Origin of the sequence: Paenibacillus oceani (assembly GCF_014705615.1) — a bacterium.
GTDB classification, from domain to species: Bacteria; Bacillota; Bacilli; order Paenibacillales; family NBRC-103111; genus Paenibacillus_AB; species Paenibacillus_AB oceani.
On the sequence record NZ_JACXJA010000044.1, the window covers coordinates 1 to 57671 of the forward strand.

The 57671-nt window shown below is 54.9% G+C and carries 40 protein-coding genes (1 of these 40 running past the window's edge); 10 read left to right on the top strand and 30 right to left on the bottom strand.

Annotated features, from left to right (window positions below; translation table 11 throughout):
* Positions 1-488: 488 nt before the first annotated feature.
* Complete coding sequence (locus IDH45_RS26615; protein WP_190931187.1) at positions 489-1766, bottom strand: ABC transporter substrate-binding protein; 1278 nt, start codon at positions 1764-1766, stop codon at positions 489-491.
* A gap of 132 nt (positions 1767-1898) precedes the next feature.
* Between IDH45_RS26615 and IDH45_RS26620 the strand changes: the two genes are divergently transcribed.
* Positions 1899-2705: an AraC family transcriptional regulator gene (locus tag IDH45_RS26620; RefSeq protein WP_190931188.1), complete on the top strand. Its 807-nt coding sequence runs from the start codon at positions 1899-1901 to the stop codon at positions 2703-2705.
* Positions 2706-2731: 26 nt separating this feature from the next.
* Here the strand turns inward: IDH45_RS26620 and IDH45_RS26625 are convergent, their stop codons facing one another.
* Both IDH45_RS26625 and IDH45_RS26630 read right to left on the bottom strand, forming a co-directional pair.
* Positions 2732-4282, bottom strand: coding sequence for an FAD-dependent oxidoreductase (locus tag IDH45_RS26625; protein ID WP_190931189.1), 1551 nt, complete (start codon positions 4280-4282; stop codon positions 2732-2734).
* A gap of 180 nt (positions 4283-4462) precedes the next feature.
* On the bottom strand, positions 4463-5338 hold the full coding sequence (locus IDH45_RS26630) for an AraC family transcriptional regulator (protein ID WP_190931190.1): 876 nt from the start codon (positions 5336-5338) through the stop codon (positions 4463-4465).
* A gap of 307 nt (positions 5339-5645) precedes the next feature.
* Here IDH45_RS26630 and IDH45_RS26635 point away from each other — a divergent pair, with 307 nt between their 5' ends.
* Positions 5646-7631, top strand: a complete 1986-nt coding sequence (locus IDH45_RS26635) for a beta-galactosidase trimerization domain-containing protein (RefSeq protein WP_190931191.1) — start codon at positions 5646-5648, stop codon at positions 7629-7631.
* An 84-nt stretch (positions 7632-7715) separates the two neighbouring features.
* Here the strand turns inward: IDH45_RS26635 and IDH45_RS26640 are convergent, their stop codons facing one another.
* The 9 genes from IDH45_RS26640 to IDH45_RS26680 all read right to left on the bottom strand — a co-directional run bounded on the left by IDH45_RS26640 (position 7716) and on the right by IDH45_RS26680 (position 20957).
* Positions 7716-8540, bottom strand: coding sequence for a carbohydrate ABC transporter permease (locus tag IDH45_RS26640; protein ID WP_190931192.1), 825 nt, complete (start codon positions 8538-8540; stop codon positions 7716-7718).
* Entirely contained in the window at positions 8537-9490 is a 954-nt protein-coding gene (locus IDH45_RS26645; protein ID WP_223836988.1) for a carbohydrate ABC transporter permease, read from the bottom strand. The genes IDH45_RS26640 and IDH45_RS26645 overlap by 4 nt, the downstream gene beginning before the upstream one ends.
* 95 nt (positions 9491-9585) lie before the next feature.
* Positions 9586-10860: an ABC transporter substrate-binding protein gene (locus IDH45_RS26650; RefSeq protein WP_190931193.1), complete on the bottom strand. Its 1275-nt coding sequence runs from the start codon at positions 10858-10860 to the stop codon at positions 9586-9588.
* 327 nt (positions 10861-11187) lie between these two features.
* Positions 11188-12678, bottom strand: coding sequence for a response regulator (locus tag IDH45_RS26655; protein ID WP_190931194.1), 1491 nt, complete (start codon positions 12676-12678; stop codon positions 11188-11190).
* Positions 12675-14513, bottom strand: a complete 1839-nt coding sequence (locus IDH45_RS26660) for a sensor histidine kinase (RefSeq protein WP_190931195.1) — start codon at positions 14511-14513, stop codon at positions 12675-12677. The genes IDH45_RS26655 and IDH45_RS26660 overlap by 4 nt, the downstream gene beginning before the upstream one ends.
* Before the next feature lie 314 nt (positions 14514-14827).
* On the bottom strand, positions 14828-16621 hold the full coding sequence (gene cstA / locus IDH45_RS26665) for a carbon starvation protein CstA (protein ID WP_190931196.1): 1794 nt from the start codon (positions 16619-16621) through the stop codon (positions 14828-14830).
* Between the two features lie 199 nt (positions 16622-16820).
* Positions 16821-17576, bottom strand: coding sequence for a LytR/AlgR family response regulator transcription factor (locus tag IDH45_RS26670; protein ID WP_190931197.1), 756 nt, complete (start codon positions 17574-17576; stop codon positions 16821-16823).
* Positions 17551-19341, bottom strand: coding sequence for a sensor histidine kinase (locus IDH45_RS26675; RefSeq protein ID WP_190931198.1), 1791 nt, complete (start codon positions 19339-19341; stop codon positions 17551-17553). Before IDH45_RS26675 ends, IDH45_RS26670 begins: the two co-directional genes overlap by 26 nt.
* Positions 19342-19721: 380 nt before the next feature.
* Entirely contained in the window at positions 19722-20957 is a 1236-nt protein-coding gene (locus IDH45_RS26680) for an MFS transporter (RefSeq protein WP_190931199.1), read from the bottom strand.
* A 370-nt stretch (positions 20958-21327) separates the two neighbouring features.
* Between IDH45_RS26680 and IDH45_RS26685 the strand changes: the two genes are divergently transcribed.
* Positions 21328-22614 carry a hypothetical protein gene (locus IDH45_RS26685; RefSeq protein ID WP_190931200.1) on the top strand — a complete coding sequence of 429 codons (1287 nt, stop codon included), beginning with the start codon at positions 21328-21330 and terminating at the stop codon, positions 22612-22614.
* Between the two features lie 58 nt (positions 22615-22672).
* Here IDH45_RS26685 and IDH45_RS26690 read toward each other — a convergent pair whose 3' ends face one another.
* The 5 genes from IDH45_RS26690 to IDH45_RS26710 are packed head-to-tail and all read right to left on the bottom strand — an operon-like array spanning position 22673 to position 29911.
* Complete coding sequence (locus IDH45_RS26690) at positions 22673-24568, bottom strand: glycosyl hydrolase family 28-related protein (protein ID WP_190931201.1); 1896 nt, start codon at positions 24566-24568, stop codon at positions 22673-22675.
* A gap of 45 nt (positions 24569-24613) precedes the next feature.
* Entirely contained in the window at positions 24614-26425 is a 1812-nt protein-coding gene (locus tag IDH45_RS26695) for a glycosyl hydrolase family 28-related protein (protein ID WP_190931202.1), read from the bottom strand.
* 43 nt (positions 26426-26468) lie between these two features.
* Positions 26469-27785, bottom strand: a complete 1317-nt coding sequence (locus IDH45_RS26700) for an ABC transporter substrate-binding protein (protein WP_190931203.1) — start codon at positions 27783-27785, stop codon at positions 26469-26471.
* A gap of 27 nt (positions 27786-27812) precedes the next feature.
* Entirely contained in the window at positions 27813-28859 is a 1047-nt protein-coding gene (locus tag IDH45_RS26705) for a Gfo/Idh/MocA family protein (protein WP_190931204.1), read from the bottom strand.
* A 17-nt stretch (positions 28860-28876) separates the two neighbouring features.
* Positions 28877-29911, bottom strand: a complete 1035-nt coding sequence (locus IDH45_RS26710) for a Gfo/Idh/MocA family protein (protein WP_190931205.1) — start codon at positions 29909-29911, stop codon at positions 28877-28879.
* Positions 29912-30106: 195 nt separating this feature from the next.
* On the opposite strand from IDH45_RS26710, the gene IDH45_RS26715 reads away from it, so the two are divergent.
* Entirely contained in the window at positions 30107-31012 is a 906-nt protein-coding gene (locus tag IDH45_RS26715; RefSeq protein ID WP_190931206.1) for an AraC family transcriptional regulator, read from the top strand.
* On the opposite strand, the gene IDH45_RS26720 is transcribed toward IDH45_RS26715, so the two are convergent.
* The 4 genes from IDH45_RS26720 to IDH45_RS26730 all read right to left on the bottom strand — a co-directional run bounded on the left by IDH45_RS26720 (position 31009) and on the right by IDH45_RS26730 (position 36137).
* Positions 31009-34062, bottom strand: a complete 3054-nt coding sequence (locus IDH45_RS26720; RefSeq protein WP_190931207.1) for an alpha-mannosidase — start codon at positions 34060-34062, stop codon at positions 31009-31011. The genes IDH45_RS26715 and IDH45_RS26720 overlap by 4 nt on opposite strands.
* Positions 34063-34818: 756 nt before the next feature.
* Positions 34819-35271: a GNAT family N-acetyltransferase gene (locus IDH45_RS26725; RefSeq protein WP_190931208.1), complete on the bottom strand. Its 453-nt coding sequence runs from the start codon at positions 35269-35271 to the stop codon at positions 34819-34821.
* A gap of 39 nt (positions 35272-35310) precedes the next feature.
* Positions 35311-35469: an AraC family transcriptional regulator gene (locus IDH45_RS35110; RefSeq protein WP_317891295.1), complete on the bottom strand. Its 159-nt coding sequence runs from the start codon at positions 35467-35469 to the stop codon at positions 35311-35313.
* Positions 35454-36137 carry a DUF6597 domain-containing transcriptional factor gene (locus IDH45_RS26730; RefSeq protein WP_317891296.1) on the bottom strand — a complete coding sequence of 228 codons (684 nt, stop codon included), beginning with the start codon at positions 36135-36137 and terminating at the stop codon, positions 35454-35456. Before IDH45_RS26730 ends, IDH45_RS35110 begins: the two co-directional genes overlap by 16 nt.
* Positions 36138-36302: 165 nt before the next feature.
* Here IDH45_RS26730 and IDH45_RS26735 point away from each other — a divergent pair, with 165 nt between their 5' ends.
* The 4 genes from IDH45_RS26735 to IDH45_RS26750 all read left to right on the top strand — a co-directional run bounded on the left by IDH45_RS26735 (position 36303) and on the right by IDH45_RS26750 (position 40711).
* Positions 36303-36752 (top strand): SRPBCC family protein, encoded by a 450-nt coding sequence (locus tag IDH45_RS26735; protein WP_190931209.1) that lies wholly within the window; start codon positions 36303-36305, stop codon positions 36750-36752.
* A gap of 246 nt (positions 36753-36998) precedes the next feature.
* Complete coding sequence (locus IDH45_RS26740) at positions 36999-37874, top strand: ABC transporter ATP-binding protein (protein WP_190931210.1); 876 nt, start codon at positions 36999-37001, stop codon at positions 37872-37874.
* Positions 37867-40026 (top strand): hypothetical protein, encoded by a 2160-nt coding sequence (locus IDH45_RS26745; protein ID WP_190931211.1) that lies wholly within the window; start codon positions 37867-37869, stop codon positions 40024-40026. The genes IDH45_RS26740 and IDH45_RS26745 overlap by 8 nt, the downstream gene beginning before the upstream one ends.
* Positions 40027-40039: 13 nt before the next feature.
* Positions 40040-40711, top strand: coding sequence for a hypothetical protein (locus IDH45_RS26750; RefSeq protein ID WP_190931212.1), 672 nt, complete (start codon positions 40040-40042; stop codon positions 40709-40711).
* A gap of 393 nt (positions 40712-41104) precedes the next feature.
* Here the strand turns inward: IDH45_RS26750 and IDH45_RS26760 are convergent, their stop codons facing one another.
* From IDH45_RS26760 to IDH45_RS34360, 9 genes are all read right to left on the bottom strand, one after another.
* A complete protein-coding gene (locus IDH45_RS26760; protein ID WP_190931213.1) occupies positions 41105-43423 on the bottom strand; it encodes a hypothetical protein in 2319 nt (772 codons plus the stop codon).
* 55 nt (positions 43424-43478) lie between these two features.
* Positions 43479-44831: an ABC transporter substrate-binding protein gene (locus tag IDH45_RS26765; RefSeq protein WP_190931214.1), complete on the bottom strand. Its 1353-nt coding sequence runs from the start codon at positions 44829-44831 to the stop codon at positions 43479-43481.
* A 224-nt stretch (positions 44832-45055) separates the two neighbouring features.
* A complete protein-coding gene (locus IDH45_RS26770; protein ID WP_190931215.1) occupies positions 45056-46138 on the bottom strand; it encodes a sialidase family protein in 1083 nt (360 codons plus the stop codon).
* Positions 46138-46938, bottom strand: coding sequence for an HpcH/HpaI aldolase family protein (locus IDH45_RS26775; RefSeq protein WP_190931216.1), 801 nt, complete (start codon positions 46936-46938; stop codon positions 46138-46140). Before IDH45_RS26775 ends, IDH45_RS26770 begins: the two co-directional genes overlap by 1 nt.
* Before the next feature lie 58 nt (positions 46939-46996).
* Positions 46997-47500: a hypothetical protein gene (locus IDH45_RS26780; RefSeq protein ID WP_190931217.1), complete on the bottom strand. Its 504-nt coding sequence runs from the start codon at positions 47498-47500 to the stop codon at positions 46997-46999.
* A complete protein-coding gene (locus IDH45_RS26785; RefSeq protein WP_190931218.1) occupies positions 47497-48465 on the bottom strand; it encodes a hypothetical protein in 969 nt (322 codons plus the stop codon). Before IDH45_RS26785 ends, IDH45_RS26780 begins: the two co-directional genes overlap by 4 nt.
* A gap of 250 nt (positions 48466-48715) precedes the next feature.
* Positions 48716-49966: an L-2-hydroxyglutarate oxidase gene (gene lhgO / locus IDH45_RS26790; RefSeq protein WP_190931219.1), complete on the bottom strand. Its 1251-nt coding sequence runs from the start codon at positions 49964-49966 to the stop codon at positions 48716-48718.
* 302 nt (positions 49967-50268) lie between these two features.
* On the bottom strand, positions 50269-50964 hold the full coding sequence (locus tag IDH45_RS26795; RefSeq protein WP_190931220.1) for a FadR/GntR family transcriptional regulator: 696 nt from the start codon (positions 50962-50964) through the stop codon (positions 50269-50271).
* Positions 50965-51256: 292 nt separating this feature from the next.
* Positions 51257-54574, bottom strand: a complete 3318-nt coding sequence (locus IDH45_RS34360) for a choice-of-anchor I family protein (RefSeq protein ID WP_223836989.1) — start codon at positions 54572-54574, stop codon at positions 51257-51259.
* Positions 54575-54821: 247 nt separating this feature from the next.
* Here IDH45_RS34360 and IDH45_RS26805 point away from each other — a divergent pair, with 247 nt between their 5' ends.
* Complete coding sequence (locus tag IDH45_RS26805) at positions 54822-56372, top strand: FAD-dependent oxidoreductase (protein WP_317891297.1); 1551 nt, start codon at positions 54822-54824, stop codon at positions 56370-56372.
* A 23-nt stretch (positions 56373-56395) separates the two neighbouring features.
* Positions 56396-57671, top strand: partial view of an ABC transporter substrate-binding protein gene (locus IDH45_RS26810; protein WP_190931221.1) — the 5' portion only. It continues 68 nt past the right edge of the window; only the first 1276 of its 1344 coding nucleotides appear in the window; the start codon lies at positions 56396-56398; its stop codon lies beyond the right edge, outside the window.

Below are 57671 nucleotides of genomic sequence, written 5' to 3' on the forward strand. Positions count from 1 at the left end.
CTCTCTTCCCTCTCCTTGTCTCTTCAAGGTAAATTCCTCTTTTAATTCCAGTTTCTTTACCTTTCACTTTTTTGTACCTAAGTAGTTACTCCAAACCGCTCTTACTTGGAGTTCTCTCCTCCCTGTGAGCGGGCAATGCACCGGCCCAGACACGGACAGCGGACAGACTCTTCCTCATAAGCGAGGAATGTGCCTCCCCAGCCAGCTAGAATCTTCCCCACGAGCAACGGTCTCCTGATGCAACGCGGGTTGACCACTTCGATGTGGCGCCGAGCACCGCGCGCTGGGAGCTTCGCGCGGTGCGGAATAGCATTCGTAAACGGCCAGTAAGCTCAGTCTCGCTGAAAGCTTACACCTGCTCGTTTCGCCATCCAAAAAACGGGAAAGCCGCCCCGCCAACAACGGCATTCCCGGTGCCCAGTTACCTCCTTCCCCGTCGCGATGCCTTGGGCCTGCCGCTCCTGCCATCGCTTCGGACCTAAGCGCCCTTACTTCATCTGCTCGGCGATTAGTTTGTTCGCCCGCTCTTCGGCGCTGCGCAAGGCGGTGTTGACGTCCGTTCCTTTCTGGGCGACTTCCGCCAAAGCCGCGGCCAGCTCGGTTCGGACGATACCGTCGTATCTTGTGACGCGGACTGGCTTGGCGATCACTTCCTTAAATACCGCGTTCGTATAGTTTTTGCCTTGTAAGAACGGCAGATCGGCTCCGAACTGCTGAACGACGCTTTCGCTCTTGACGATCGGCACCCGGCCCTGACGGGCGTTCCACGTCTGCATCTCGTCGGACATCAGGTAGACGATTACTTGAAAGGCTTCGTCCCGGTGCGGGCTCGCCGGCGGGATCAAATAAAACGGCGCGTTCAGTTGGGAGCCGCTGCTCTCGTTAGTCGGAAACTTCGGCATCGTCGCCGCATCCCAATCGAGACCCGATTCGATAGCCGCGGGCAGCAGATCGAGCGGGTTCGGACCGGTGCGCATCGCCATCGTTTTGTTTTTGAAGAACGCGTTGTCGGCGTTCCCCTCGAGCGAGTTGTTCGGGATTTTATAAAACGAGGTCATCGCGCCCAGCCATTTTTGCCAGCCGTCGTGCGACAGCGCCGATTTGTTCGTCTGCGGATCGACGAACGGCAGACCGAACTGGTTTTTGTAGACAGGGTTCGCGCCGCTGTAGCTGAATCCTTTGTACGCCACCCCGTTCTCCGTCCGCGACGTTTTGCGGATCAGCTCGGTCACTTCGTCCCAAGTAACGCCGTCCTTCGGGTACGCGACGCCGAACTTGTCGAAGATGCTCTTGTTGTACAGAAGCACGCTGTTGTTCAGCTCGTACGGCATGACGAGAATTTCGCCTTTCTCGGAATACCCCTTCACCGCATCCAGTACGCCCGGAGCGAGCCGGTTCAGATCGAAGCCGTGCTTGCTCACCAGATCCGACATATCGGAGACGAGCTTCAGCTCCATCACTTTAAACAGCTGCCCCATTGTAAACGCTGCCAAATCAAGCTTTGTGCCAGCGGCGATCGTGTCGTCGATCGTCGTCCCGGTGCCGTGAAGAATCATATGAATCGTGATATGGGGATATTTTTGCTCAATTTTGGCCTTCAACTGGTTGGTCAAACTTTCCGAGAACCCGTTATAGAAAAAATTCAGCGTGACTGGTTCTTGCTTCGCCGCAGGCTGCTCCGGCTTGTTGTCCGTCTGACCGCAGGCGGACAACGTCAAAGCGGCGGCCATCACGGCCATTCCCCATGTTCGGTACCAAGTCTTCATTTTCGTTCCCCCTTGTCATCATCGTCGCAGGCCCAGCGGCATTCTCGGCCGCTTAGGAATCATCTTGCCCGCTGCTTTCCTCTGTCTGTATACTGGAGACGAACAGCAACGCGTCGAATGGAGGTACCATCGATGGAATATGCGGTCACCCTCAGCGATCACCAATATTTAAAAGACAAGCGCGAATTCATGCTGCGCTGCGCCGCCAACCCCGCCTGGACATTAATGGCCGTCGAGCACGGCCGGTTCGAGTACCGGATTCAGGGCGCCCGCGGCGAAGCGGGTACCGGCGACATTGTCGTTTGCCCGCCCTATCTTGATTTCCATCGGAAAACGCTTACACCTTTGACGTTTCATTATATCAAATGCAATTGGACCGCGCCGAACGCCAATCGGCATCTCGAATTGCAGGACCGGCTGCACGACTTGTTCGCCTACAAGGTGACCATCGGCGATTCGGATCGGCTGCGGAGCAATTATTCCTGCCTCCAGGAAGCGGCAGGACGGTTAAGCGAGCCCGAGAGGGCGTGGAAAAACCATCTGGTGAACGACCTGTGGCTTCAGATCGAGCGCGAATCGAACCGGCTGTCCCGCATTAGCGGCATCCGGGACAAGCTGATGCTGGAAGCGAAGGAATGGCTGGAGCTCCATTTGGACAAGGAAAGCTCGATCGCCGACGCAGCCTCCCGGTTTCATCTGCATCCGGTCCATTTCGCCCGCCGGTTCCGCAGTTGCTTCGGAGTGACGCCTTCCCGCTACGTAACGGAATGCCGCATCGAGAAGGCGAAGAGACTGCTTTGCCAATCCGACTACACGATCGATCATATCGCCCAGCTGTGCGGCTACGACAACGGTTTTTACTTCAGCCGCATCTTCACGAAGGAGACCGGCACGAATCCGTCGGAATACCGGAAGCGGCACGCACCGCGCTATCCCTGAATCTCCGCCGCCCACTCATGCCCGCATTACGGATGCAGCAGCTGTCCGTCTGCGATCAGCCGGTCGCGAAGCGCCGCGTACTCGACCTCTTGTACGCTTGTTCCTTTCTCGAGCGCCAGTACTGCCGCCGCTGCGGCCGACTGGCCGAGGATCAGGAACACCGGCTCCAGCCGCAGCGATCCGTAAGCGATATGGGAGGCGGACAAGCATACCGGAACGAGCAGATTCGTGCATTCGTCGCCTCTGGGTACGATCGCCCGATACGGGATCGGGTAAGGACCCGCGGTCGGGGTCTCGACATTGCCTTCGTTCACGCAGCAGCCGTCCAGCACGATCCGGCGGCAGTTGTGCGAGTCCATCTTGTAGGAAGCGATCCCGATCGAGTCCGGCTCGCTTACATAATGGCGGCAATGATTCTCGGTAATGACGAGATCCGATACCATCCGTCGGCCTTCGCGGACATAGAGCTGATGCGGCCAGTTCGCCGTCCCGGTGAATTCGTCGGCCGGAAGCCCCCACTGGCTCATTTCCTGGCGTATCGCGGCGGGAACCCGCTCGTCATAGCTTAAGTAATACAGCATCCCCATGTTGTACCGGACATGGTCCTGAAAGATCATCTCCCTCGCCGCGTAATCGCCGCCGGGCCATCCGTGGTTGGCGCCGATAAGGTCCGTACTCACAGCTCCCCGGTTGTTCAGGTCGGTTTTGCCGTTCTGAAGCATCAGATTGAGCTGCATCGCATCCCATACGCCGGCCTGCAAATAACGCCGGAGCAGCTCGAATCGGTCCGGGTCGTAGCCCGGCGGCTCCGGGAACGGAAGCCGGTTGTCCGGTACGTTCGTCAGGCAGATGCGGAAGTTGTAGGCCTGAACGGAACGATCCCCTTGCCCCTGAACGCCCGGAGCTTCGTCCGATACACCCGGCAGCAGGCCGCTGTCCGGCTTGCCCGGGACGGCATACGGATCGATCCACGCGTTAAACCGGTGGTTCGGCGAGCCGAACTGGATGCCGTTTAACGTCTCCTTGTAGAGGGCGTTCGCTTCCCGGCCGATCGTATACGATACGCCCGCTTTTGCCATCAGATCGCCTTCATATGTGGCGTCGATGAACATAGCCGCGCGGATGACGCAACCGTTCTCCATGCGAAGCCCCGTTATCCGTTCCGCCACCTTCATGACCTGCTGCAGATGCTGCCGGTACATGACGTGCACCCCGGCCTCGTCCACCCATCGCCCGAAAATCTCTTCGGCGGCGCTAGGCTCCAGCAGAAAAGCCGCTCCGTCTTCCTCCTCGCCGCCATACTTCCGGCCGATTTCCCGGTAAAATTGCCGGGCGAGCCCGCCGATCGTCCGCTTGATGCCGAAATCCGTCTTGCCCAGACCGCTGGCGGTCACTCCGCCCAATCGGTCACCCGCCTCGGCGATGACGGCTGTAAGCCCCATTCGCGAAGCCTGCACCGCTGCCGCTATCCCTGCGGGCGTCGCTCCGTACACGCACAAATCGGCGGTTACCGTCTCGGGCATCGCCTCTCCGCGATCCGGCTTGTAATAGTACAGTTTGCTAAAATCCGCTGCCATCGTTTCCGTGCAGCCCCCTCTCTAGCCGCTATCGTCAAGCTCCTCCCCACTATACATCCGCTCCCGGCGGCAACCCATGCATTTTTCAAATCGTCCTATGCACTTTTCCAACATCAAGAGCCGCCGGGAGACCCGGCGGCTCTTGATGGCATTTTTACCATATTAGGCACGAATAAAGGGTCAGCTGTAGCCCAACCGCTTTTTCCGGTACGCCGCCGGCGACATCCCGGTCTCTTTGCGGAACATCCGGCAAAAATAGTTCGGATCGGGCATGCAGACCGCTTCGGCGATCTGCTTCACGGTCAGCTCCGCCCGCTGCTCCAGCAGCCTGCAAGCTTTGCCGATCCGGATATGGCGCAAATATTCGAGCGGGCTCATCCCGGTGTGGCGCTTCAAACAACGCGTGATGTAATCCGGGTTGTAGTGAAACTCGCGCGCCAGCTGCGAAGCCTCGTAAGGAACGTCCTCGTACCGTCTCAGGAAAGCCGCCACCGCTGCGGCCAGCTTGCCGGAACGGCTCTCCGAGCCGGAGGAGCGGATCAGCTCCTGCAGCTTGGCCAGCAGACGGACATAGTGCAGTTGAAGCTGCAGCACGTTATCCACATTCAGTCGGTTGTGCAGCCGGTCCATCTCGGTTAAGATCGCCCATACTTCCTCCATCTCCAGCACTCCGTACTTGGGCATATAGATCGGCCGGCTCGGAGGAGCCGGGTCGAGATCCGTTCCTTTGCGCAGCACGAGCGACCAGGGGATGTCGGAGGCGGGCAAGCGGTTTTGTGCAGATTCATGCTGAATATGAAGCCAGAACAGCTCCGTATCCTCTTCGCATTCCCGATACCCGACATGCGTGTGCCCCGGCTCCAGCATCAGCATCTGCCCGGTGCCGATCGCATATTCCGTCCCTTCCTCCGCCATATACAAGCAGCCGGTTTTTACAAACAACACGTCATAAAGCCCGAATTGCCGCGAGAAATGCCGCATCCCGGTCCGCCATACCGCATGTCCCACGGTCACGAGCTGGGGCAGCGGCGACACGCTCCACTCCAGACACTCCATCTGTCCGCCTCTCCTTATCCGAAACTTTAGACTGCGGGGCAATCGTTCGTCCGTCCACAGCCGATAGCTCTATCGTACCCGATCCGGTCCGTCTGCGGAAGTCGAAATTGTGCTAGTTTTGGTCGGCTGTGTCCCTGTTTCACGCTCCGGTTCGGAGGTACACTGGTACCAGCAGGGGTACGATCGCATCCGGCGGCCGTTCGGACAGGTTGCCCGTTCATACAGGGGCCGTCCGGCAGGCCTGCCTTCACCTTAGATGCACAACAGAACGATCCTAACTCCGATTATGCCCAGGAGGGTTGTCCACATGAGATTTCGTCAGGTGCATCTCGATTTCCATACGTCCGAAGCGATCGCCGGCATCGGCACCCGCTTCTCGAAACAGCAGTTCCAGGACATGCTGAAGCTCGGCCATGTCGATTCGATCACTGTGTTCTCCAAATGTCATCACGGCTGGGCCTATCATCCATCCAAGGCGAACCGGATGCACCCGCAGCTATCGTTCGATTTGCTGGGCGCGCAGATCGAAGCCGCCCATGAAATCGGGGTAAAAACGCCCGTTTATTTATCGGCGGGCCTTGACGAGAAGACGGCTCGCGAGCGGCCGGAATGGCTGTCCCGCAGACGCAACGAGCAGACCAACTGGGCGCCCGACTTTTTGTCGCCGGGCTACCATACGTTGTGCATGAACAGTCCGTACCTCGATGTGCTGGTCGAGCAGATCGAAGAAGTGGTCCGGAACTATGACGCAGACGGCATCTTCCTCGACATCGTCGGGGTGAAGGAATGTTACTGCCACTCCTGTATCCGCACGGCCCGCGAGCGGGGCATCGATCCCCGGGTGAAGACGGATATGATGCCGATCTGGGAAGAAACGTACGCCCGCTATACGGAACGGACCAATGAGGCGGCGCAAAAGCATAAACCCGGCATGCCGGTGTTCCACAACGGCGGGCATATCCCGCAAGGCAGACGCGATCTGGCGAAGCGCAATACCCACCTGGAGCTGGAATCGCTGCCGACGGGCGGATGGGGATACGACCATTTCCCGCTGTCGGCCCGTTACGTACAAGGACTCGGGATGCCTTATCTCGGGATGACCGGGAAGTTCCATACGACCTGGGGCGAATTCGGCGGCTACAAACATCCGAATGCGCTCCGCTACGAGACCGCGCTCAGCCTGGCGAACGGCGCGCGCTGCTCGATCGGCGACCAGCTCCATCCGGACGGTCTCATGGATGAAGCGACGTACCGGCTGATCGGAGCCGCCTACCGGGAAGTGGAGGCGAAGGAAGCCTGGTGCGAAGCCGTCTCCAACGTGGCGGACATCGCACTGCTGACGACCGAGGCGGCCGACTGCAAAGCGGAAGGCGAGGGCCGGTGCCCGAAGGCCGACCAAGGCGCGGTACGGATGCTGCTCGAAGGAAACTGGCTGTTCGACGTCGTTGACCCCGAGTCGGACTGGAACGATTACCCCGTCCTCATCCTTCCGGACCGGATTCGGCTGAATGCGCCGCTGGAAGCGAAATTGTTCGATTATTTGAACCAGGGCGGACGCGTGCTTGCTACCGGCCGTTCGGGCTTGCGCGAAGACGGCAGCGGCTTCGCGATCGATCTCGGCGCCAGTTGGATCAGCACGGCCCCGTACCGTCCCGACTATTGGGTGCCGAAGCTGGCGCTTCCAGGCGGATCGGCCGCACCAGAAGGCACCGCTTACGTCATGTACAGCGAAGGCCAGCAGATCACGGCAGCAGGCGGGGGCACCGTGCTGGGAGAGCGCCACAATCCGTATTTCAACCGCGACGCCTTCGCCTTTTGCTCGCACCAGCATACGCCGAACGGCAAGCTCAGCGGCGGACCCGGCATGACGGAAGGATCGGCCGGCATCTATATCGCCTGGGACGTATTCGAGGATTATGCGGCGAAGGGCAGCCTGTTTTTGCGCGACACCGTATCTGCCGCGTTAAGCCGTCTGCTTGGCGGTAAAGCGACGTTGACGACTACGCTCCCTGCCCAAGGCGTAACGACGGTGCAGCGGCAGGACGGGCACGGCCGTCTCGTGCACCATCTGCTGTACGCATCGCCGGTGAGGCGCGGAGAGAAAATCGAGATTATCGAAGATATCGTGCCATTGTACAACATCTCCTGCTCGCTGCGTACGGGACGCCCGGTGAAGAACGTATACTTGGCTCCGCAGATGGAGAACGTGCCGTATACCGAACAAGATGGCGTGATCTCGTACACCGTCCCCAAGCTGGATTGCCACCAGATGGTCGTGGTCGAGCTCATCTAAAAAATAAAAACGACCCGGTTCGGCCAATCGCTTGGCCGCGGGTCGTTTTCATGTTCCTACACATAATGGCTCGAGTGCCGACGTTTATTTCAGAGCCCCTTCCGCCAGACCTCCGATAATGTACCGCTGCGTAAATCCGTACAGCACGAGGATCGGCAGCATGGTCAGGAAAAATCCGGCGAACGCCAAATTGTAGTCGAAGCTGTATTCGCTTTTGAAATTATAGATGAACAGCGGCAGCGTCCAGAAATCCGGGTGCCGGTTCAACATAATGAGCGGAAGCTGGAAATCGTTCCATATCCACAGGCTGTTCAGAATCAGTACGGTAGCGACAATCGGCAGCATCATCGGGTATACGATCCGCACGAACGTTTGCCACACGCCGCAGCCGTCGATTTTGGACGCCTGGTCGAGCTCGATCGGAACGTTTTTCAAAAATCCGACGCACAAAAACATCCCCTGCGCAAACGAAAGCGTCACGTACATCAGGATGAGGCCGGTCTGATCCAGCAGCTGCAAATTGCTCATATGCCGGTAGATCGGCAGCATGACAGCCTGAAACGGAACGAATATTCCGGACAATATAAGAAAGTACAACGCTTTGTAGTACGTCTTGTTCATATTGCGCGAGATGGCGTATGACAGCATCGGAATCAGCAGCAGCATCAGCAGCACCGAAATCGCAGTGATCGATACCGAGTTTTGCAAATAAGTGCCGAAATTCGCCTTCTGAATCACTTGCCGGAAATTCCCCAAGTAAAAGCCGGAAGGCAGCGAGAAAAAGCTGGCGGTCGACTCGGCCTGCGTCTTCATCGCAATGACGATCGTCAAATACATCGGAAACATAATAAAAAGCGAACCGACCGACAGCACCACATACCGCAAAAAACGAAGCGTTCCCTTCTTCATTGCTGGCCCGCCTCCTTCCGGTTCAAAAACTTGAATTGGACAAAGGAAATCAGCGCGATCAGCAAAAAGACATAGATCGCTTCAGCCGTTCCATAACCGAACTTCATCTCGCTGAGTCCGTGCTTGTAGATCAGAAACCCGATCGACTCGGTCGCCTGCGCCGGGCCTCCGTCCGTCATCGCGACGATTGTATCGAATACGGTAAGCCCGCCCTTTATCGCCAGCACCAGATTCACATTAAGCATCGGGATCAGAAACGGCAGCGTAACCGAGAAGAAACGCTGCACCGGCGAAGCTCCGTCAATGGTGGCCGCCTCCCGCAAATCTTTTGGCACGCTGGCCAGACCGGCGATAAAAATAACCATCGGAACGGCAAAGCCCTGCCAGACGTTGGTCAGCACGATCCCGAATATCGCCGTATCCTTGCTCCCCAATATGTTCTTGGACAGCCATTCCAAACCTAGCGACTCGCCGATCGGCGGCAGCACGGAGAAAAAGATCTGGTTGAAAATAAGACCGACCGTAATCATGCTCAAGACGGCTGGAAAAAAGAATATCGACCGGAACAAGCCGCGAAGCTTCAGCGGCCCTGTCAGCAAAAGCGCAAGAGCAAGCGCAAGGCCAAGCTTCAGGACGACAACGAGTCCCGTGTACACAAACGTAAATTTCAAGGAATGGAGGAACCGGCTGTCACCGAGCAGCTCGATATAGTTGCTCAGCCCGATAAACCGGTACGATTTGGAAAAGCCGTTCCAATCGGTCAAGCTGTAGTAAATCCCCATTGCTACCGGGAAAACGAAAAACAGCACATACAGGACGAGTGCCGGAACGGTGAGCAGAAAAAAGATTGATCCCGCCTTCATTCCGGCAAAGGGCATCTTCCTCCGGGCCTTGGTCCCGGTCGAACGAATCGCCTCCATCATCCACCTCCGGATATTGATATAGTCCAACGGGCACAACAAACCCCCTCCAGCTGCGGACTTGGACCGGCAACCCGGCTTCCGAAGGATCGAGGGGGCCTTAACAACGGCTGTTGTAGCACCGTTTACTTCTTATTCAGCTTGTTATAGAAAATCGAGTCCAGCTTTTGCAAATACGCGTCGATGTCTCCCGTCGCGAACAGCTCCTGGGTAGCCTTGCCGACGTCTGCGTTCACTCCCGCCGGCCATAAACGTTCGATCGTCGGATACACTTTGCCTGCCTCGATCAGGCTGTTCAAAGTCGTCAATTCCTTCACACCGTTATTAACGCCTTTGATCGCCGCCGGGTAACCTCCGAAGTCGACGTAACGCTGCACCGATTCCTTGGACACCATAAATTCGACGAATTTCCTCGCCTCTTCCTTATGCTTGCCGTTCGCCGGCAGGCCGATCGCGGTGTCGACGGACACTTGCGTTTTGGCGTTTTCCGCTTTCTCCGGCGGCATCGGGAACATTGCAAATTCGAGGTTCGGGTTCGCCTGCTTGATCGACTTGATGGCCCAAATGCCGGTAAACCACATCGCCGACTTACCGTTTGCGAATTCGCGAAGCGCATCGTCGTATCCGGTACCGAGCGCATCTTTTTGCGAATACTTCCGCATTTCGTAGAGCTTTTGGGCGAACGGCTTCATATCCGCGCGGTCGGTGATATGCGCTTTGCCCATCATGACGTCGTCCAGAAATGATTCGATGTTCGGCAGCATCAGACCCATTTTGAAGACGACCTCCTGCCGGATGCCGTTCCAGTCCTTGTCGTGGAAATAAAAAGGCGTAATGCCGGCGGCTTTGATCGTCTCCGCCGTTTTGATCAGTTCGTCGTACGTTTGCGGAATTTTCAAACCGAGATCGTTAAATACTTTCGTGTTGTAATATACGCCAAGCGTTGCCAGCGCTACGGGAACTACATAGTTCTTCCCGTCGATTTTGCTGAGCTCGACGATCGCGGGCTGAACGTTGGCAAGCAGCGGATCGCTGGTCAAATCCACGACGCTGCCTTCCTTGGACATTTGCTGAAAGACCGCGTTATGCGGGTAATGGGTAAACACCTGCGGTGCGTCGTTCGTAGACACGCGCATCGTCCAAACGTTCTCCGGATTCGGAACGTTGTTTTGTTCGACGGTAATGTTCGGATATTTCTCCTGAAACGTCTTGATCAGCTGATTGTCGATATCGACGGCATCCGCTTTCATTTGGAAAAACTCAAGCTTGACCTTCTCGGACCCTCCCGACTTGGTAGCTCCCTCCTGTTCGCCGCTGCCGCTGCCGCCCGAGCAGCCCGTAACGACGGCGAGCAGAGAAGCGAGTGCGGCTGCCGTCCACTTCTGATGCGATGTTTTCATTGCCTTTGACCCCTTCCTCCTCGTGTTCGTCTGACAAGTTCAGTATAGAGTAATGCGTTATGGGCCAATAGGATAGAAGTGACTGGGTGAATATAAGAAAAACGACTATTCGATGTAAAGCACGGAAGAACGACCGCGATTTAACTGTAGTTTTTCTTGGTAAGGAATCTCTCCTTTCCCTTGTTATTCCCGGGAACCGCTGGGATTCCTTAGCGTTAAGAAAAACGACTATTCGATGTAAAGCACGGAAGAACGACCGCGATTTAACTGTAGTTTTTCTTGGTAAGGAATCTCTCCTTTCCTTGCTCGAAGCTCGAATGCCTCCCCTTACGTCACAGGCTGCTTTCTCGTTTGCCCCGGCGTCTCGCCGTACACCTTCTTGTACATCTGGATGAAGTAGGAGTAATCGTTGAAGCCTACCGAAGACGCCACTTCGGATACCGGAAGCGAACCGTCGCTTTCCAGCATCGTCTTCGCCTTGCTCATGCGAAGCGACAATACATACTGCGAGAAGCGGACTCCGGTTTTTTTCTTGAATATTCGGCTCAAATAAGTCGGATCGGTAAAAAATACGTTTCTCGCGATCTGCTCCAGCACGATATCGTCCCGGTAATGCTGTTCGACATAACTGATCAATCGATCGCCCAAATCGTTTTTTGTCATCGACAGCTTCCATTTGGCCGCCGCCTTTTCCACCGAGTCGCCGAGCAGATCCGCCGCTTCGTCGGCACTGCCGAATCCGTGCCAATCGGGAGTGTCCATGAACGAATCGGTCCGCTCACCGTTGCCGCTTGCGAGTTCGTTCAGCAGATTGACGACGCGGGTCGTCCGGTCCGCAATTTCCAGCAACAGCCGGGGAGGAAATTCGCGGTCTACGATTTGCCGGATTGTCTGGCGGACCAGCTTGCCGGCCTCATCGCCGGCGCCTCTGCAGGCTTTGCGGTATAAGGAGGACTGCCACTCGTCCAGCTCGGTATGACTGAAGCCGCTTACTGCCGCTGGCTCCTGGGGAGCGTATACGACAAGTCTCCTGTCGCACACAAACCGGTGCAGCAGCGCCTCCCTGGCTTCCCGGTACGCCGATCCAAGCTCGCCGGGGTCGGCCCGGCGCCGGCTCAAACCGACATCAATCCTGACTCCGGCCTGGTCAGAAAGACGGTGAACCAGACCGGCGAGCAGACGGACGCCTGCGTCCTCCCAGCCGCCGTCTGGCGATGACGGAATTTGCAGGTGAAGCACGATCAGATTCCCGTAACGTCTCGAGTGGGTCGCGACCGCCCGAATGCCGCTTTCGCGAAGTTTCCCGATCAGCAGCCGTTTGATGCAATCCCTCTCCCCAGCTTCGAATCGAACGACCGCAAGCGTATAACTTCCGGACAAGTCCGCCGGCGCGTCTTCGTTATCGTACAAGCTGGAGGCAAATTGACTTTCCAGCCTTTTCTCCGAAAGGGTAAGCGCTTTATCCCTAACTTGCTCGAGCAATTCCAACAGTTCCGCCTTGTCGACCGGCTTCAGCAAATATCGCTCCACCTTGTACCGAATGGCCTGCTGCGCATAATTAAAATCATCGAACCCGCTTATAATGACATTGATCGTATCCGGATAGCTTAGATACAAGCGTGCAGCCAGCTCGATTCCGTCCAGCAGCGGCATCCGGATATCGGACAGCACGAGATCGGCCGGACGCTCGCTCAACAGGCTCCATGCCTGCAAGCCGTCCTCCGCTTCCATTACTTCCGCCTCGGGATTCCAGTTTCGTATCGTTTGCACAAGCGCCTTGCGGGCAAAATATTCGTCATCGACGACCATGATGTTCATCGCATGCCATCTCCTTTCACAGCGGGAATCGCCATCTCGATGCAGGTGCCTCCCTCAGGCCGCTGTGACGCCCTAATCCAATATTCCGGACCGTAGTAGTGTTTAATTCTCCCATGTATATTTTGCAGCCCCAAGTGCGGACTCGGATTGTCGGTCTGCGGCGCCCCGGGCTCGGCGAACATGCCGTTCAGTTCCTCCAGCTTGTCGTTATCCATCCCGACACCATCGTCCTCGATCCGGATCTCGACGAACTGCCCCTTCAGCTCCATGGACAGCATGAGCAGGCCTCTTCCCCCTTTTGGCTCAAGACCATGGTAAAACGAGTTTTCCACCAGCGGCTGGAGCAGAAATTTGAGTATCTTATACGGGTACAACTCCTCCGAAATCGAATAGCGGACCTCGAATTTTCCGAAAAACCGGATCTGCTGAATCGTAATGTAGTTGCGGATCTGTTCCAGCTCCTGTCCGATCTCCACCCTATCGCCCGCTTTAATATTGTACCGGTACATGCTCGACAGGCTCCTCGATACGGCTGCGATTTCCTCCGAGCCTTGAAGCTCCGCAATGGAATGAATCGTGTTTAACGTATTGTACAAAAAATGCGGATTGATCTGCGCCTGCATCATATTCAGCTCGGCCCGCTTCTGCAGCTGTCCGGACAGCAGCTCCTTCTCCCGGCTTTCCTTCAGGCGGGCGATCATATCCTTGTAGCTGCCGATCAGCCGTCCGATCTCGTCATTGCGTTTCGTCTCGAGCGTTACCAAATCCCAGTTGTCGGAATCGACGAGCTTGATTGCCCGATTCAGCTTGTTGATCGGGCGAATAAACCGTTTGGTCATCCAGACGCTCAGCAGAAAAGCGGCCAGCAGACATGCAAGACTGAGCAGCATATAATTACCCGTGTTTACCAAAAACGACCGGTCGATAACTTGAGCCGGAATGTACTGAATAATTTTCCAATTCGTCTGTTCGTTCACGACCATGCTGAACATATACCGCTGCTCCCCTCTGCCTAGATCGGCTTTCATGGAGATCCCCGCAGAGTTCGCGTCACGCTCCAGCAAAGCGGCGATACCGGTCATCTGCCGGTAGTCCCGGTTGTCCCCCGCTTCATGCGAGTGGTAAATCACCTGATCGCCCGCGACGACGATCGTTCCCGGTTCGTAGAAGCGGCTTGAGCTCCGATCGGAAGCGCTCCCCAAAATATTGATGATCGACTTGAAATTGATGTCGACCTTAATGAAGCTGTTCGATTTGCGGTCGGCATTCAGATCGGTCAACGTTCGGAGCGCGGATACGAACTGATCTTCGTTTTTTACGGTGCTGCTCTTGTAAGGAGCCGATACCAGAATTTTGCCGCCGACGGTCTCCCTGTCGCCAAACAACGCACTGACCTGACCGATATCCGGCACTCTCGCGTTTGTGCTGTTGTAAATCATACCGTTCGGAGCAAGCAGCGTAATCGCCGAAATGTTTCCGTTCATAAGCACGAATTGATCCATCGCATGCTGGACGTACAGATAATCGTCCAAATATTCTTTGCCGGTCTGTGATTCGTTTTTATTCATAATCGCTTGCAGCTTCGTATCGGTTAAATAAAAAAACGTATTTCTCGACACGGTCGATACAAAATCGCTCAGGATAACGTTAGTCCGGCTGTTCAGCTGACGCAGCACGTTTTCGTAATTGCTCCGTGTCTGGTAATACAAATTGACCCCGTACAGCAACAGCGCCGACAAGACGGGCACGGTCAAGATCAGGATGTAAGACCACAGCAACTTGCTCTGGAACGATACCGGTTTTGATTGTTTATCGGATTTGAAAAAACTGGTCAATCCATCCCCGCCCTCTTGTCAACTTGCGCCGATTATTATGCAAGATCCGCCGCGGCCGTTTACGCACAATCAATGATCGGGCAGCCAGAACCTCTCCCTATTCTATCTTCGCCTTCTGCCGCGGACAATACCTCTATGAAATCTTAACGTTTCGGGAGAGTCTGCGTCAGCCTTGCGGACAACTTGCAGCCTTTCCGTTTCTGCGCACTAAAAAAAGCCGTCCCTTCGGACGGCAGAGGCGAAACCCTGTCGTCAAGAGACAGCCTTTCATGTTTTAGTTGACAGTTGCAGCCGGTTCCGTTTGGTTTCGCCTCTTATGCCGCTTTCGCTTGCAACCTCGCCCGCGGATTGTTCCACAGCTCGATCCACTTTTTGATCGCCGCGATCATAATGATGATGCCCAGCACGAGCATGATGACGGACAGTGAGGCGTTCAGAATGCTATAACCGGAGACGGCTTTGTTCAGATAGACGTTTTTAACCATCCAGAAGCCGGCATAATTGACTGTAACGAACAAGTAGGCAAGCGGGATGAGACAGGTCAGCATGTACCAGCGTTTGTCCGCGATTTTCAGAATGACCGTCGCCCCGACGATCAGTCCGATCGAGGCCATCAGCTGATTCGATACGCCGAACAGCGCCCATACCGAACCGATATCGCCCGACGTAAGCAGGTAACCCCACATGAAGCAGGCAAGCGCGCTCGCGAATATCGCGCCAGGCACCCAATCGACGCGCTTCAGCGGCTTGTACACTTCGCCGAAGAAGTCCTGGATCAAGTAACGCGCCACGCGGGTTCCGGCATCGATCGCCGTCAGGATGAACACCGCTTCGAACATAATGACGAACTGGAAGAAATACGATGACAAATGGCTGAACCAAGGGATTTTCGTGAAAATGTACGTCATGCCGACCGCCAGGGTAACCGCTCCCCCCGTCCGGCCTTCGAGGTTCAGCCCGATTTTCTCAGCCAGCTCCGGCAGATGGACGACATCCATACCAAGCGTCGCGAATACTTTAGGCGTCGAGTTGATCGCAAAGTAGTCGGCCGGCTGCAAAGCGGTCGCCGCGATCAGCGCCATAATCCCGACCAGACATTCGACCAGCATCGCGCCGAATCCGACCACCTTGATGTCGCTCCAGCGGTTGATCATCTTCGGCGTCGTACCGGAGCCGACGAACGCATGGAAGCCGGATATCGCGCCGCAGGCGATCGTGATCGAGATAAACGGCCAGACCGGACCGGGGAGGATTGGACCGCCGCCGCCAACAAATTCCGTGAACGCCGGGAAGTTGATGGACGGGTTAATAATGAATACGCCGATAATCAGAGCGATGAATACCCCGATCTTCATAAAGCTACTCAAGTAATCCCGCGGTGCGAGTAGCAGCCAGACCGGAAGCGCCGCCGCAAAAAACGCATAAATCGGCAAAATGTAGCCAAGCGTCTTCGAATCGAGCGTCAAGAGATCTCCGAGAGCCGTACCTTGAATGGACGGACCTGCGAATACGCCGACCATAAGCAGGATGAAGCCGAGCGTGGAAGCGACCTTCAGGTTGCCCGTCTTTTTGTACAGCAGCCCGACGCCCATCGCGATCGGAATCGTAATCGCTACCGCGAACGTGCCCCACGGGTTGTTCTCCAAGGCGTGCAGCACGACCATGGACAATCCCGCCATCGTAATCGTGATGATGAACAGCATCGCCAGTCCGGTGCAAAATCCGGCGACCGGCCCGAGCTCTTCCTTGGCCACTTCGGAAAGCGATTTGCCCTGCTTGCGCATCGAGGCAAACAAGACGACCATATCGTGGACGGCGCCGCCGATCACCGCTCCAATCAGCAGCCAGAGCAGTCCCGGCAAGTAGCCGAACTGCGCCGCCAATATTGGGCCGACGAGCGGTCCCGCCGCGGCAATCGCGGCAAAATGGTGACCGAACGTCACCCATTTGTTCGTAGGGACATAATCTTTTCCGTCGTTCATCGCATGAGCCGGCGTCTGATTGGCGTCATTTAACTTCAGCACCTTGGCCGCCATAAACGTTCCATACAACCGGTACGCAATCATCAGTATACAGATCGAGCCAATGACGATTGTAATCGCATTCATTGTCGTGCTGCACCCCTTCTCTCGTTTGTAACCCGATTATAAAACTTGAAAACGCGCGATGGCCGTTTTCAGGTTAAGTTGCAGGAGAGGGAAGGCGAGTTGCACAGATGACTGGTTGAAATGCATGATCCGGCATTTGAACGACATCGCTCAGAGTGTACGTTCGATGCAACACGATTTAACGTGGAGAGCCTAATATTCAAAAGTTCAGAAGCTGCTTGATCTCTTTCATAAACGTCCGGCTGACGGGAATCGAATTGCCGTTGCGCACAATCAGCGTACAGGTCGAGTTAAACCAGGGCTGAATCTCGATGACGTTGTCCAGATTGACCAGATACGCGCGGTGCACCCGGACGACCTTGGAATGCTGCAGCTTGCGCTCCAGTGCGATCAGCGCGTCGTTCACCCGGTATTGGCGATCCTCGGTCACGATGCTTGTCTTGCCATCCTCGAAGCAGATATAGAGAATTTTATCGATCGGGATCAGCATGATCCGGTCGTCGACTGAGATCGGCAGACGCTCGATCCGCCCCGGCGGCTTGCCGGACGGACCGGATGCGGTACCCGGCGGCTGGTGCTCCTTGCGCTCCAGCCGTCTGGCGATTTTGGTCACCGCCGTCTCGATCCGGCTTTCCTCAAAAGGCTTCAGCACATAATCGCTTGCCTCCAGCTCGAACGCCTGCAGCGCATATTCGTCATACGCCGTGGCGAATACGATCTCGGGCCGCTGCCCGCCCGTTCCTTCGACCAGCCGTTTCGCAACGTCCAGGCCGCTCTCTCCCTCGAGCTGAATATCAAGGAAGACGACGTCCGGCTCCAGCTCCCGGACCCGTTCGATCGCTTGTTCCAGCCGGTCGGCTTCGCCTACCACTTCCACCAATCCGGTCCGCCGCAGCAAATAAGCCAGCTCGCCTCGCGCCAGCGGTTCATCATCTACGATCAAAGCTTTCAACATGCGTCTCCCCCCAGTGCGAGTGATGAATCGGCAACCGGATCGTTACCTTCGTGCCGGCTCCCGGCTTGCTCTCGATGCGAAAATCTCCTTCCGCCCCGTATAACTCATCGATCCGTTTGCAGATATTATATAAAGCGGTGCCGGTCCCTTCCAGCGATTCGACGGTCCGGCTGCCCAGCGCCGCAAGCAGCTCGCCGGGAATGCCTCTCCCGTTATCCTCGGTGACGAGCACCATTTTGTCCTGCTCGCGATACGCGCGGAGCATGATCTGGCTCCTCCCCGGCTCGGCGTGAGCCGGGAATGCGTATTTCAGCGCATTTTCCACCAGCGGCTGCAGCGTAAAGGGCGGAATGCCGATCTCTTCGAGCGCCGGATCGATTTCCATGCGCATCGAATATTTATCCGGAAACCGGGCTTGTTCGAGACTGAGGTACGCTCTTACGTGCTCCAGCTCTTTGTACAGCGGGACGACCGTCTGGCGCGCCCCTTGCAGATTGCTGCGGAAAAATACGCTGAGCTGCTGCAGCAGCGTTCTCGCCTTCTCCGGGTCCATCCGGCACAGAGCGGATATCGTATTGAACGCATTAAACAGAAAATGGGGATGAACCTGGGCTTGAAGCGCTTTAATCTCGGCGTCCTTGAGCAGTCTGCGCTGTCTCTCCGCCTCCGCCAGCTCGAGCTGCGTGGAGAACAGCCTGCTTAACCCTTCGGCCAGTTCCTCCTCGGCTTGATCGAGCCGGCTGGGCTTTTTGTAATACAGCTTCAGTGTGCCGACGGTCCGCTCGAGCACTTTCAACGGCAGGACGATGGCGGCTTGCAGCACGCAATCCGGCTTGCTGCACTGAATCTGCTCGCGGGTCACGGCCTTGCCCGCGCTCCCCTCCTCCAGCACTTGCCTCGTCAGCTGTGTCGATATAGGTTGCAGCGCCACATGATGGTCCGCCCCTGCCCCGATATGGGCCAATACATGATGCCGGTCCGTGATCGAGATCGCATCGGCATGGGTCTGTTTCCTAATAATCTCGGCCGCCTCCCGGCATGAATGCGGATTAAGTCCCTGACGGAAAAAAGGAAGCGTCTGGTCCGCGATCGTAAACGCCAGCTGCGTCTGGTGCGCGCGGGTTCTCGTCTCTTCCCGGATGATCGACTGAATGATCAGCATGAACAGCAACGTGCCGAATCCGTTAATGAAAATCATCGGGACGGCGATGACTTCCACAAGTGCTGCCGCCGCCTCGAAAGGCCGCGCCACCAGCAGAATTGTAGCCATCTGCGTACATTCCATCAGCAGCCCGATGACGACGGCACGCCATAACGCGCCGGACTCCCGCAAGCGGATTCGTTTGCCGAGATACCCGGTAGCGATCCCTGCGAGTATGCTCGACATGCCGCACGCCACTGCCGTAAACCCGCCGAGCGTAAACCGGTGCAGACCGGCAATAAGACCGACACCCGTTCCAACGACGGGACCGCCGATCAGGCCGCCGATAACAACGCCCATTATGCGCGTATTTGCGATCGCACCATCCGTTTCGATCCACGTCTGCCAGGCTTGCGAGGCAATCAGGCTACCGCCCCGGATCTCCACGCCGGTATAATTGCTAATAACGCCAAAAGCTCCGAAGATGACAATAAGCCGGATTTTATCCGTGACGCCGTCTTCGTGGTTGACAATGTTACGGAACGATTTCAGGCGCGAGAGCAGGATGGCCACAATCAGCAAGATGCCTACCCGCTCCAGCATCAGGGGGAGCAAGCTAATCATGCTTTCTCACCTTCCCTATAATAAGGTTGACGTGTCTATAAGTGCGAGTTCAAAAAGTCCGGTTTTCAGCACTGAGAAGATGGGATGAAGCTAGGAAATGAGGAGCGGAGCGTAGTGAAAGCTTTTGTGAGCACCGGAAGTTCCGGCTGAATTCCATATTCGATGTCGAGCAGGCTTCCTGATCGGCTTCGTGATCAAAAGTGGACTTTTTGAACAACCTCTATAAAAGTTCTATTATTATACCCCACCTTTCCTGCTATCAACAGATCCGCTCGATCGAAACCGCTGGCCCGCCGCGTTCGGCGGCCAACAACATACAAATAGCCCGAAGCGCGCCGATCCGGGGACCGGCATTCGCTCTCAGGGCATGGGAAAACGGGTTATAAGGAAGCAGGCTCTTCTCTTCCTGCTCTATTTCCGGCAGACTGGCCAGATTGTTCCTCCGGGGCCGGCATTGCTTTTTTGGCCCGGTATTCGAAGTAAGGCACCGCGCACAAGCACAATAAGGAGATCGCGATCAAGCCGACGAAAATCGGCCCCCGAAGACTTTCGACCGACAGCACGATCAGCAGCGTCGCGATCCGCGTTACGCAGATAAGTGTTTCTCTCCATACCAGCAGTCCCGCCTGACCGGATTTGGAATAAGGCTTGATCAGCTTGAACTGCATCGTATTCCACGCCGCCCCGAAGCAAAACATGCCCACCGCCGTCAGCAGATTCGAAACGATCAGCACCGGCTTGACCGGCACGAGCACGATCAGAAAGCCGCACGCAAGCAGCAGACAGCCGGCCCCCAGCAGCGTATGGTCCTGAAGGCGCAGCTTCCGGTAAGCGAGCAGTCCGAGCAGCGTGGCGAGCGTGTACAAGGCGTTCAGCCCCGCGATCCAGAACTTGTTCTCCGTCACGCTGAAGGTGAAGATCAGCAGAAACAGCTGCTGGAATTGAAGAAACACGCCAGCCGCCAAATTCGAAGCGGAAAACCAGCGTAAGCTCGGATTGCCCGATACGACACTGCGATACCAGCCCAACACGGACGGTCTGACCTCCCGGATTTCCGCTCGAAGCGAAATTTTCGGCATCGCAAACGAGAACAGCAGCATCACCACAAGAAATACAAGCATCAACACAAACGTGCTGGAATATCCGAAATAATGAATCGCGATCGCCGACAGCAGCGGAACCGCCAAGGTCACAACCTGCTGAATGCTTCCCGCCGCCGTAAAATAGTGACCCAGCTCCGCGCTGCTGCCGCTCATCGAGACGCTCAAGTTTTGCGCCGCGCTGAAAAATCCATACATAATACCAACAGGTATGCCTATGCACGCTATCCAAACCAGCCGGTTGTCCAGCTCGACAAAGGAAAGCAGCGCAAAAGCGGTCCCGCCCGAGGCGGCCGAGATCCCCAGCAGCACCCGGATCGTGAACCGGGACAACAAATGCGCCGCGGCGGCAAATGCGAACGCCCAAGTGAAAAACATCAGCAGATTAAACCAGGCCACATCGAAAATAAGCCGGTGCTTCTCCCAAATAAACAAATTGACGAATATCCCCACATACACAAAAATCGTATAGCTCATCATGTTCATGACGAGCCATTTTTTCAATGCGCCTGACATCGCTGCTCCTCTTTCCGATCGTACTAAAGCGCTCCCGACCGAACACGCTTTCCTGCGCGGGTTCTCGGCTCCCGGGAGTCCTCATCCAGTATACTATCGAAGCCGATGTTTGACATCGGGGCGGCGGCTGCAGGCGGATCTAAATTCGCGCGCGCATATATGCGGGCCGTCCCCTTGTGTCGGCATATCGGGTGAAGGCAGCACGTGGCCGAAATGCGGCCCGAACTCCCGGCTTTCATCGATTCCTCCGGTACTACGGTTGCCTTTTCCGGTACTTTTATTACTACTTGGGCGGGAGGGCCGCTTGGGCGACAGGAATCGGAGCGGCGGCGCGGAATACATGTTCCAACGAACCGAAGGAGGCTGTACGATGAGCGGAATTCATATTCATCCGCACGATATTTTGGACGAAGGCCCGTCTGCGATTATGGAGCGGGTTGGGCGGATGGACGGGGTCCGGTATTTGCTGCCCGAGATGAACACCATATTCGAGCGCAATCCGTATCCGTCGGGCGTGCTCCCGCATAATCCGGTCCATCCGGTCGTGATGGGGACAGGGACGTTCCACACCCCGCTGCGTACGCGCGAATTGCATCCGCGGCTGTATCAGAAGGAAGATGCAACGCTCTCGGAAGGAGCCGATTCGCTGGCGGTTTTGCTGGAAGCGGTTAAAGGAACTTCGTATGAGGTCGTGCCATGGGTCAATTTGCTGAACGGTCATTTTAAAGGAGATGTGGAAGCGAACGGGGTTTTCGACTTCCGCGGACGTCCGGTTGACCATTGGCTGTGCCCGAACGGTCCCGATGTCGTCGGCATGTGGACTGAGGTGCTGGCGGCCACGAGTGAACGATACGGCTGCACGACGTTTTTGCTTGACCGGATTCGTTACCCCGATTGGGCCGGCAAAACGGTCAACCCCAGCGGCATCTTCAGTTGCTTCTGCGACCGGTGCCGCGCCAAAATGGACGATCAAGGCATTAATACCGATCTGCTGCAGCTGGATATGGTGCTGATCGCTTCGCTGCTGTCGGCCAAGCAGTTCGATCAGGCAGTTGATGTGATGACGACATCCGAAAGCATGCAGGCCTGGGTGCGGTTTAAACAGGACAACGTTTCCGAGTTTATCGAAAAGCTGACCGCTTCTCTGGCGGAGCGCAATCCGTCCATCGTCTGCTGGCTCGATTTGTGGCCGCCATCTTATGCCTGGCTGCTCGGCCAGGACTATGCCAGGCTGACCCGGGTATCCCCGGCGCTCAAACATTTCCCGTATCACAAATTGGGAGGAGGCGCAGACGTCCAGGGATTGATCCGCTATTTCGCCTCGACCCCGGAGGAGCAGGAACACGCATTTCGCGCGTTTCAACGGCTGTTCGGCATGAGCTATCCGATAACATACGAGCAGTTTGTCCGCCAAGGCTTCCCGATCGAATTCGTCAGCGTCGAAAATGACAAGGTCCGCCGCCAGTCGCAGCCGGGCACCTATATTTTCAGCGGCATCCAGATGTGGAATCTGTCCACCGAGGAGCTTACCCAAGCGATCGGGGAAGCCCGCCGCAGCGCCGCGGACGATTTGCTGTATTATTGCTACGGCTGGGCCGGCGAGGAATTGTTCGACGCGGCCGGCAGTTGCAAAGCCGGGGAAAACGAAGGCGGTTAACGGAAGTCAACCGCTCGTTTGCTCCGGCTTATATCGAGGACGCGAGCCGGTTGCGCGCTTAAGCCATCAACCCTTCGGCGCGCAACTTGGCAAGCAGGGCGTTAAAATCGGCCCTCAAAGCACTAATGTCCGCAGCCTGGGAATCCGGCTGGGCGGCCAATCTCCCCAGCTTTCTCCAGCCTGTATTCGTTCCGTCCCCGGATTCCTTCACATACACCGAATAACCCGGGCCTCCGTCCGTCCGACGATAGATGCTGCCTCTGTCCGCGGTAACGGCTCCCTCGGGATTACCCGCGCCTGCATAGTCACCGGCCGTTTTGTTTTGCGGGTAAATCGGCTCTTCCGCGACCAGTTTCCGGAACAAGTGAGTTCCCTGATAATATTTCCTGTACGCGCCGCCGGCAGTCAGCAGCAGATTACCTTGAACCGTCCCCGTGCCCTGATCCTCCGTCTGGACTCCGGATGTGGCCCATCCCCCGTGCTGATCGGCATTTTTGGCCAAGTTGTTCTCAACGAAGGTGCCTCCGGCCGCCGAGCCGATCTTCATATCGTAAAATGGGAACACTTCCACAAACCAGTTATCGACGATCCGATTGAAGGTGCCCGAATCGATTCGTACGGCGCATCCCGGCTGGAAGTTAGGAGCGGTAGCGGCGAACCGGTTGCCGTCCAGCAGACATCCGCTGCCGGAAGCAATCACTACGTCATATTGGGCCTGCCTTTCGAAATAACCTTTGCTCACATGCGTATCGTTGGAGCTTTCCAAATAAACGCCAATCGTATTAATCTCGACATGACACTGATGGATGCGGACCGAAGTCGTATTTTTGCAATGAATGCCGTACACGGAATTGTTGTCGATCGACGAACGTTCGATCCAATGGACATTGGCCGCTCCGGGATTGACACCCTCGATCCGGATGCCGGTTCCTTGCTTCTCGATCCGGGAACGGACGATTTGACCGAAATACCCGTCTGCGGCATATTGGTTGCGATGGATGTGGATACCGGTACCCGTAGATTTTTCTCCGTAAGGCGAAGTGATCCAGACATCAACTATGCTCAAATGATTTGGATTGCTAACCTTAAGGGCAGTCCCTGTGGAGTTGTGGGGCATCTGAATTTGCATACCTTCGAAATGAACATTGTACAACCGGGTAATATCCGGCTTCGTTTCAAAGACGTGATCACTGACAGAAGTGGTTTTAATAATCGTTCTTCCTTTGCCTGCTCCGCGTATCCGTATCCCCCCGGTTGCAATCAAGAGCGGCTCGCTGATCGTATACGCCCGTCCCGCGAACACAAGCTCTGCGCGTCCCGGGAGAGCTGCGATCGCGCGCTTGATCCGCCCCGTGTCGTCGCTCTCCGACTCGAGAGCCTGGAACGAATCCACATAAACCGCCGAGCCCGCGACGACTTCCAGACGCTCTTCCAGATCAGACAAGCTGGTTGCGGCATACGAGCCAGAAGTAAAGAGTACACGATCCCCGACGAAAAGCACGGCGGACGTGTTCGTCAGCGCCCCGGCTGTATGATAAGTCCCGGGGGAGAAGCGGATTTCCCTTACGCCGATTCCGGCAGCCGTATCGATCGCTTGCTGAATGGCCGCGGTATCGTCGGTCGTCCCGTCCCCGGTCGCGCCGAAATCTGAAACGTCGATCGCCTCGCGAAGCTTATCCCCTACGGTCCGCTCCGGCAGTCCGTCCGAATAACGGTAGGCCACTTCGTCGGCTTTGACCGATTTCTTCTTATTTGAGCCGTTCCCGTATACGGCGGCATAAACGTCCCCACCGCCGCCAAGCGGAGAGGAGAGCCCTGCCATCAATCCTCCCGAAACCACAGCCGCACCGGCCCCTCCGATCGCGGCAAGCATCTTTCTGCGGGAAAACTCCCTTGAATCAGCGCGGCATTCATCTTGACAGCTGTTGTCGTTTTTTGCTGAACTGTTCTCCATCTCGATTTCCTCCTTCGTTGACGTTAGCCATAGGGAGATTGTGCACTATGCTCTAAACAAAAACCATTCGTACGTAATCGAACTTCTCGGACCTGGGGCAGCTTGAAGATGAACTGTAAATCCGGTTGCCGCCTTACCGCTCGGTGCCAGTGGAATGTAAGCTCCGCTTGCAGGCGATCCCGACACACTGCGGACAGTTAACAAAATACGAAAGTTTGCATCAGGCTCCACGTTGGCAAATGACACGGTTTGACTTGTATCCGACTCTAAAATCGTTACACTGCCGCCGAGATTATTGGCGTTGGACGCCGTACCGGAAATGCCCCGCACATCTTGAAAGAAGTTTGAGAAAATGGCTCTCGGGAACTTTGTTGCAACGGCCCGAAACACGTTCGCATAGGCATAGTTAGAATCGCTGCTGGCATTTTGGGATTCGATGCCTGTGTTCGTATTTGCAATCGTATTGGCAGAAGCGTTGTTCCCGATCGCGGAAGATTCGAAGTAAATACCGCGAGAATTAGCTATGCTTTTACCGTCTATCATATTTGCGCCGATCGTATTGTTTTGCGAGCCTTCAACCAACACACCTGTTTTGTAAGCTATGGATGGATTGTTTCCTGTCAAAATAACCGTATTCCCGGTGACTGTATTTTTGACAGACGCGGCATCCTGCAGCCATACACCGATGTCCGATTTGAACGTGTTACCTGAGATATTGCAGTTGACTGAACCGTATGGACGGCACCCCGCCGTATACCCTTCCAGGAAGTTACCCGTTGCGACAACTTCATCCCCGGTGTTAATATCGATTCCCCAACCGCCGTAATACCCTGTTTCGTTCTTGACCGAAATGTTGCCCGTAACGGTATGACGTTTGCTGTTTCCATTAATACCAACAAAAGCGTCATTGATATTCAGGTGTCTTCCACCTCTGATCACGACATCAAAGGAAGGAGTTGCGCTTCCGGAATTATAAAAGTTGGTCAAGCTATACACCTGAGCACCTGCACCTAATTTCGCAGGATTTTTGGCTGCATTCCAGTTGGTAACAAGATGATTCGCATCAGCTTCTGCATAGTGGCCCACTTGTGTACCGAACGTGTAGCAATCTTCAATTAATGCGTTTGAATGTCCGTCATGCACATACACATGACTGTTCAGAAACTTTTCAAAGCCTACACGCGACACTCTGAAACCTTTGCCTGCAGCCGCCCCTTGCGTGCCAACTCCTATTTTGTTGTAACCGATGTAGTCCGCTCCACCAGACGGTTTGACGTAATCCGAACCGGATAGATGGCAATCTTCAATGGCTGCGTTATCCTTGAGGTAAACCAATATATGATTCCCGTGTCTGCCTCCTGTTCCTGATATGAACTTTGTCGCAGAACCGGCGCCGTGTAAGATTACGTTTGCTTTAACATTGATATATTGATCGCCGCCGATCAAGTACGTTCCAGGCGGTGCGTATACAACGCCGCCTCCGGCTGCGGTACAAGCATCAATCGCGGCTTGAATCGCCGTGCCGTCATCCGTCACCCCGTCACCTTTCGCGCCGAAGGACTTTACATTTAGCGCTATATCCGCCAACTGCGCGGCATTTTCATTGATTGCGCTTACCAAACTGGACTTTGCCCTTGTTTGCAGGTCCGTTAGTTCGCCGCTACTATCGTGGGGATTCCCGGCAGCATGAATCGTTTGAACCAACCCGCCGGAAGCGACGGCTGCACCGGCTATGCCAAGCGACGCCATAAGCGCTCTGCGGCTTATCTTTTTACCGTCCTGAACCTGCTCCTCTCCTTGCATCCTATGCCGGTTCTGATCCACCGGGTTTACGGATTCCCTATCTTGACAACGCATCAACAGCCCTCCTCAAAACTAGAATTTCGATGATCCCTGTGTTCTATTTCTTCAGTTCGGCCTCGATCTTTTTATCTACAAGCTCCTTCGTTGTCCGAATGACCGTGTTCAAGTCCTGGCCTTTCCGAATGGCGACTGCGGCGTTCCACGCCTCTGGCCTGACGATCGTCTGATCGTACGGGGACGGCTTGTGCATCTTGCGCGGAGTCGCGTTGAAGATTGCGGCGACATGTTTGCCTTTCATGTTCTGCAGGTTGGCTCCGAACAGCTTCTGGATGTCGGCGCTGGCCAGCGGGGTGACTCTTCCGTTTTTCGTCATTTCGCTTTGCACCTGGTCGGACAGCATGTGCGCCATTACCTGGAACGCCTCGTCCTTATGCTTGCTCAAATTGGAGAGCACCATCGAATGCGTGGTTGCTTCGCGGCCTGTGCCGACCGCTTCAGGGAAGTTGGGCAAGGCGACCATATCCCAGTTCAGATTAAATCCGCCCTTTTTGAGCTCGTCTTCGAATCTGCCGACGAAATTGTCGGCCCACAGCGGAAACATCGCAAGCGTTTTGTCTTTGATAAATACTTCTCGGCCGATCGGCACCTCATTGCCCAGGATTCCGGAAGCTTGATACGACTGCTGTACCATCTGAAACACTCGCTTCCACTCCTCCGAGTCGATTACGCTCTTGCTGGTCGCCAGGTCGACGAACGACAGCGACAGCTGGGAAGCGATCAGAGCCGGCTCACTCGGGTCGAATCCGATATACCGGACGCCTCCATCCTCTCTGGACAACCGCTTGGACAGCTGAATCACTTCGTCCCACGTCATGCCGTCCCGCGGATACTCCTCTCCGAATTTATCGAAGATGTCCTTGTTATACAGCATAACCCCGACGCCGACGGAGAACGGCAGCGCCGGTAGTTCCCCGCGATCCCCGAATTGTCTGAGCGTCTCGATGATCGTCGGATTTACTTTGCCCAGGTCCGCATTCGTTTTCTTGACATACTCGTCCAACGGCTGAAGCACCTTGTAATCTTTCAGCCGCTGCAGGTCGCTCGTGCTGGTAAAGACGATGTCGGGGAAGTTGCCGGATGCAAGCAGCTCTTCCGGGGTCGTTCCTTTATCCTCGACGATCATCTTTAGCGTAATGTGCGGATATTTGCTGCGAACCGGCTCGATAAAATACCGTTTGAACTCGTCGTCGGTCAGGTTCGTCCGGAAGCGGTACACGGAAAGCTCTACCGGCTTTGCCTCCTCGGGCTTCACATGATCGCCGGGAGCCTCTCCGGTTTCCTTCTTTGAACTACAACCCGCGAACAAAGCGGTCAGCATGGTCAGAACGGTAAACGTTACAACTGTTTTTTTCATAGGAACCCCTCCTCGAATACGTATCGATCAAGCTTTCCATACCTTGTCATCCGGCCCGCCGATCGGCAGGCGTATGGTTTTCCCCGTTTTGGCCGACAGGATCGTCCCTACACACGCTTCGAATATGCGCAAGGAAAAATCGGCGGAAACGGCTTGCGGGGAAGCGCCGACGATGCTCTCCGCATACTCGCGGAACAGCGAGGTGTAGGCCGCAACCGAATCGTCATGCGTCAGCGCCTGCATCCGCAGTCCGTGTCCCGTAAACGAAACCAGACTACTCTTTGCGTTATCGAAGTCGATGACGCCTTTATCGCCAACGATTGACAATCGCTCGCGGGTCGGAAATCCTTCCGGCTCCATCATCGTCATATTCAGCTCGCATACGGCCAGGCTGCCATTTCTCATCCGGATCTGACTGATCATGTAGTTGTCTGTCTCCATGCGGTCTTCACCCGGATAATGAGCGAGCGTGCGGCCCGACACCGTCTCGGGCTCCGAGTCGAGCAGCCAGCCGATCAGATCCATGTAATGTACGCCATTATGAATAAATTGCCCCCCGCTTTCGGCTTTGCGGTAAAAGCTGCCGGCATCGTAAGGGAAAAAGCGTCCCTGCAAGCTGTACCGAAGCATTTTCGGGGTGCCGATTTTGCCGGTTCGAATCGTCTCTTTGATTTGCTGCCACTTATACTGGTATCTGTAATTGGTAACGATCTGCAGCTTCCGGTCCAGCCGCGCGGCCGTGTCCGCCAACATTCGTGCGGAAGCTACGCTTAACGCAAGCGGCTTTTCGCAGATGACATGCTTTCCGGCTTCAAGGGCCATCATCACCTGCTCGGCATGGAGCCAGTCCGGACTGCAAATATCGACGACGTGGACATCGTCCCGCCGCAGCACCTCCTGGAAATCGTTCGTCCATTCGACCTTGCAGCGCTCGGCATACGTTCGGACGCCCAAATCGACGTCCATCAGAAGCACTACGTCCCATTGCGGAATTTGCATCGCTGCCGGCAAGTGACAGCTTGTCGCTATGTTCGGTTTTCCCGCGCCTATCAAAGCATATCCCAATCGGTTCATGTTCGTCTGCTCCTTCGTCACAACAGCACCTGTTCCTGGATTTGCGCGGAGCGATACACCGCTCGCAGCACCTTCGTGACGGCAAGCGCATCCTCGGCGCCGGGCAAGTTGCCGCTCCAGCTTCCTGTTCTCAGTTCCCGTACGAAATCGGCCAGCAGTTCCTCCTGCGCCTTCGGAGCCATTTCCAGCCTGGCGTCCTGCTCACCGTAAACGTTTGCCGACAGCTGTGCGCCGTCCGCATACAACGTCCCTTTCTCTCCGGTAACCGAAGCGCGGATGATCGGGCACCCCGCTTTGCCCGGAATGCGGCCGGTCACAAGATGGCCGACGGCGCCGCTGGCAAACTTAATCAGTACGGTCCCGAGCGACTCCATCCCGACTTGCGCGTAATCGTCGTAAAAAGCATCGCTCAGCATCGCCTGTACGGCGACCGGCTCGCCCAGCAGCCGGCACAAATAGTCGATCGCATAACAGCCGAAATTCGTCACCTCTCCCCCGCCGTAACTGTCCACATACGCTTTAGTGGCCCGGAAGCCTGGAAGCGGCCCGCCGTCCATCCATAACTCGACCGAAGCGGCGAGCGGTTTGCCGATTTCCCCCGCAGTAAGCCTGTTGGAAATATGCCTGAACGATGCCGTGTGCCTCAGCCAGAAAAAAACGAGCATTGGAACGCCGGCAGCCGCAACCGCCCTGCAGATCGACTCCGCATCGCGGACATGAACGGCAATCGGCTTGTCGCAGACCATCGCCTTGCCCGCAGCCGCCGCTTCCCGTACGACCTCGGCCGTCTTCGCGGGCTCCACCATCACGCTGATCAAATCGATGTCATCCCGGCGAACGAGCATCCTCCAGTCTTCCACGTACTCCGCTCCATATCGCTTGGCGTAATCTATTGCCGATGCTTCGCCGCCTCCTTCCCATAATACCGGCTCCGATTCCGGATAAAAGCTGACAGCCTTTAGCCGGACTCCGTCCATTCCGGACAACGGAATCTCCAGCGCATGTCTGCCCCTGATGCCAACTCCCACTACTCCTACACGAATAAGCGACATGTTTCCGGACGTCCCCCCTTTTGATGTCGATTTTGGTTTGCAGTTGTACTATAGCACGCGGCCGATTGATTCCGGCTACACTCTTCTTGCACTTTGCACCACTAAACCTCGTAAACGCTTACTTTTGTCCGGAGCTTCACTTATAATGGAGTGGAGAAAAACGATGTCATCGTATTTTCGGGGAGGGACACCGTCATGCAGCGACTCAGCCAAATCAAATGGAATCGGCATTACTACTTGTACAGAGGTGAAGTCCAGAGCGGGACGATGGAGTGTTTTCACGCTCATGAAGGCTTCGAGTTTCTATTCGTGCACGAGGGCTCCGGGGAAACGGTCGTGAATGGCCGGCGATACGAGTTCGGCCCCAGGTCGCTGTTATTGTTTCCGCCGTATCAGGTGCACGCTCTGCGGGTATACCCTCCCTATGTCCGCACTTGCCTGAAAATCAGGCTGCCGTGGACCGAGCCGTGCTCGTTATTGTTTCCGTTATTGTACGAATTTTTATCGAATCTGGAGAAGCAGCCGCCCGATTGCCCGGTGTTCCAGTTGACCGACCGGCAGGAGGACTACCTGGAGCAGGCGATCGGGCAGGCCAGCGAATCGCTCGAACTTTGTACCGCTGAGGAGCAGCAGGAAACCGCCATGCTGTTCGTCCTGCAGTTGATTTCTTATCTGAAGCTGCACGTCTTCCCTTCTACAATGACCGGGCAACGGGAAAAGACCGGGATTCCCGGTCATTATGCGGAGCATATGATCAAATGGGTCGACCATCACTACACCGAAGATTTTTCGTTGTCGCGGCTCGCTTCCGAGCTTCACTTGTCTCCCAATTACGTGTCTAACATGTTCAGGCAATACACCGGGAGTACGCTTCGGGATTACGTTTCCCGAAAAAGACTGGAGCGGGCCTGCCTGTTGCTGGAAACTACGTCGCTGTCCATCGAGCGGATCGGTAAAGAGTCGGGCATTCCGAATGCGGCGCATTTCTGCCGCGTCTTCAAAAAAATGTTCCGGCTCACCCCTCAGCAGTACCGTCTGGAGAAGCAGCGCCAATACCGGTTCTCGGATGAAGACGAAGCGGGACGCCGATCCTCCCCTTAATCGGCACCCGCTTCGGCCAGGAACGCAAGCTTGATGGTACGGATTTCGAATGGGCGAAAACGCAAGATCAGCTTGCCGTCCGGGCGGCATGGAATCGGCTCAAGCGGATTCTCCAGCAGATCGGCCGCCCAAGCTTGCGCAACGGGCCAACCCGCGGCGAGGTTGAGCGTCGCCTGCGTTCCCGACGTTTCATACAGGCGGACAATGATGCCGTCATCGTCTTCGGAACGTTTCACCGCTTCCACCATGACGAGCGGATGATCAAGCTCCAGAAACGATCCTGACGATTCCCGCTTATGGACTACAGGGGCTGCCCCCGCGCCAGCCGCCGTGCGCAGCGGCACATTCAGCTCATAGCCGCGCTTGTATGTCTTCGCCTGGATATGATCGCCCCGATGCGGATACAGCGAATACGTAAACTCATGCTCCGCACGGTCCGCTTCCGGGTCCGGATGGCCGGAGGAACGCAGCAAGTTCAGATCGAGCGTGCCGCCTTCCGCCCGGTGGCCGTACTTGCAGTCGTTCAGCAAAGCGACGCCGTAATCCGGCTCGGACAGGTCGATCCAATGGTGGGCGCATATTTCATCCTTCGCATAGTCCCACATCGTGTTGCGGTGCGTCGGTCTGCGGATGAAGCCGAATTGAATCTCGCAGCTTGCCGTCTCTGACCGAATATCGACCGGGAACGAGGTCCGCAGCATTTTCTCCGACTCCCGCCAGTTTACCCGGGTCACAAAATCGATTCTGCGGCTTCCCAGCGTAACCAACACCTTCTGGGTCCACTCCGACCGGCCATAGCGATAACGGTGCAGCAGTCCTGCCGCGGGTCCGTCCGAAATTTCCTTCGTTTCCACTAGCGCCGGCTTGTCGTTTTGAAGCTGCCGGTAATCGTGCGGGAAGTCCCACGCATTGCCCTTGTCGTCGTATATGCTCAGATCGTTGGCGCATGCCCCGGATTGAACGAGCTCGCGCGCATGCTCCTTGTCGTAGATCGAAGCGATCGTGCCGTCCGGGTTAAACGAAAGCTTCAACAAATCGTTTTCGAGGCACCCGAGCGAAGCCGATGCCCGAAGCGGTGAAAAATCCGCGGTCTGCAGCGCCGATGCCGAAACGACGGCATACCCCATCGGCGGCACACAGGCGTACACCCACCGTCCGTCCGCTTTCAGCCACTCCTCGCGTTCCCACGGCAAGGAGTTAAAAACCGTCAAGGACTCACCCTGCGCAGATACCGATTGCGCAATCGCCTCATACCGCTCGGCAATAAGATGCTCCACTTCCGCGAGCATCACCGCATAACGCTCCAGCGACTCATCGTACACCCGCTTGATCGACGAGCCCGGCAATATATCGTGGAACTGGTATAACAGCACTTCTTTCCAGATGCTCTCCAGCCGTTCCGAAGGGTAGGGAAAGGCAGCGCCGCTTGGGCTCATACCGGGCCTTTCGGCCAATACCGAGGCAAATTCCAGCTCGCGGAGCGCTTTTTCCAGTTTGCGGTTGTACCATTTGTTTCTCCCCTGGCTGGTCAACGTCCCCTGATGCTTTTCCAAATACAGCTCTCCCCGCCAAGTTGCGTAGTGGGATGCGCCTTGGTTCAGCTTCTCGAAGAAAACCCAGGAAGGCTCCTGTACGACCGGACACAAGCCCAGCAAATTTTGCTCGCGGGCCAGACGCTCCAAATGCTCCTCTCCCGGACCGCCGCCGCCGTCGCCGATGCCGAACAGCATCAGACAATTTGCGGATACGCGCTTGTCCAAATAAGCGTTTTCCGCTTTGGTGACGGACCGGGGAGCGGCCGGACTGTTGTACGTATCTTCGGGCGGCATATGCGTTAGCACAGCCGAACCGTCGAGGCCCTCCCATCGAAACGTGTGATGCGGATGTTTGTTGTATACGCTCCACGACAGCTTCTGTGTCATCATATAACTTACGCCGGACAACTTCAGCAGCTGCGGCAAACTGGCCGTATAGCCAAAAACGTCCGGCATCCACAGCGACTTCACCTCGATGCCGAATTCCTGGCGGAAAAACCGTTTGCCGTACAAAATCTGCCTGACCAGCGATTCGCCTCCGGGCACGTTTGTATCCGACTCGACCCACATCGCCCCTTGCGGCTCCCAGCGCCCTTCGCGCACCCGCTCTTTGACCTGCTCGTACAACCCGGGATAAGACTTCTTGATCCAATCGTACAGCTGCGGCTGGCTGGCTCCGAACACATAATCCGGGTACTGCTCCATCATCCGCAGAGCGGTGGCGAACGTACGCGCCCCTTTGCGAACCGTCTCCCGCAGCGGCCACAGCCAGGCAAGGTCGATATGGGCATGACCGATCGCGCTGACGGTCAGCACCGGGTCTCCCCCGCGCTTGCTCAGCTGTTCGTCCAGCACCCGCCGCGCCTCCGCAACCTGATCCCCGGACAGATCCGTCAAAAACAGCGAAACCTCGTAAAGCGCATTCCAGATTTGTTCCCTCCGGGCGCTCGTTTCCGGCAGGTTCTCCGCGGTTTCAAGCAGTACTTCCGCGTCATAGTACAGCTGTCTTACGTCTTCTCTGCATAAGGCGATCACCGCTTCCTTCAGCGTTCCGCTGCGGTAATGGCCGAACAAGTCGTTGCACCCGGCGTCGCCCCACAGTCCGATCGTTTCACTCCCCGTTGACGAGGCGCTGACCGGAACTACCCGTTTGCCCGGCCGTCCCAGCGACAAGTCGAACGAGGAACTGACATTCGTCAGTCCTTGCACGGGAGAGCCTTCCTCGTCTACCAGACCAAGCTCCCCGTTCACATCGATCAACAATACAACATTGCGGCCCCGCCCTTCCTCCGGCACTTTGCCGGCAAAATAAAACCAGGCGCAATCCCACAATTCACCCCACCGCTCTCCGGTGATCAGCTCGATCCTTGTTCCGGACGTCCGCTCCGCATAAACGACCGGTTCCTTCGTCACCCAGGCAGTTACGCTTAATTCGGCCAGCGGTACGTAAATGTGCTTGTCGATTTTATTCAGCATCGCTCTCATTACATCCGGTTTGAAAGCTTCATACGGCATCGTTTCGGTCCCCCTTGCCGGCAATCGGCTTTTCGCTCACGCAATAATACGCCGTTCTCTCGAACGATTCGCGCGGTATGCATAACCGCAGCCTGATGATACCACGGAACCGATTGACTCCGGCTACGGACTTCTTGCATTTTGCAACTGGCGGGAGGCCCGGACACCCCCCTTATTCGTCTACCTCCTTCCCATGAGCAAGGGTCACAAGGCCCAGATACCACGATGAATGTTCCTGCGACACGTTCCGACTAGAAAAGAAGAACCGTCAGGGGAACGTCCGGACGGTCCTTTGACGTGCAAACCCAAACGTATGCGCGTGGAAGGGAATGGGTTCTTCGCTCCAGCCGCTCGCCCTCAGGTAGTGCTGTCTTCATAACTGTGTTATGATGGCTAACGAACCCACCATTCGTTATCAGAGCCGAATGCGGGCGTTTGAATTTGTAACGAACTCTTGTATGATTATTCCCGCAAATCGGATCGTTTTTTTCCACTTTCGGTCCGATAACGATCCCTGGATTCGTTAAGTCTGGATTGACGTCGTTTTTCAGCGATAAGCACGATCCGATTCGTTAGTCATCGAACCTGAGTATATGTTCACTAACGCCAAGTAAGGAAACCCTTTCCTTCACTTTAGTACGGTAAAGAACTTAAACTTTCTGGAAAATTTAAACAAACGCCGGAGAAATCATTCCCCGACGCTCCTTCATGCACAGCTCCCTGCTACGTCCGGCCCTGTACAACTCACAATCCGCCCTACAAATCCTGCGACAATCGCACCATATCCGTCACCTGGATGCCGTTCTCGAATAAAGGTTCCTCATAATGCCGCAGGAAAAAGTCGCGGTCGATCCCGACCATACGGAATCCGCACTTCTGGTACAACGCCAACTGATCGACGCTGGAATTGCCGGTGCCGACTTCAATCGTCTGATACCCTTCTTCTCTTGCCTGCCAAACCGCATGCCGGACAAGCTGCTTGCCGATCCCTTTCCCCTGATGCTCTTCGCGGACGGATACGTTGACCAGTTCCACCGTCGCCGGCCTCGTAGGCAGCAGCACGTACACGCCGACGATTTCGCCGGAATCGACCGCGACATAACTTGTTCCTCTCTGCAAATAACGTTCAACCAGCTGTTTGGAAGGGTCTGCATTCAACAGCAGCTCCATAGGCGGTTGTTCGCCTTCCCCCAACATTCGAATATCCATCCTAATCTCCTTTCCTGGTCCTATCTCTATCCAAGCTCGTTACTCGTGATGGCTGGCGCCACCCGCCCCCATAGCGCGAATATACTCTTCCGGCGACCGTCCGAGCACCGCTTTGAAATCTTTGATGAAATGAGCTTGGTCGTAATAACCCAGATCCACCGACAGCTTGGCCCAATCCGGAATCAGCCCCTTCTCCATCTGCATCGCCGCTTCGTGCAGCCGATACCGCTGAATGACCCATTTCGGGGTAACCCCACGTACTTATCGAACAGCCGCTGAATCGTACGTTTGTTGCACCCGAAGCGCGACACGACATCGTCCACCTTCGTAATCGCCCGTTCCCGCTCAATCGTCTCGACGATCCGGCATGCCAGATCGAGACTGTCATCCGCCTGCGGCAGCCTTTCACGAAAAAACCGTTCCGCCGCCTCCACAACCCCGGCGTCATCAGCCGCCGACAAGACGTTTTCCTCGACGGGCCGGGCGTCGCAGCCGAACACTTCCCCGAAACGGACGGAACGGCCGGTCAGCCCGGATACGGGGGATCGCCAGAACGGATAAAAGCCGCCGGGCTTAAACATGACCCCCAGCACCATTCCCTGGTCGTACAGCAGTTGGGAAGATGTTTGTAAAGGAATGCCGTAAATCCGCGTGTTTTCTTTCTCAAATACAAGATTGACATTCGGATGCGATAAGACGACTTGCCGGTAAGGCGGTTCTCCTCGCAAATCCCATCGCGCCACCCAATACCGCAGAATAAACGGCGCAAGCTCCGGCGAGGGAGCATGGCGGGTGATAAGAAATTTATGCTTGCCCGCTTCCTGATTCAAAATGCCCTTGCCGGAATGGTCCACGTTCGACTGCATACCTGCTCCTCCCCGCTCTTCCGTCCTCATCCGGTGATGAGGAGCGCTGTCGCGTTTTTACAATACAGCCTGTATGGGGCTGCTCTATGATGTACATTATCAAACGGATAGCGGATCGTGCAACGGATCTGCCCTTCGAATCCGTATAAGGAGGCCGAATCGCCAATGGAACAAACATTTATCACGTATATAGGAGCGATACCCGAACACATTTGGGACATTCTTACGAAGCCGGAGTATGTGAAGCAAATCTTTTTTGGCAGCATCCTCCAATCCACGTTCGAGCCGGGAAGCTCCTTCCAATACGTCGGTCCGGGAAGCGACGGCGAAGAAACGGTTCACGTATACGGCACCGTGCTCGTATTCGAGCCTTACCGGCTGATGAGTTTTCTGGAGCATCCGGGACCGTCCTACTACGCCAATCACGCCGAGCTGGAATCGAGAATTACAATGACGCTCGAAACGGTCGGCGACTGCACCAAACTGGTGCTCGTCAACGATCAATGGACGGCCAACCACCCGTCTCAAGCCAAAACGCCGGAATCGTGGCCGATTGTGCTGAGCAATATTAAAACGTTGGCGGAGACGGGCAAGACTTTGAATTTGGGCCGGTAATTATCGCTATTGAAGACACTTTTATAAGAAGCTTCCTTCCCATTTTGTGGAGGGAGCTTCTTTTTTTAATATCTATTTCCCAGTCTTTATGTTTATTTGAGCCTAGACACTTATTGATTGCTGCTATTTTGCATAAGCGAGAATCTATATTTCAACGTAACTCATGTTCCATAAACAAACTAATAATGGTATTATTTAGGTTATAAATATACTCATGAGTTCTATTTAATAAAGGCGGTTGACCCTATGAACATCCAAATCAAAAACTTGAGCAAGAAATACGGCAATCACCATGCGCTATCGCAACTTAACCTGTCAATCGGCTCCGGCATGTTCGGATTGCTGGGACCTAACGGCACCGGGAAGACGACTCTGATGAAAATACTCGCGACTTTACAAGCGCCTTCAAGTGGCGAAGTCCGATTCGGAGAGCTGCTTCTCGGCAAAGACGATCATGAAATTCGCAAAGTAGTCGGATATTTGCCACAGCATTTCGGACTTTATGAACGATTAACCGGGGAGGAGTTTCTCGATTATATCGCCATTCTGAAAGGAATCAGACATCCTGTTCACAGAAAAAAACAAATCGACGCCGTGCTGGAGGAAGTAAATTTAGCCGATAAGCGGAAATTCAAGATCAGGACGTATTCCGGAGGAATGCGTCAACGAGTCGGCATCGCTCAGGCACTGCTAGGAAATCCACAAATTATTATTACGGACGAGCCTACGGTCGGACTCGATCCAGAGGAGCGAATCCGGTTTCGAAACATGCTCGGCGAGCTAAGCGTCGACCGGATCGTACTTTTGTCCACTCATATAGTCGGCGATATCGAAACCAGCTGCACAGAGCTGGCGATTATGCACGCGGGAAACGTCTTGTTCCAGGGACAGCCAGAGACTCTTCTCGACCGGATGGAGGGCAAAGTATGGACGACTATCGTAAACAAACAAGAATCGGCCGAAATTCGTTCGAAGAAAAACTTTCTATCCCAGCGTACCGTTCAGAACGGTTATGAACTCCGGGTTTTATCCGACGAAACTCCAATCGGGCAAGCGGTTTTGGCATCGCCAAATCTAGAAGACGCTTACATGGCTCTCATAGGAGGTCATTCTATTGAGTGAATGGCTCTACATGCTTCGAATCGAGCTTCGCCTCCTTCTGCGCGGAATTACATTTCAAATTGCAATAGCTTTAGCGATCGGTTACGGTATTTTGATCTATGTAACGGTGGAAGATTTGGCGAAAATCGTCCATTGGGGATACTTTATAAGACAGTTCCAATACTGGTTTTTGTTCCCCATAACGATGATTGCACTCGTATCGAGCGTTTATAAAGCGAGAGAGGACCAAACAACAGGAGTCGCCCAACTGCTGCTTAGCCTTCCTTATTCCAGCTCGAAACGGATTAGTGCCAAACTGACTGCCATCCTGCTGCCCTTCTTACTTGTATCGGCAATTCCCGTTGTCATTTGGCTGACTGCCCGAGTGGACATATCGCCGGCCGAACGTCTGTACATAGCGGGTCTGCTTGCTTCGGCAGCTATCCCTTTAGGCTTTATCGTTTGCGCCGGTTTTGTAACCGGTTACGCGACTAAAGGCCGGGTCGCTTACGTAGCTGCACTTCTGATCTGGTGTGCGTTCAGCCCGATCGGGCTGATGGTTTATTACCCGGCGATCCCGGTTGCAGTCCGGGATTTTCTGAACGTATTTGTTCCGTTCGGCTATTACATGGAGTACTTCGCCGGGTTTATCAAAGACGTCACCTTCTGGCTGTATCGCGTCTTTTATTTCGCTTTGGCAGCCTCCTTCGTCCTTTTGACCATTGTGCTAGTACGACGAAAACGCAAAGAGGTCGACAGGTTTTGGATCCCCGTCACCTCTCTAGTACTTGCTCTCTCCCTTACCTTCGGAACGGGAGCTGCCTTCTTCCGATTTCAACAATCAAGGATGTTAGCTTCTGTTCTTGAAGCGGAGCGGATTAAAGCCGATGAGCTCCTTTTACCCAACCAGCCGATGGATGGAAAAATAACACCTCTGCCCGCTTACCGGGTGAACCGTTATGACATCGATGCAAGTTATCGGGATGACGAGATGGATTTTCAGGTCAAAATGATCGTAGCACCAAAGGGGCAGCAGCCTGTCACACAATTGGAATTCACTCTATGGGACCAGCTCGACCTTGCATCGGTCCAAGTGAACGGGCTAGCAGTCGATTATGATCGTGAGCGTAATTTTATCGCCATTCCTCTTGCATCGCCGCTAAGTCCAAACGTCAAAGCGGACATCGTTATGACCTATCGTGGAAAAATAGACGAGTGGCGGCCGATGCGGCCGTATCGCCAAACGTATGAAGTGTTGGCGCCTCTTTATACGGCAAACAGGAACAAACTTTTACTGCCGAGTCACATCGCTTGGTATCCGCTTCCCGGCAAAGTGGTGGCACATCAATCGTTCCAACAGCACGACTTTATCCGAAGCGAGGTAATTACGAACGACGATTTTGAAACAATATACTCGTTTATCTACCCGGCTCAATTTCTAGTAACGGTCCATTATCCGGAAACTCTCCAAATGGAAAGCAATTTACGGAAAATTAGCCGAGAGGTGCTCAACGGGACTCAATCGGTCCAATTTGAAGGATCGGCCGTATATGGAGTTTCCTTGCTGGGCGGCAGCCTGAAAACGATCGTGTATGAGACGCCTGATCTAAAAGTAAAGGCGATTGCAAACAGCTTAATCTCCACTAGTCATATGGAACAATTCGCTAAGAGTTATCACCAGTTGGCAATGGAACTGTCGCGTATAATGCAACATCCGATACCGGATAAAGAAATTACTCTCGTCATCATAGACAACGCAACCACCAGCGACTTTGTACGGCAAACAGATTCAATCGTCAAGGTAAGCAAAACTGCAATAGCGGAAGCGTCATTTGATGAAGCATCACCTGTCGCAAAATATATATTTATCAACTTGCTTAGCATGAACATAAGCGAGCAAACATCGGCCAATAGCCCGGTATCCGGAGACAATCAAAATTTATGGTCTTATTTGCTTAAAGATTATTTAACACACAAGGACTCGCCTCCTTTCCGTCTAGCCGAAACCGGGGATAGGGTTCACAAAACTATGAGTGAATCACTCCAAAAAATCGAGGCCTATATGAATACTCATTCCAACGAACAGATCGAGGCGATGATTCGCCGGTTGCACCAAGCTATTCGCAACAAACCTCTGGAAACCGTCGATGTAACTACAATACTGAAGAAATAGGCTGGGATCGGATATGATTAAAAATGGACTGTTCAAACGGTATTATTTACACTGGAAAATTGTTAATTCCGGAATCGTCTGGGCTGCTATCGCTTTCGCCATCGCAATTGCTGTCGTCTGTTTTTATTTGCCAGAGCTAGGACTAGTAAGGAGGACGGTAACCGTTAAAAATGTTCGGATCGCCTACGAAGTGGCTTCCCCTGTATTTTCCATACTTATCTTTTCCCAATTGATGGCCGAGGATATGGAATCGAAAGTGATGATGTGGTTGAAGTCGCTTCCGATTCGTACATGGAGCTTTTTATTGGAACGCTGGCTGATCGGCATGACACTCGTGCTGCTAGTCTTTACAGTATCCATTCAATTGATCAGTTGGTTTGTTATCACGCTTGATTTTAAACACTTTATGTTGTCTATTTTGGCTCCCTCTATGCTGCTCGGACATTTGGCCTTATTGTTAACCGTGCTCGGGAGAAACGGAGTTATCGGCATGGCGGTTCCGTTATTTATATGGGTGCTGGATTTACTTACGAACGGAAGGATCTTATTCTCGCTTTATTTGTTTAACGAGAGCTTTCCTAAGTTCGGTATAGACCCGCAATGGAACCGGGCGTTGATCTGGGTTTGTGCAGCATCTTTTTTGGTGTTAAGCGTCTTGGCAATGAGCAGGCGTGTTCAGAGGTAATGGATCATTTTATAATCGCAAAACCCGGAGGCTCAATGGCTTCCGGGTTTGTCGTTTCTTTCACTACTTCTTACTTTACCTTGCTATTCGTCAAGGCAAAACAATCTGTTGATTCGGATAAATCCGGTTCGGATTCGTCAATTTGTTCAACTGCTGCAGCATGGAATCCGCTGTTTACGAGCGTAAACGGAGTCGATTACACGTTCGAGCGGATGGCTGACCTGCGGATGGACGTTCGTACGATGCAGAGACAAATCACTTTTGGGCAGGAAAACGTGCTCGCCGGGTTTGACAAACTGTAGCAGCAGTTCCAGCATCGACTCGGCCTGCACGGATTCAGAAAGCTTTAGACGGTGCAACCCTAGCTAACCGCATCGAGCAGCCATAGTCGGTTCAAGCGTTGCCCAGTTGGATATTGCTGGTCTCGACAAAGCTGCGCGCTTTAGCTTGCAGATCCGCCAGCTGCAGCGGGTCCAGACTGCCTTCGAATACATTGCGAACCAGCGCCAGATCGACAGTATCCCAAAATCCCCCGGAAGGATTCACCACATCAACGCTCTGCGTCCCGCCCTTCGTAAACGTATTGCCTTCGATCGATACAAAGATGCCCTCCATGCCGCTCGCGGATGAGTTTGAATAAGCGCAGCGCAGCAAAGAGCTTTGTTTACCGAAACGGTTGTCCGCAATCCACATCCGGTTTTTGAGCGTCTGCATGCTGTTGTCGATCGTGATCAATGCGGCAGAATCATAAGACAGCATCCCGTCAGCAAGGGTTGAGCGACTTAATTCAATGCGGCAGCGGCGTACGACAAGCTCACGTACGATGTTGGGCGCACCGGAACGATTTTGAATGAAGAACGCTCTTCCTCGCATCGGTCCGGCAATCTCGCAATCGTAAAATTCCAGCCGCCTAACGCCTTTGGCTAAATTCACTCCATAATAAACCGCGCTGTTGAACGGATTCTCCGGGTAATCCTCGTACAAAATCCGACAATGCTCAAACGCAATGTCCACATCGGTCGATTCCGAGGCGGTCCCTGTCCACAGCTGCAGCTGATGGATCAGACAATGGCTCAGCTTCAATCGCGCGCCGGCGCCGCGCGGCCAGAGGCGCACGGACAAGTCTTCGCTCGGATAAAAGGTGCAGTGGTGAAACTCGGTATCGTTATACGTATAGCATCCGCTTGTACCGGCGGTGAAGCGGATCAAGCAGCGGTGGAACGCAGTTCGCTTGGCATAAAATCCGGAGGAGATGAATCTTGCTTCAATCGCCATGTCGCTCACAGTGATCGATTCGATCGTGTTTTCGTAGCCGGCTGCCGCTTTCTGCACCGTCATAAAGTCTTTGCAGCCCCCTCCGACATTGCTGATATACACATGGCCGATATCGATGTTATACTGTCTCCACTCGCTGGTCAGCTCGAATCGGTCTCCGCCGGTCCAGTTCACATAGCTGTCCCGAATTATGATTTCATCTTTGGCCGACAAGTCGAAGCAATCCGGCGTATGGTCCGGACAATCGATGTACATCCTCTCCAGCAATTGACGGTCGCAGCGGATAAACTTGCCTACGGATACCGGAACGACTGCACCCTCCCGTACATAAGTCAACCCGTGCACATGCAAATTCCCGCATTCCCCGATACAGATCATTTCCGCGCCGCCCGCATCCCCTTCGATGCCAATATCGGACAGCTCCGCCTGCTCGCAGTGCGTCACTCGTATAAAGGAAGGCGACATCGCTTGCTTCAGTGTCGGCTGCGCCGTCATGTTGATATAGGAGCCGCCCTGCCCTCGAAGCGTCAGGCGGTTTAAAACCACCTTGCCGCGCCGTTCCGATACGTCGCCCTGATTCGCCCTGCCGTCCACGCTCAGGTGCGGCCGCTGCTCGCCCGGGCTGGCCAGAATGCCATATCCCCACGCCCCCTCGTATTCCTCGGTCGAAGACAGCGTCAGATGGTCCATATACAGCTCTTCGAAATCTTCAAATAAAAAGCCGTTGAAGTTTTTCGAGTTGCGGCTGCCCCATTCCGTATTGATCGCCACCAGCCATTTGCCGGCGTCGACCAGCCGCGCTCCGTTGCCTTCAATCATCATACGCCCGAATCCGGCAACGACAATGGAGGACTCGTACCGATACGTCCGGTCAGAAAACCGGACGTGCCTCGGCTTACCGAAGAAGGCGCGTCGCAGTCCGTCCGACTGGTCAGCAACCGCGTCCCCGTCTGCGCAAAACCAGTCCACACAGACGGAGCCCAGGCCATCGACATGGCCGGGACCTTGAAACAATTGTCTCGTCGGGGCATGAATTTCACCGTGAACGGTCACGACGATTCCGGACTGAATCTGCAGCTTTCCTTCGGATAGGAACAGCAGAGTCACGCCCGCAGGCACGGTGAACGAGGCGGTAACTTTGATCTCCTGCTCAATGAGCACGGTAGGCTTGGATGGCGAAGCGACAGCATCCAGCAACTGTGTGAACGTCTTGACCGGCATCTTATGCGAAGGATCAGGGCCATAAGTATCGTAGGTGACAGTTGTAACCGCTTGCGCTTGGAGCGGACCCAATACCTGTCCCCCCCGTCCTGCAGCGACCAATGCGGCGCCTGCAAGCCCGATTGAGGCCAGCACCTTGCGCCGGCTGATCTGCCCTCTCATCGCCTGCTCTTTGGGTATTGTTCCGTCGTACCGTTCGACTTCCTTCTGATGCATGTTTCATTTCGCTCCTCTCTCGATAACGAGATGTCATGGCATCGGGGATTGCTACTTATTGCTTGAGCAGCGCCTCGATTTTTTTGTTCGCCGCTTCTTCCGCATCCCGCAGGGCGGAGTTTACGTCCTTTTTGCCGGCCACGACCTCATAGAAGCTGCGGAGAACCGCGCTGTTGGCCTGTGCTGCCATCTGATCCAACCCGACTACTTGTCCGTACTGCTTCGGAACGAGCGCCTTGGCATTTTTCCCTTTCAGCAGCGGCTCATCGTTGCCGAGAACCTCCAGCAATTTCTTGTCCTTCAGAACCGGCACTCGCGCCCGCTTCGCCAGCGCAGCCTGACTTTCATCCGTCACCAGTTCGCTAAGGGCCAGGAAGGCGGCCTCCCGATTCGGACTGTTTTTGGAGACAAAATAGTAGAATGGCGCAGGCTGAGGCCCGGCATTCCGCATATCGGAAAAGCTCGGGAAACGGGCAAAATCGTAATTCATGTCGGCTCCACTCCCGCTGAGCGAATAGGCCGAGTTCAAAATGACTTGAATAGCGACCGTGCGGTCTTTGTGGAACATCGAATACGCACTGCTGTAATTGGCAAGCTTGCTCCTGATCTCCGCATCGTCAGCCAGAGAAGCCAGCGGCACGAGCCGCTTCAGCATCCGGTTCCAGTAATCCGTCGCTACTGTCGCGCGCTGGGTTTGTCTATCCAGCAGAGGAGGGGGAGCCTGGCTGACAAGATGCATGCTGGAATTGAGACCCAATCCGTAGTATGCCGTTCCGCCTTCGTTACGCGTCAGCCTGCGTGCCACATCCGCCACCTGATCCCAGGTCATCTCATCGGTCAGGTAAGGAACGCCGAACTTATCGAACAAGTCCTTGTTGTAAGCAAGAGTCAAGGAATTGATTTTGACCGGAAATCCGGGTATGGCGCCTCCGGACACCTCTTTCATCACATCGATCACTACCGGTTCCAGCCGCCCCATATCCAGCTTGTAGATGTCGACCAGATCGGACACATTGCCAAGCATGTCAACGTCCTTCAGCTTGTATATATCGGCGATCTGACCGCCGAAAAAGTCGATGGGCGTCTTGGCGGCCACAACGTCTGCCAACGTGCTTCCCTTTGTATTCCGAAGAAACTTGAAAGTAAAGTTCGGGTATTTCTTCTGAATCAACGAGCCGTAGTCATCATAAAACGACTTTTCTATATCATCGCTGTACATATAGTAATAGGTCAGTTCAACGGCTTCCTTCGTCCAGTCTTTTTTCGGCGTCTCTTCCTGGCCGCCCTGCCCGGCTTCCTTGGCTGCCGGTTCGTCTCCTCCGCACCCGGCTACAGCCGTCGTGCCGATCGCTGCGAGCAGCAGCATGCCGGCGAGGCGTGAGGTCATCCTCTTCCCTTGTTGCTTCATGGTTCGATCCGCTCCTTTGGATAATTTCCCTTATACCGCGTCCTGCCTTCGGCTCTTCCGGTCCTGAGCGCTGCAATCGAAAGCGCTGTCATATCCAATAATCCGATACACCAGCCCACTCGGTTCGTAAGGTCGCACCAGTCGCGGGTAATCATACAATTCCTTCACATCAGTTCCCCATCCCTGCCCGGGCCGCCACCCCCCCCTTCAGATTACCGTCATCTTCAGATTTCTTCGCACCAGGTGCCGGCAATGTAACGTCTGCCATCTGCACGGTCATAGAAGTAGTAGACAATCAGGATGCGGCCGTCCGGCAACTGCACCGCATGGCTGTAGCCAATGTCCATCCCCGGTCCGTCATCGCGCAGCACAATCTCATCCGCCTCTTCAATCCGCTTGCACTCGGGGTCCAGAAGTCGGGCGCGCAAGCCGTGAGGCTTGAGCCTGTAACCGTACGTGAGCAGCACACGCCCGCTCGCCAACCGAATCGTATGAAACGGGGTTGGACCGTAAACCGCGTGCTGCTGCGGCTCGCTCCATGTGCGGCCGTCATCGAAGGATTCCGATGTGAACAACGGAGAACGCTTTTCGGCAGGAAGACGCTCATCCTGGATTTGGGAACGGATAAAAGCGACTAGTTTGCCCGACTCCGTACGATACAGATGCGTTTCATTCAGAAAATTATCGGCAGGCTTGGCAATTGCGCCCTGGGGCGACCAACTCAAGCCCTTGTCCGTCGTCTTGGCCACGAACAAATGGTCCAGACCTTCCGTATAAGCGGCAACCAGAAAAGAACCGTCTGGCAGCTCTGCTCCGTTCCCGCGCAGCGCCAATTGTCCGTATCCCAGACTCGCCGCCCGATCCCAGGTCTTGCCGTTGTCCGTCGAGCGCTTCGTTACGATCCCGATCCGCTTGGCCGCATAGCGGTCTCCGATCTGCCTCGTATATCCGCTGCGTTCGCCGATCTCGTCCACCTCCCCGATCTCGGCCACTTTCCAAAGAAAGCATGTAGCCAAGACCGTCCCGTCGCCAAGCACATTCAGGCACGGGTCCTGAACGCCATACAAGTAATCGTCATGCAAGACGGACGGCTCGCTCCACGTGCTCCCCTCATCCCTTGATCTAACAATAAGAGCGATCGAGCCCGGATCAATGTGCTGCACGCGGCCGAATTCCGTCTGCCAGTCCGCAGCATGCCGGAAGGCAACGAGCAGATCGCCGTTCGACATCCGAGCCACATTCGGAAACGAGTTGTAGCAAGCATCGCGGTAAATGACGACATCTCTGATTTTGCGTAAAGTTGCCATTAATAGCCTCCTCGCTGATGCACGGATTCCGGCTGTCTTCCCGCCAGTCGACGAAAATAGGAGCCCAGTCCGTTAACATCGGAGCCGATGTTGATGAAGCGGTAGCCGAGCTTCGCTAGCTCGGCGCTATTGTCGGGCGTCCCGACCGTACCGGCAAAGATGCCTGCCCGTACAGCGGCTTCCGCGACCCGAATCCGCGCTTCACAAACCTGCGGATGCTCCAGTTGACCCGGCGCCCCGATCGCCTGCGAAAAATCTCCTGGACCGAAAAACAGCATATCGACTCCTGGCAGCTGTGCAATCCGGTCGATCTCGGCCAGCGGCTCGGGATCTTCGATCTGCAAAATGACAAACCGTTCCGCATTAGCCTGATGTATATAGTCCGTGATCGGGATCAGGCAATAGCTCCCATCCGCATTCCCCCCGTCGACCGGCCGCAGCCCAATCGGATAAAACTTGACAGCACGTACAATTTCCTCAGCCTCCGCAGCGCTTTTCACATGCGGCACCATGATGCCGGCCGCATCAAGCTCCAACGGACGAATGTAGTCGCTGTAGCTTCCGCGCGCTACTCGCACAATCGTATCCGTATCATGCACTTTTGCCGCCCGAATCTGGTTTTCGATAATCGACCAGTCATTGGCAACATGCTCCATGTCGGTCCAAATGCAGTCGATGCCCAACAACGCTGCCATTTCTGCGATCCTGGCATCAGCGAAATTCAATTTGATGCTATGTACGATTGCTCCGCTGCGGAGCTGCTGAAGCACACGGCTTCGTCTCATAATCGGTGTAGACATGGCGTCACTCCATTCTCAATTATCTATAGTAGAGAATATTAATCGGAACTTGAGCGAATTAGACCCACAGCGAACGAATCGCCCGCACAAGATGCTCGACAAGCTCCTGCCCGCCCTCGGCCCCGATCGGATTGCTGGCAGGGGTCGAACCGTAGCCGCCTCCCAGCAGAGATCGCGGGCTTGGTATATACGTGCCGCAGCCCGCCAGCTGAATCAGGAACGTTTGGGTCGCAGGACTGCGTACCCTGATCTGGATGCCGTAATCCAGATAATATTCGTAAGGGACGCTGACCAGTGCAATATCTCCAAGACGCAGCGCATGGACTTCCGCCGGGAGTGTCGGATACTGTTTCTGCCGTTCGAAGCGGTTTACGACATTCCGGTGCCATAGCATTCTGCGGTAAGCTAGCGTAAGTTGTTTATACCAATGCGGATTTTGACGAAGTTCCGGCTGTTTCGCCAACTTCTCCTTCTCCTGCTCGTATTCGGACTTCCACCTGCTCGCCTCCCGCTCAGCGAATCGAACGTTTTCCTCAGCCAATTGGTTGGCTGTCAAATTCACCGTTTCCACCAAATGCTCAATCGGGGAGCCGGGTCCACCTCACGGCCGATCGCCGGAAGTATCTCCTCGATGGCATTCGCGATGCTTCGCGCCACATCCTGCCGTTTCGTTCTGCCTTGAAGTCGCAGCATACGGCTCTCCGCCTGCTTATCGAATTGCGTGTAGCCGGTTTGATCGCCGGCGGCGCTGCATTGCGGCAGGATGAACAAGGTGTCCCCGAACCTGCTGCGTAATTCGCGGCGAGCCTCGTACCATACGTCCGCGCCAATCAAGTAAGGATTCGACTCGCCTGGCACTTGAGCCGTACAGGCCATGTTCACGACCAGCCCGGTCAATCGGTTATCCAAATCGTAAGTCGCAACGATACTCAATGAATGGTCTTCGTAACCTTCGATGTGCCTGAATCGATCCGCTGTGGATTCGTTTAGACCGTGCATCGTTCCTTGACCCTCGGCATTAATCCAGCGGCGGTTGCGGCCGACTACCGCATAGCCCATCCCGTAACCGATTCCTCCCGCAGAGCGCGTGATCCAGGCTTGATTGACAGCGTCGGCGACCCTCTCCGAAGCGAAGGCGACATATTCCTCAACGGACATCGCATCAGCATGAATATCTCGCAGTTCTACGCCGGCACTACCGTAGAAGGACATGCTCGATGGCGGGCGATTTTCCGGCGCTGTATGGGTGTGAGTTGCATGAAGAATTATTTTCATCGGATTGAGACCATTCCCGCGCTCTATTAGGCAGGCGCGGACCGCATCGCGCAATTCGTCGGAGATTGCTATTAAATCGAAGCTGACGAATACCGCATGATCCGGCCCCGATTCGACGGCCCACGCCGTCGCACTGATCGGGTTCTCGACCCCCTCGGACATGCGTGCGTCGAAGCTGCCGGCCAGCGACACCGGGCGTGTCGGTGTGATATCGATCTCAGCCCAACCAAGCTTTAAAACAGGTGCTGTCATCGTCAAGTCCTCCCATGCGCTTGTCGCATTATCACTTCGGTAAGACCTAATCCGCGGTATACCGGAAGAACGGCGGTGCCGCCGTTCGAGGCCAGCTTCTTGCCGTTTATGACTTTGCGCTGAGTTAGTTCCAACGTCTGCTCGAAAGTGCACTTGTGCAAACGCTCAATATAAATGTTACTGTTTTCCGACATCGCCTTGGCTTCCTCCTTTTACGCGGCCAACCCGCTCCCAAACTCGACGACGGCTGTTAGCCGGGAACACCTTGAGCCTGATCTCTTCCCCGTTCCCAATCCAAACGTTTCCCGACGAGCTTCTCCTCCACCTGATCCACGATGTAGCTTGCAAACGGCAATGCACATGTAAATGCAGGCGAAACAGCGTTTAATACGTGAATAGAGGAAGCATCCCCCTCCAGCACAAAATCCTGCACCAGCTCCAGCGTTTGTTTATTCAGCAGTTGAGCCCGGATCCCCGGCTGTAAAAACTCGCCGAATCCTTTGCGATCAAGCTGGTTGACCATTTTTAACGATAGGCCGATCAAGTGCGCTTTGCTGTACTTTTTCATTTCATTTATAGCTAATCGGCGAAAATGAAAAGAATCCCTGATGAAAAGCTTGGTCATATAGTACATCACTTGCGAAAACTCGCCGAGCTTAAATCTATACATGCCTCTGTAGTTTTCCCTCCAGAAAGCGGGAATCGCGGTCGGACCGATCTTGATGCTCCCATCGACCGTTTTCGTAAAATGAACGCCCAGAAACGGATTGTTCAAATCGGGAACCGGATAAATGTTAGTCAGAACGTCGGACTTGTTTCTCGCAAACTTTAAATAGATTCCTTTAAACGGAATGATCGCATAGTTCAAACCGAAGCCGAAATCGTGCGCAATCCGGTCCGCATAAAGACCTGCCGCATTAATAAAATAACGACAGATGAACTTGCCCCGGTTTGTTCGGATCGCTTCGCCTCTGTGTTCGGAATATCGTGTATCGAAAAATAGCTCAACACCTTTGGAGGCGATTTCCCTCTTCATGCACTGGCATATTTCTACCGGATCAACAGTTGCCGTGCTCGGTGAAAAAAGTGCTTTCTTGTACGTATGGACGTTCGGATCGATCCGGCTGACATCGGATTCATCCATACATTCCAGCTCAACGCTATTGCGATCCCCTCGCCGCTTCAGCTCGGCAAGACCTTCCAGCTCAGCTTCATTTGTCGCGATGACCAGTTTCCCGCAATTATTGACCTTCAAGCCATTTTCCTCGCAGTATCGCTTCATGGCACGGTTTCCGTCCCGGGTGAATTTCGCCTTTAAACTATCTGCCGTATAGTAAAATCCCGCGTGCAGCACGCCGCTATTACGCCCGCTGGAATGTTTAGCGACATCGGACTCTTTTTCAATTATCGCGATTCGTGCTTCGGGATATCTCCGATTCAGTTCTCTAGCAATGGACAATCCCACGATTCCGGCGCCGGCTATTACATAATCGTACTTCATACATCTTGTCCTTTCGATTCGTGTTCTGTCGTTACCCGTATGTTATGGATAAGGACCGCTGTTTCTAGCGGATCATAAGTAAAAATAATAAATCCGTCTGGGTTGTGCAGATGCCTGCCGGATAACTCCGCAAGTGACAGCAGAACAGAGCCGATCAGAGTAATATTGGCTAAAGAAGCTCACCGCTCGGGATAACAAAACCAGACCAACCTAATTTGTAAATTTGTTTTATGGACTGGTGGCCTGACCACAACTGTCTGTTTATCGGCATGGATTCTTACATCCATGCCGATTATGAGGCGTTAATAGTACCGCGATTTCACATTGTCTAGATGCTCCCACATGAGCTTCCGTGCTTGCTCTGCGTTTTTGTCCGCTATAGCGCGGTAAATTCGCCAATGCTCTTCCAGCACGATTGCGCTCTTGCCCGGAATCCGAATACTTTCGCTACGGCTGTGGTATAAACCTGCGAGAAACTTTTCGGAAAGAAACTTGACTGCCTCCATCAGCATCGGGTTGTAGGTCGCTTCCACGACCGCAATATGGAAGTCATAATCTTCTTCAGCCGCGACTTCATTGCGTTCTACCGATTGCTTCAAATTTCCGTAGGCTTCTTCCAGCGCACGCAGATCGGAATCCCTTCTCCGGATTGCCGCCAAATGCGCGGCTTGGCTTTCAATCGCTTGGCGCACCTCCAACAGCGAAATCAAGTCGCTATTTCCTACCTTAACCATTTCGTCCATACGCGCAATCAAATCTTTAGTCGGGTCCTCCTCTATATAAATGCCCACCCCGGGAAGAACCTTCACAATCCGCATCGCCTCTAATACGCTCATCGCTTCTCTCACGGCAGCCCTGGAAACGGACAGCTCTTCGGCAAGTTCTCTTTCAGAGGGCAATTTGTCCCCGGATTTCAATTCGCCGAGATCGACGGACTTCCTGATTTGGTCGATAACGATTTGGTAGACACGCTGCTTTTGAATCGAAACGAATTTCATGATAAACGCTCCACTCTTTCATCTGGTTGGGTGGTCATACCACAATAACGTAAGCACATACTTGACTTTTCTAATATATTGCCGTCTTTTCGTTTTGTCAATACAATTCGAACAATTTCAGTCAATGAAAAATTGGAGTTTTTCGCCAGGGGCCGCTACTATTCATTCAAACGCTGCTCGTATTTCACATCAGCCCCCATCGTTCCGCCCCTCAAGGTAATAGATCCATTTCAAATATGGAAAACCCGGAGGCTTAGAGGGCCTCCGGGTTTTTGGAATACTTGCTATACGGTCAAGGCAAAACAATCTGTTGATTCGGATAAATCCGGTTCGGATTCGTCAATTTGTTCAACTGCTGCAGCAACTGCCAAGTCGTGCCGTACTGCTTGGCGATTTTCCACAAGCTGTCTCCCTGCTTGACGACGTATACGTTCGGCAGCGCCTCCGGAGTCGTGACGCCGCCCGGCGCCACTGAAGAATCACCTGCATCCGTACCGGCCGCTACCGTAATGCGTCCGGCAGTGCCTACCGCAACTTCACCGGTCTTCTGAATGTAACGGATGACCGATTCTTCGAGCGACGAGTAGTCGCCGGCGAGCGGCTGGTCTTTAAACATCGTATATTGATCGCCGCCTGCCGCCATGAAGTCGTTAGTCGCCATCAGATACGTTTTGTTCAAGTCCACAGGCTCGCTGCCGATCTGGAGCGACTGTACCCGGGCGCCCTTCGGCTTCGACGGATCGATCGCGAACGTCATGCCGCCCACATGCGGGAAGGAGCCCGCCGAATCGGGATACGCTCCGACGCCGTGCTCGAGCGCCGCCAGCAAGTCCGCGCCGGTAACACGCTTGGTCTGAATATAGTTGCCGAACGGCAGCACCGTAATCACTTGGCCTTTCGTAATCGAACCGGCCGGGATCGAGGCCCGGATTCCGCCGCCGTTGGTGATGGCCACGTCGGCGCCGGTCTCGTCCAGCATCGCATCGGTAATCAGGTTGCCGAGGTTCGTCTCGCCTGTACGCACGTTATCGCGTTCCCCGACCAGGTTCACCGCCGAGCGGCCCACCGCTTCGGACAGCACGATCTCCTGCTCTTCCTTGACCTTCTTCACGATGTCCGCCACCGTCGGATCGGGCTGGACGGCATCCGCCTGCTTGCGGCTGAATAACCGCGATTCCTTGTTCGTTACGTCTTGACCGCTCACAGTCAATTCCACGACGCCGACATGTTTGCCGTACTCGCCGGTTTGAGCGATCAGCGTGTCGCCTGCGACACGGCCGTTCTCCAGCATCGTGTGGCTGTGACCGTCGATAATCACGTCGATTCCCTTCACCTGCTCCGCCACTTTGAGGCTCGTATCGACGCTTGAAGCGTCCATTCCGAGATGGGACAGCCCCACGACGACGTCCGCTTTGCCTTCCAGCTCCGCCACCATGCGCAGGCCTTCCTCGACCGGATCGGCGAACGTTAATCCTTCCACATTTTTCGGATGCGTCTTATACAGCGTCTCCGGCGTCGCCAGCCCGAAGATGCCGACACGGACGCCGCCGACGGTCTTCACTACATACGGCTCCAGAAGGCGGCTACCGTCCGCTTTGTACACGTTGGCCGCCAGCATCGGATAGTTCGCCTGACCGGCCAGCTCCACGAGACGGCCACTGCCGTAGTTGTAATCGTGGTTGCCGGTCGTCATCGCATCGAAGCCGATCGCGTTCATGATGCTGACGATGCTTTCGCCGCGCACCAGATTGGCGATCGTCTGCCCGTGCAGCGTATCGCCCGCATCCAGCACGAGCGTGTTCGGATTGGACGCGCGAATTTCTTTTATCACGGACGACAGCTTCGCATAGCCGATATGTTCGGCCGATTCTTCCACGCGGGAGTGCATATCGTTCACATGCACGATCGAGATTTTAGTTCCTTGGCCGCCGCTGCCAACACTGCCCGAAGCGGGAGTGATCTCGTACACGCCGACCGTGCCGGACACCTCATAGCCGACGAGTAGCAGCGCGTTGCCGGTCGGGCTTTGCTCCGCCGGTACGAAGCGGAGCCCCTCCGGACCGCTGTCGCCGCCATTCTCCTGCGTAAAGTCGCGGGAGTTGAAATACGTGGCGAATAACGGCTTCGCCGGATCGCTGATGTCGTATACCATAATGCCGCCGACCCGCTCCAGACCGATGAACGCATACGTCTTCCCGGCAATTTCGCCGATCTTCACGTCTTCTGGCTCCGGACCCTTGTCGTCGCTCCGGTCGTCGAAGCCGAGCTTGCTGTTGCTTGCATTAAACTGCTTCGGCAGCGCCTTGGCCGTAATCCGCTCGAAATCTTCGCCGCTGTCGTACACGAGGCTCATGTCGCTCGTATCCCAGATCGAGAAGGACCGGGCGCCCAGGCCATAGATCGCGTTATACTTGCCGTCCGCACCTAGGCCCATCGTGTTCGTCATCAGCAGCCTTCCCAGCTGTGATTCGTCGTACAGCCCTTCCGCGACCATCGCGTCAAGCTGCTCCTGCGAAAAGCCTTTGTAAAACTCGGCTTTTAATGCCAAGTTGTCGAGCTCGTCCGCTACCCGGGTTTCTTCGCTAAAAGCTTCATAGTCCCGCGTATCGCCTTCGTTGGCGGTAACAAGATACGTTTTGCCCCCGGCGCTGTACGTCTCGGCGCCGTCCGGCATATACAGCCCCAGCACAGGCCACGGACGAACGTTTACCGCCTTGTCTTTATTCGACGCATCGAATCCGTTTCCGCTGACGGAATGATCTTTGACGCCGAGTCCTTTGACTTTGGTGAATTTATTCGTAACCAGATCCAGCACGGCGACCGCATTGTTCTCCTGCAGCGTCACATAAGCAGTCTTGCCGTCCTTCGCAACCGCGATATATTCCGGTTCGAAGTCTTGAGCCGCCGCCGCTCCCGGCTTGCCGATCCGGACATTGTCCGCGATGACAGACGGATCGTCGAAGCGCACCGTAGTCGCCGTCGCCTGCGAGGCGCCGCCGCCAAGGTCGATCACGGTGACGGAGCCTTCCGGATCGACAGTATAATCGTCCGACGGCTGTCCTTCGTTGGCGACGAGCACTTTGCTTCCGTCCGGAGTGAACGTCAGCATATCGGGCAGAGCACCAGCCTCCAGCACCCGGACAAGCTTGCCGTCCCGATCCAGCAGCGCGACATGGCCGTTCTCCTGCTCCGGATCGTTCGGTACGGCTACCGCGACCACATCGCCTTTCGGGCTGACGGCCACGCTCGTAGGGCCGGTCGTCTTGCCGAGACGGGCATCCAGATCGCCGAGTGTTATTCTTTGTACGTGGGTCAAGGAGGTCAAGCTCTGTCCCGCTTTTAACCCAGACAAGTCCAGGATATCCAGCCGCTTGTCATAACCGTTTACGACATAAGCCCGTTTCAGCCCCGCATCGTATGCGATAATTTCCGCACCGCTCTTGTCCCATTTCGCACCGCTCGAATAACTCGCTACATGTTTGACGCCCAGGACGCCGGTGCCTTCCTGCACCCAGGACGCCGGTTCCGCCGCATACGCATAACTTCCGAACTGGGCGAAGACAAGCAATCCCGCGACCGTCCCTGTCAGTTTTCCCCTCCACGATATCATTCCTGTACCTCCAAAGGTTTGTATGAAGCGATCCAACGCCCTTATTGTAACGAAGGAATGTAATCGGAAAGCCGGGGATTTGTTAAGCGGATGTCAATTATGCGGACAATCGGTGCGTTAGGAATGCGGCGCTAAAATTGTATATATCCAACTAAGATTCTGCATGTTAACCGAATCCGGCATGTTATAAGCTAAATGGTGTAAGGCATTCCGATCACGATGATCAGAGCAGAAAGAAGGGGAAAACGTGACCAATTTCAGCCTATTGCGCTACTACGCTCCCTCTGAAAAAAGGGACAAACCGGAGCGCGTGCAAGCCGATTTGTGCATATACGGAGGATCGCCGGCCGGTATTGCTGCCGCTGTGCAAGCAAGCCGGATGGGACTGAAAGCCGTTATCGCCGAGTTCGGACAACACTTGGGCGGATTAACGGCCAGCGGACTCGGACGGACCGACTTCGGCCACAAAACGTCTCTTGGCGGCATCGCCAAAGAGTTTTACCAAAAACTCGGGAGCCATTACGGAAGCGACGAACCGGAAGGAACGGCCTGGTTCATGGAACCGCATGTCGCCGAGCGTATTTTCACCGAATGGGTGGAACAAGCCGGCGTGCCGGTTTACTACGGACAGCACCTGTCGGGCGTGGAGAAGCAAAACGGTAAAATCGTGCAAATCACGATGGAAAACGGCAACGTATTCCGCGCTGATGCTTTTATCGATGCTACGTACGAGGGAGACTTGTTCGCCCGGGCCGGAGTCTCCTATCATGTCGGCAGAGAAGCGAACGAAGTGCATAAAGAAACGTGGAACGGCATCCAATTCGGCTCGCCGTGGCATACATTCAAAGCTTGGGTCGATCCTTTCGTAAAGGAAGGAAAACCCGACAGCGGTCTGCTGTACGGCGTCTCCGACGCTGCGCCGGGCATCCAGGGACAGGGAGACCGTTCCATCCAGGCGTACAACTTCCGGATCTGCCTGACCGACATCCCGGAAAACCGGGTACCCTTCCCGGCGCCTCCAGGGTACGACCCCGGCAAGTTCGCCCTGTTGTCCCGTTACCTTCAAGCGGGCGTATGGGACGCGCTGACCCTGCACAAGCCGATGCCGAACGGCAAAACCGATCTTAACAACTTCGGAGCGGTCAGCACCGATCATATCGGAGCGAACCACGCCTGGCCTGAAGCGGATTACGCCCAGCGCGAGCGGATGTTCCAGGAGCATGTTCATTACAACCTCGGCATGCTGCACTTTTTGGCCAACGATGAAAGCGTTCCCGAACCGGTGCGCCGGGAAGTAAGCCGCTGGGGACTGCCTGCCGACGAGTTTACAAGCACGGCCAACTGGCCTCACTACTTGTACGTCCGTGAAGGAAGACGGATGATCGGCGAAGTGGTCATGAACCAGAATCATTGTCTCAAATACTTGAAAGCGGAAGATTCCGTCGGTCTCGCCTCCTACGGCATGGACTCGCATAACTGCCGCAGGATCGTGCTGGACGGCCGCTGCGTCAACGAGGGAGACGTCGAAATACCGGTAAGCGGTCCTTACCCGATCTCGTACCGGTCCATCGTCCCGAAGGGAGACGAATGTACGAACCTGCTCGTACCGGTCTGTCTGTCTTCCTCCCATATCGCATACGGATCGATCCGGATGGAGCCGGTGTTTATGGTGCTCGGCCAATCTGCGGCTACCGCGGCGGCACTTGCACTGAGAGACGGCCGCGCCGTGCAGGATGTCGATTACGCCCTGCTGCGCAAACAGCTGCTCCAGGACGGTCAAACTTTGGATGTCAACTAAACTTAACGAAAAGAGGGGTCAACATGCTTAACAAACAAAAACCGTTCCGTCGAACTGCAACGCTCGCCCTGACCCTCTGTCTGTCAGCCGCCGCCTTGGCGGCCTGCAGCCAGGGGGCCACACCGCCCGCCAGCACCGCAGGCGACAACAGCCAGCAGCCGAAGACGCCGGAGAAACCGAAAGAGCCGGTGGAGCTCGTCTTTTACGCCATTAACGGCGATCCCGAGGACAGCTTCAACTACCGGTTCGGAGACGATATCCGCAAAAAGTTTCCGGACTATACGATCAAGTATATTTTCAACCAAAAAGGGATGACGCTGCCGGAGATGATCGCTTCCGGAACGCGGTTCGACATTACGTACCATGCAGTCGGGTTTTATGAAAACTTCCTGATCCCGAACGGGCTTCACTATGATATGACCGAGCTGATCAAAAAGCACGGAGTCGACCTGAACCGGTTCGAATCCACCTCCATCGAAGCGATCCGTCAATTGTCCGGCGGTAAGATGTACAGTTTGCCCGTCTACGGAAACAACATTGTCCTCTATTACAACAAATCGATTTTCGACAAATTCGGCGTGCCGTATCCGAAGGAAGGGATGACCTGGAAACAAACGATGGATCTGGCCAAAAATTTGACCCGCCAGGACGGAGGAGTGCAATATCACGGGTTCGGTATGACGCCCACCTTGCTGACCCGGATGAATCCGCTTTCGATACCGAACGCCGATCTGGCATCGAATACGCCGACGATTAATAAAAACGAATCTTGGAAGCGCTTTTACCAAACGTTTTTCCTCGATCCGCAGCCGTCACCGGGAATGTTGCAGAATATTCCGAGCACCACCGCCTTCGTGAACGAGAAAAATGTGGCGATGATGGCTTATTTATCGAGTCTCATTACGATCTGGACGGATCAGTTGAAACAGGTCGACTGGGATATCGTGCCTCTGCCCAGCTTCGAGGACATCCCGGGAACCGGATCCCAGATCAATTCGATCAACTTCGGCATAACGAACATCGCCAAAGACAAGGATGCCGCCATGGAAGTTCTCGCTTATATGACTTCGGACGAATTCCAGTCCCGCTTGTCCAAAAAAGGGATTATGCCGGTGCTCAAAAGCGATGAGGTCCGCAAAGTGCTCGGATCGGAGTCCGAGTTCAAGGATAAAAACTTCAAGGCGATCTTCCAGAACAAGCCGGCCCCGATTCCGCCAAAAGCGCTTTACGACGCCGAGATGGTCAATATTTACGCCAAGTACGGAACCGAAATCTGGAAAGGAACGACCGATATCAACA

Bases quoted from the DNA above. Each gene is read 5' to 3' on its own strand.
- IDH45_RS26615 (WP_190931187.1), bottom strand. From the start codon at position 1,766: ATGAAGACTTGGTACCGAACATGGGGAATGGCCGTGATGGCCGCCGCT.
- IDH45_RS26620 (WP_190931188.1), top strand. From the start codon at position 1,899: ATGGAATATGCGGTCACCCTCAGCGATCACCAATATTTAAAAGACAAG.
- IDH45_RS26625 (WP_190931189.1), bottom strand. From the start codon at position 4,282: ATGGCAGCGGATTTTAGCAAACTGTACTATTACAAGCCGGATCGCGGA.
- IDH45_RS26630 (WP_190931190.1), bottom strand. From the start codon at position 5,338: ATGGAGTGTCTGGAGTGGAGCGTGTCGCCGCTGCCCCAGCTCGTGACC.
- IDH45_RS26635 (WP_190931191.1), top strand. From the start codon at position 5,646: ATGAGATTTCGTCAGGTGCATCTCGATTTCCATACGTCCGAAGCGATC.
- IDH45_RS26640 (WP_190931192.1), bottom strand. From the start codon at position 8,540: ATGAAGAAGGGAACGCTTCGTTTTTTGCGGTATGTGGTGCTGTCGGTC.
- IDH45_RS26650 (WP_190931193.1), bottom strand. From the start codon at position 10,860: ATGAAAACATCGCATCAGAAGTGGACGGCAGCCGCACTCGCTTCTCTG.
- IDH45_RS26655 (WP_190931194.1), bottom strand. From the start codon at position 12,678: ATGAACATCATGGTCGTCGATGACGAATATTTTGCCCGCAAGGCGCTT.
- cstA (WP_190931196.1), bottom strand. From the start codon at position 16,621: ATGAATGCGATTACAATCGTCATTGGCTCGATCTGTATACTGATGATT.
- IDH45_RS26670 (WP_190931197.1), bottom strand. From the start codon at position 17,576: ATGTTGAAAGCTTTGATCGTAGATGATGAACCGCTGGCGCGAGGCGAG.
- IDH45_RS26675 (WP_190931198.1), bottom strand. From the start codon at position 19,341: ATGATTAGCTTGCTCCCCCTGATGCTGGAGCGGGTAGGCATCTTGCTG.
- IDH45_RS26680 (WP_190931199.1), bottom strand. From the start codon at position 20,957: ATGTCAGGCGCATTGAAAAAATGGCTCGTCATGAACATGATGAGCTAT.
- IDH45_RS26685 (WP_190931200.1), top strand. From the start codon at position 21,328: ATGAGCGGAATTCATATTCATCCGCACGATATTTTGGACGAAGGCCCG.
- IDH45_RS26690 (WP_190931201.1), bottom strand. From the start codon at position 24,568: ATGGAGAACAGTTCAGCAAAAAACGACAACAGCTGTCAAGATGAATGC.
- IDH45_RS26695 (WP_190931202.1), bottom strand. From the start codon at position 26,425: ATGCGTTGTCAAGATAGGGAATCCGTAAACCCGGTGGATCAGAACCGG.
- IDH45_RS26700 (WP_190931203.1), bottom strand. From the start codon at position 27,785: ATGAAAAAAACAGTTGTAACGTTTACCGTTCTGACCATGCTGACCGCT.
- IDH45_RS26705 (WP_190931204.1), bottom strand. From the start codon at position 28,859: ATGAACCGATTGGGATATGCTTTGATAGGCGCGGGAAAACCGAACATA.
- IDH45_RS26710 (WP_190931205.1), bottom strand. From the start codon at position 29,911: ATGTCGCTTATTCGTGTAGGAGTAGTGGGAGTTGGCATCAGGGGCAGA.
- IDH45_RS26715 (WP_190931206.1), top strand. From the start codon at position 30,107: ATGCAGCGACTCAGCCAAATCAAATGGAATCGGCATTACTACTTGTAC.
- IDH45_RS26720 (WP_190931207.1), bottom strand. From the start codon at position 34,062: ATGCCGTATGAAGCTTTCAAACCGGATGTAATGAGAGCGATGCTGAAT.
- IDH45_RS26725 (WP_190931208.1), bottom strand. From the start codon at position 35,271: ATGGATATTCGAATGTTGGGGGAAGGCGAACAACCGCCTATGGAGCTG.
- IDH45_RS35110 (WP_317891295.1), bottom strand. From the start codon at position 35,469: ATGGAGAAGGGGCTGATTCCGGATTGGGCCAAGCTGTCGGTGGATCTG.
- IDH45_RS26730 (WP_317891296.1), bottom strand. From the start codon at position 36,137: ATGCAGTCGAACGTGGACCATTCCGGCAAGGGCATTTTGAATCAGGAA.
- IDH45_RS26735 (WP_190931209.1), top strand. From the start codon at position 36,303: ATGGAACAAACATTTATCACGTATATAGGAGCGATACCCGAACACATT.
- IDH45_RS26740 (WP_190931210.1), top strand. From the start codon at position 36,999: ATGAACATCCAAATCAAAAACTTGAGCAAGAAATACGGCAATCACCAT.
- IDH45_RS26750 (WP_190931212.1), top strand. From the start codon at position 40,040: ATGATTAAAAATGGACTGTTCAAACGGTATTATTTACACTGGAAAATT.
- IDH45_RS26760 (WP_190931213.1), bottom strand. From the start codon at position 43,423: ATGCATCAGAAGGAAGTCGAACGGTACGACGGAACAATACCCAAAGAG.
- IDH45_RS26765 (WP_190931214.1), bottom strand. From the start codon at position 44,831: ATGAAGCAACAAGGGAAGAGGATGACCTCACGCCTCGCCGGCATGCTG.
- IDH45_RS26770 (WP_190931215.1), bottom strand. From the start codon at position 46,138: ATGGCAACTTTACGCAAAATCAGAGATGTCGTCATTTACCGCGATGCT.
- IDH45_RS26775 (WP_190931216.1), bottom strand. From the start codon at position 46,938: ATGTCTACACCGATTATGAGACGAAGCCGTGTGCTTCAGCAGCTCCGC.
- IDH45_RS26785 (WP_190931218.1), bottom strand. From the start codon at position 48,465: ATGACAGCACCTGTTTTAAAGCTTGGTTGGGCTGAGATCGATATCACA.
- lhgO (WP_190931219.1), bottom strand. From the start codon at position 49,966: ATGAAGTACGATTATGTAATAGCCGGCGCCGGAATCGTGGGATTGTCC.
- IDH45_RS26795 (WP_190931220.1), bottom strand. From the start codon at position 50,964: ATGAAATTCGTTTCGATTCAAAAGCAGCGTGTCTACCAAATCGTTATC.
- IDH45_RS34360 (WP_223836989.1), bottom strand. From the start codon at position 54,574: ATGATATCGTGGAGGGGAAAACTGACAGGGACGGTCGCGGGATTGCTT.